Annotated in this window: 52 protein-coding genes (1 of these 52 only partly in view); 19 read left to right on the forward strand and 33 right to left on the reverse strand. The window is 70.9% G+C overall.

Annotation, left to right across the window (positions count from 1 at the left end):
* Nucleotides 1-101 precede the first annotated feature (101 nt).
* Nucleotides 102-743, reverse strand: coding sequence for a TetR/AcrR family transcriptional regulator (locus AB0L53_RS50345; RefSeq protein WP_364011286.1), 642 nt, complete (start codon nt 741-743; stop codon nt 102-104).
* A 110-nt stretch (nt 744-853) separates the two neighbouring features.
* Between AB0L53_RS50345 and AB0L53_RS50350 the strand changes: the two genes are divergently transcribed.
* Nucleotides 854-1,339, forward strand: coding sequence for an RDD family protein (locus AB0L53_RS50350; protein ID WP_364011289.1), 486 nt, complete (start codon nt 854-856; stop codon nt 1,337-1,339).
* Here AB0L53_RS50350 and AB0L53_RS50355 read toward each other — a convergent pair.
* Nucleotides 1,336-2,109: an alpha/beta fold hydrolase gene (locus AB0L53_RS50355; protein ID WP_364011292.1), complete on the reverse strand. Its 774-nt coding sequence runs from the start codon at nt 2,107-2,109 to the stop codon at nt 1,336-1,338. The two genes, AB0L53_RS50350 and AB0L53_RS50355, sit on opposite strands and share 4 nt — an antisense overlap.
* Entirely contained in the window at nt 2,100-3,302 is a 1,203-nt protein-coding gene (locus tag AB0L53_RS50360) for an MFS transporter (protein WP_364011295.1), read from the reverse strand. Before AB0L53_RS50360 ends, AB0L53_RS50355 begins: the two co-directional genes overlap by 10 nt.
* Before the next feature lie 80 nt (nt 3,303-3,382).
* Between AB0L53_RS50360 and AB0L53_RS50365 the strand changes: the two genes are divergently transcribed.
* Complete coding sequence (locus AB0L53_RS50365) at nt 3,383-4,249, forward strand: LysR family transcriptional regulator (protein WP_364011298.1); 867 nt, start codon at nt 3,383-3,385, stop codon at nt 4,247-4,249.
* Between the two features lie 30 nt (nt 4,250-4,279).
* Here AB0L53_RS50365 and AB0L53_RS50370 read toward each other — a convergent pair whose 3' ends face one another.
* The 3 genes from AB0L53_RS50370 to AB0L53_RS50380 all read right to left on the reverse strand — a co-directional run bounded on the left by AB0L53_RS50370 (nt 4,280) and on the right by AB0L53_RS50380 (nt 6,835).
* Nucleotides 4,280-4,753: a hemerythrin domain-containing protein gene (locus AB0L53_RS50370; RefSeq protein WP_364011301.1), complete on the reverse strand. Its 474-nt coding sequence runs from the start codon at nt 4,751-4,753 to the stop codon at nt 4,280-4,282.
* A gap of 77 nt (nt 4,754-4,830) precedes the next feature.
* On the reverse strand, nt 4,831-5,862 hold the full coding sequence (locus AB0L53_RS50375) for a LuxR C-terminal-related transcriptional regulator (protein WP_364011304.1): 1,032 nt from the start codon (nt 5,860-5,862) through the stop codon (nt 4,831-4,833).
* Complete coding sequence (locus AB0L53_RS50380) at nt 5,849-6,835, reverse strand: LuxR C-terminal-related transcriptional regulator (RefSeq protein ID WP_364011307.1); 987 nt, start codon at nt 6,833-6,835, stop codon at nt 5,849-5,851. The genes AB0L53_RS50375 and AB0L53_RS50380 overlap by 14 nt, the downstream gene beginning before the upstream one ends.
* 148 nt (nt 6,836-6,983) lie before the next feature.
* Here AB0L53_RS50380 and AB0L53_RS50385 point away from each other — a divergent pair, with 148 nt between their 5' ends.
* Entirely contained in the window at nt 6,984-10,952 is a 3,969-nt protein-coding gene (locus AB0L53_RS50385) for a S8 family serine peptidase (protein WP_364011310.1), read from the forward strand.
* A 51-nt stretch (nt 10,953-11,003) separates the two neighbouring features.
* On the opposite strand, the gene AB0L53_RS50390 is transcribed toward AB0L53_RS50385, so the two are convergent.
* The 3 genes from AB0L53_RS50390 to AB0L53_RS50400 form a co-directional block, all read right to left on the reverse strand.
* Nucleotides 11,004-11,945: a hypothetical protein gene (locus tag AB0L53_RS50390; protein WP_364011313.1), complete on the reverse strand. Its 942-nt coding sequence runs from the start codon at nt 11,943-11,945 to the stop codon at nt 11,004-11,006.
* 116 nt (nt 11,946-12,061) lie between these two features.
* Nucleotides 12,062-14,995, reverse strand: coding sequence for an AAA family ATPase (locus AB0L53_RS50395; RefSeq protein ID WP_364011316.1), 2,934 nt, complete (start codon nt 14,993-14,995; stop codon nt 12,062-12,064).
* A 466-nt stretch (nt 14,996-15,461) separates the two neighbouring features.
* On the reverse strand, nt 15,462-15,938 hold the full coding sequence (locus tag AB0L53_RS50400; protein WP_364011319.1) for a hypothetical protein: 477 nt from the start codon (nt 15,936-15,938) through the stop codon (nt 15,462-15,464).
* A gap of 214 nt (nt 15,939-16,152) precedes the next feature.
* Here AB0L53_RS50400 and AB0L53_RS50405 point away from each other — a divergent pair, with 214 nt between their 5' ends.
* The gene (locus AB0L53_RS50405; RefSeq protein ID WP_364011322.1) at nt 16,153-16,758 is read left to right on the forward strand and encodes an SDR family oxidoreductase; all 606 of its coding nucleotides are present in this window, start codon (nt 16,153-16,155) and stop codon (nt 16,756-16,758) included.
* Between the two features lie 110 nt (nt 16,759-16,868).
* Here AB0L53_RS50405 and AB0L53_RS50410 read toward each other — a convergent pair whose 3' ends face one another.
* From AB0L53_RS50410 to AB0L53_RS50430, 5 genes are all read right to left on the reverse strand, one after another.
* Nucleotides 16,869-17,504, reverse strand: coding sequence for an SRPBCC family protein (locus tag AB0L53_RS50410; protein ID WP_364011325.1), 636 nt, complete (start codon nt 17,502-17,504; stop codon nt 16,869-16,871).
* A 65-nt stretch (nt 17,505-17,569) separates the two neighbouring features.
* Nucleotides 17,570-18,466, reverse strand: coding sequence for an AEC family transporter (locus AB0L53_RS50415; protein ID WP_364011328.1), 897 nt, complete (start codon nt 18,464-18,466; stop codon nt 17,570-17,572).
* Nucleotides 18,467-18,556: 90 nt separating this feature from the next.
* Nucleotides 18,557-19,369: an SAM-dependent methyltransferase gene (locus AB0L53_RS50420; protein ID WP_364011331.1), complete on the reverse strand. Its 813-nt coding sequence runs from the start codon at nt 19,367-19,369 to the stop codon at nt 18,557-18,559.
* A 171-nt stretch (nt 19,370-19,540) separates the two neighbouring features.
* A complete protein-coding gene (locus AB0L53_RS50425; protein ID WP_364011334.1) occupies nt 19,541-20,446 on the reverse strand; it encodes a CHRD domain-containing protein in 906 nt (301 codons plus the stop codon).
* 195 nt (nt 20,447-20,641) lie between these two features.
* A complete protein-coding gene (locus AB0L53_RS50430; protein WP_364011337.1) occupies nt 20,642-21,004 on the reverse strand; it encodes a nuclear transport factor 2 family protein in 363 nt (120 codons plus the stop codon).
* Between the two features lie 203 nt (nt 21,005-21,207).
* Between AB0L53_RS50430 and AB0L53_RS50435 the strand changes: the two genes are divergently transcribed.
* Together AB0L53_RS50435 and AB0L53_RS50440 are read left to right on the forward strand one after the other, a co-directional pair.
* Entirely contained in the window at nt 21,208-21,750 is a 543-nt protein-coding gene (locus tag AB0L53_RS50435) for a hypothetical protein (RefSeq protein WP_364011340.1), read from the forward strand.
* 69 nt (nt 21,751-21,819) lie between these two features.
* On the forward strand, nt 21,820-22,449 hold the full coding sequence (locus tag AB0L53_RS50440) for a TetR/AcrR family transcriptional regulator (protein ID WP_364011343.1): 630 nt from the start codon (nt 21,820-21,822) through the stop codon (nt 22,447-22,449).
* A 70-nt stretch (nt 22,450-22,519) separates the two neighbouring features.
* Here AB0L53_RS50440 and AB0L53_RS50445 read toward each other — a convergent pair whose 3' ends face one another.
* The 8 genes from AB0L53_RS50445 to paaA all read right to left on the reverse strand — a co-directional run bounded on the left by AB0L53_RS50445 (nt 22,520) and on the right by paaA (nt 29,395).
* Entirely contained in the window at nt 22,520-23,503 is a 984-nt protein-coding gene (locus AB0L53_RS50445) for a 3-hydroxyacyl-CoA dehydrogenase family protein (RefSeq protein WP_364011346.1), read from the reverse strand.
* Entirely contained in the window at nt 23,500-24,240 is a 741-nt protein-coding gene (locus tag AB0L53_RS50450) for an enoyl-CoA hydratase/isomerase family protein (protein WP_364011349.1), read from the reverse strand. The genes AB0L53_RS50445 and AB0L53_RS50450 overlap by 4 nt, the downstream gene beginning before the upstream one ends.
* Nucleotides 24,237-25,415, reverse strand: a complete 1,179-nt coding sequence (locus AB0L53_RS50455) for a thiolase family protein (RefSeq protein ID WP_364011352.1) — start codon at nt 25,413-25,415, stop codon at nt 24,237-24,239. The genes AB0L53_RS50450 and AB0L53_RS50455 overlap by 4 nt, the downstream gene beginning before the upstream one ends.
* Nucleotides 25,416-25,469: 54 nt before the next feature.
* Nucleotides 25,470-26,561 (reverse strand): 1,2-phenylacetyl-CoA epoxidase subunit PaaE, encoded by a 1,092-nt coding sequence (paaE, locus tag AB0L53_RS50460; RefSeq protein WP_364011354.1) that lies wholly within the window; start codon nt 26,559-26,561, stop codon nt 25,470-25,472.
* Nucleotide 26,562: 1 nt separating this feature from the next.
* Nucleotides 26,563-27,075 carry a 1,2-phenylacetyl-CoA epoxidase subunit PaaD gene (gene paaD, locus AB0L53_RS50465; protein WP_364011357.1) on the reverse strand — a complete coding sequence of 171 codons (513 nt, stop codon included), beginning with the start codon at nt 27,073-27,075 and terminating at the stop codon, nt 26,563-26,565.
* Complete coding sequence (gene paaC / locus AB0L53_RS50470; RefSeq protein WP_364011360.1) at nt 27,072-27,980, reverse strand: 1,2-phenylacetyl-CoA epoxidase subunit PaaC; 909 nt, start codon at nt 27,978-27,980, stop codon at nt 27,072-27,074. Before paaC ends, paaD begins: the two co-directional genes overlap by 4 nt.
* 126 nt (nt 27,981-28,106) lie before the next feature.
* Complete coding sequence (paaB, locus tag AB0L53_RS50475) at nt 28,107-28,400, reverse strand: 1,2-phenylacetyl-CoA epoxidase subunit PaaB (RefSeq protein WP_357952079.1); 294 nt, start codon at nt 28,398-28,400, stop codon at nt 28,107-28,109.
* Nucleotides 28,397-29,395 (reverse strand): 1,2-phenylacetyl-CoA epoxidase subunit PaaA, encoded by a 999-nt coding sequence (gene paaA, locus AB0L53_RS50480; RefSeq protein WP_364011364.1) that lies wholly within the window; start codon nt 29,393-29,395, stop codon nt 28,397-28,399. The genes paaB and paaA overlap by 4 nt, the downstream gene beginning before the upstream one ends.
* Before the next feature lie 170 nt (nt 29,396-29,565).
* Here paaA and paaZ point away from each other — a divergent pair, with 170 nt between their 5' ends.
* Both paaZ and AB0L53_RS50490 read left to right on the forward strand, forming a co-directional pair.
* The gene (gene paaZ / locus AB0L53_RS50485) at nt 29,566-31,620 is read left to right on the forward strand and encodes a phenylacetic acid degradation bifunctional protein PaaZ (protein WP_364011367.1); all 2,055 of its coding nucleotides are present in this window, start codon (nt 29,566-29,568) and stop codon (nt 31,618-31,620) included.
* 1 nt (nt 31,621) lies between these two features.
* On the forward strand, nt 31,622-32,482 hold the full coding sequence (locus AB0L53_RS50490; RefSeq protein WP_364011370.1) for an enoyl-CoA hydratase-related protein: 861 nt from the start codon (nt 31,622-31,624) through the stop codon (nt 32,480-32,482).
* 79 nt (nt 32,483-32,561) lie between these two features.
* Here AB0L53_RS50490 and AB0L53_RS50495 read toward each other — a convergent pair whose 3' ends face one another.
* Genes AB0L53_RS50495 through AB0L53_RS50505 form a run of 3 tightly spaced genes read right to left on the reverse strand, consistent with a single transcriptional unit; the run spans nt 32,562 to nt 36,730 of the window.
* On the reverse strand, nt 32,562-33,716 hold the full coding sequence (locus AB0L53_RS50495; RefSeq protein ID WP_364011373.1) for a M20 family metallopeptidase: 1,155 nt from the start codon (nt 33,714-33,716) through the stop codon (nt 32,562-32,564).
* Nucleotides 33,713-35,131 carry an aldehyde dehydrogenase family protein gene (locus tag AB0L53_RS50500; RefSeq protein ID WP_364011376.1) on the reverse strand — a complete coding sequence of 473 codons (1,419 nt, stop codon included), beginning with the start codon at nt 35,129-35,131 and terminating at the stop codon, nt 33,713-33,715. The genes AB0L53_RS50495 and AB0L53_RS50500 overlap by 4 nt, the downstream gene beginning before the upstream one ends.
* 36 nt (nt 35,132-35,167) lie before the next feature.
* A complete protein-coding gene (locus AB0L53_RS50505; RefSeq protein WP_364011379.1) occupies nt 35,168-36,730 on the reverse strand; it encodes a GMC family oxidoreductase N-terminal domain-containing protein in 1,563 nt (520 codons plus the stop codon).
* Nucleotides 36,731-36,862: 132 nt separating this feature from the next.
* Between AB0L53_RS50505 and AB0L53_RS50510 the strand changes: the two genes are divergently transcribed.
* On the forward strand, nt 36,863-37,339 hold the full coding sequence (locus AB0L53_RS50510) for a hypothetical protein (RefSeq protein ID WP_364011382.1): 477 nt from the start codon (nt 36,863-36,865) through the stop codon (nt 37,337-37,339).
* Here the strand turns inward: AB0L53_RS50510 and AB0L53_RS50515 are convergent.
* Nucleotides 37,336-37,845 carry an Lrp/AsnC family transcriptional regulator gene (locus AB0L53_RS50515; protein ID WP_357952087.1) on the reverse strand — a complete coding sequence of 170 codons (510 nt, stop codon included), beginning with the start codon at nt 37,843-37,845 and terminating at the stop codon, nt 37,336-37,338. The two genes, AB0L53_RS50510 and AB0L53_RS50515, sit on opposite strands and share 4 nt — an antisense overlap.
* A 120-nt stretch (nt 37,846-37,965) precedes the next feature.
* Between AB0L53_RS50515 and pdhA the strand changes: the two genes are divergently transcribed.
* From pdhA to AB0L53_RS50545, 6 genes are all read left to right on the forward strand, one after another.
* Nucleotides 37,966-39,072, forward strand: a complete 1,107-nt coding sequence (gene pdhA, locus AB0L53_RS50520; protein ID WP_364011385.1) for a pyruvate dehydrogenase (acetyl-transferring) E1 component subunit alpha — start codon at nt 37,966-37,968, stop codon at nt 39,070-39,072.
* A gap of 1 nt (nt 39,073) precedes the next feature.
* Nucleotides 39,074-40,090: an alpha-ketoacid dehydrogenase subunit beta gene (locus tag AB0L53_RS50525; RefSeq protein ID WP_364011388.1), complete on the forward strand. Its 1,017-nt coding sequence runs from the start codon at nt 39,074-39,076 to the stop codon at nt 40,088-40,090.
* The gene (locus AB0L53_RS50530) at nt 40,087-41,439 is read left to right on the forward strand and encodes a dihydrolipoamide acetyltransferase family protein (RefSeq protein WP_364011391.1); all 1,353 of its coding nucleotides are present in this window, start codon (nt 40,087-40,089) and stop codon (nt 41,437-41,439) included. The genes AB0L53_RS50525 and AB0L53_RS50530 overlap by 4 nt, the downstream gene beginning before the upstream one ends.
* A gap of 31 nt (nt 41,440-41,470) precedes the next feature.
* A complete protein-coding gene (gene hisC / locus AB0L53_RS50535; RefSeq protein WP_364011394.1) occupies nt 41,471-42,526 on the forward strand; it encodes a histidinol-phosphate transaminase in 1,056 nt (351 codons plus the stop codon).
* Between the two features lie 207 nt (nt 42,527-42,733).
* Nucleotides 42,734-43,552, forward strand: coding sequence for an SDR family oxidoreductase (locus tag AB0L53_RS50540; protein ID WP_364011397.1), 819 nt, complete (start codon nt 42,734-42,736; stop codon nt 43,550-43,552).
* Between the two features lie 246 nt (nt 43,553-43,798).
* Nucleotides 43,799-45,109 (forward strand): beta-galactosidase trimerization domain-containing protein, encoded by a 1,311-nt coding sequence (locus AB0L53_RS50545; protein ID WP_364011400.1) that lies wholly within the window; start codon nt 43,799-43,801, stop codon nt 45,107-45,109.
* A 69-nt stretch (nt 45,110-45,178) separates the two neighbouring features.
* On the opposite strand, the gene AB0L53_RS50550 is transcribed toward AB0L53_RS50545, so the two are convergent.
* The 6 genes from AB0L53_RS50550 to AB0L53_RS50575 all read right to left on the reverse strand — a co-directional run bounded on the left by AB0L53_RS50550 (nt 45,179) and on the right by AB0L53_RS50575 (nt 52,112).
* Nucleotides 45,179-45,487: a MiAMP1 family antimicrobial peptide gene (locus tag AB0L53_RS50550; RefSeq protein ID WP_225291077.1), complete on the reverse strand. Its 309-nt coding sequence runs from the start codon at nt 45,485-45,487 to the stop codon at nt 45,179-45,181.
* A gap of 135 nt (nt 45,488-45,622) precedes the next feature.
* Nucleotides 45,623-46,375 (reverse strand): SDR family oxidoreductase, encoded by a 753-nt coding sequence (locus AB0L53_RS50555; protein WP_364011404.1) that lies wholly within the window; start codon nt 46,373-46,375, stop codon nt 45,623-45,625.
* Nucleotides 46,376-46,462: 87 nt separating this feature from the next.
* Nucleotides 46,463-47,944, reverse strand: a complete 1,482-nt coding sequence (locus AB0L53_RS50560; RefSeq protein WP_364011560.1) for an SDR family oxidoreductase — start codon at nt 47,942-47,944, stop codon at nt 46,463-46,465.
* A gap of 169 nt (nt 47,945-48,113) precedes the next feature.
* Complete coding sequence (locus AB0L53_RS50565) at nt 48,114-48,632, reverse strand: GNAT family protein (protein ID WP_364011407.1); 519 nt, start codon at nt 48,630-48,632, stop codon at nt 48,114-48,116.
* A gap of 41 nt (nt 48,633-48,673) precedes the next feature.
* The gene (locus tag AB0L53_RS50570) at nt 48,674-49,699 is read right to left on the reverse strand and encodes a substrate-binding domain-containing protein (protein ID WP_364011409.1); all 1,026 of its coding nucleotides are present in this window, start codon (nt 49,697-49,699) and stop codon (nt 48,674-48,676) included.
* Nucleotides 49,683-52,112, reverse strand: a complete 2,430-nt coding sequence (locus tag AB0L53_RS50575) for a glycoside hydrolase family 3 N-terminal domain-containing protein (protein WP_364011412.1) — start codon at nt 52,110-52,112, stop codon at nt 49,683-49,685. Before AB0L53_RS50575 ends, AB0L53_RS50570 begins: the two co-directional genes overlap by 17 nt.
* Nucleotides 52,113-52,389: 277 nt before the next feature.
* On the opposite strand from AB0L53_RS50575, the gene AB0L53_RS50580 reads away from it, so the two are divergent.
* The 4 genes from AB0L53_RS50580 to AB0L53_RS50595 all read left to right on the forward strand — a co-directional run bounded on the left by AB0L53_RS50580 (nt 52,390) and on the right by AB0L53_RS50595 (nt 56,077).
* Entirely contained in the window at nt 52,390-53,727 is a 1,338-nt protein-coding gene (locus AB0L53_RS50580; RefSeq protein ID WP_364011415.1) for an extracellular solute-binding protein, read from the forward strand.
* Complete coding sequence (locus tag AB0L53_RS50585; RefSeq protein WP_364011418.1) at nt 53,724-54,650, forward strand: sugar ABC transporter permease; 927 nt, start codon at nt 53,724-53,726, stop codon at nt 54,648-54,650. Before AB0L53_RS50580 ends, AB0L53_RS50585 begins: the two co-directional genes overlap by 4 nt.
* Before the next feature lies 1 nt (nt 54,651).
* On the forward strand, nt 54,652-55,545 hold the full coding sequence (locus AB0L53_RS50590; protein WP_358541287.1) for a carbohydrate ABC transporter permease: 894 nt from the start codon (nt 54,652-54,654) through the stop codon (nt 55,543-55,545).
* A 205-nt stretch (nt 55,546-55,750) separates the two neighbouring features.
* Nucleotides 55,751-56,077: an STAS domain-containing protein gene (locus AB0L53_RS50595; RefSeq protein ID WP_364011421.1), complete on the forward strand. Its 327-nt coding sequence runs from the start codon at nt 55,751-55,753 to the stop codon at nt 56,075-56,077.
* A 40-nt stretch (nt 56,078-56,117) separates the two neighbouring features.
* Here the strand turns inward: AB0L53_RS50595 and AB0L53_RS50600 are convergent, their stop codons facing one another.
* Nucleotides 56,118-56,607, reverse strand: the 3' portion of a protein-coding gene (locus AB0L53_RS50600; RefSeq protein WP_364011424.1) for a hypothetical protein. Its footprint extends 161 nt past the window's final position; only the last 490 of its 651 coding nucleotides appear in the window; its start codon lies beyond the right edge, outside the window — the gene reads right to left on this strand; it ends in the stop codon at nt 56,118-56,120.

A 56,607-nucleotide genomic window follows, 5' to 3' on the forward strand; every position in this document is an offset into this window, starting at 1 on the left:
CCCCGCGGCGCTTTCTCTTTTTGTGCGGCGTGTTGTGCTTCCCCCCGGGCCGGTTTTCTTGGCCCGGGGGGGGGGCCGGGCCCCCCCCCCCCGACCCCTCTTCAGGGCTTGCCGAGGGCGAGGTCGAGGACGTGCCGGGCTGTGGCGTTCAGAAGCTCGGGGCCGGGCGGCCCGCCGTGGACGAGCGCCTGGTAGTAGAGCGGGCCGAGCAGCACGCTCAGCAGGGTGTCCACGGTCGGCTCGGTCACCGGGCGGCCGGTGTGGCGTTCGAGCACGACGCGCAGCCCCCGCAGGTCGCGCTCGCGCTGCTCACGCAGGAACTTCTCGCGTAGCGCCGCGGCGGTGGCCTGGTCGGTCTGGGCGTGGCCGAGCAGCGCCCGCAGGACTTGGCCCGCCGGCTCCTGGAAGAAGCCCGCGATCCGGCGGAGCTGCGCTTGCAACTCCTCCTCGGCGTCTTCCCCGCCACCCGGCCAGGCCAGCGCGTCGCGGGCGTCGTCGGCCAGGGTGTCGAGGAGGATGTCGACTTTGGACTTCCACCAGCGGTAGACGGTCTGCTTGGCGACCCCGGCCCGGGCGGCGATGCCCTCGATGGTCACCCCGTTGAACCCCCGCTCGACCAGGAGATCGTCGGCGGCGTTGAGCACCGCGAGCCGGATGCTCTCGCTGCGCTTGGGGCCCGTCCGGCTCACCACGGCCGTCCGTCCGGCGGCGGGCTCGGCGTTTCGGTCGGCGGGGATGGTCATTCGTCCTCTCGGGTACGACTGGGCACCTCGATTCTGGCATGCCCCCAGTCCTTGGAACGCGATGGAACGCCCCTCGGAGAGACCACTACTCAATTAACCGGAGTGAATCCATGTCCGAGTCAGTGTGGCGCGACGGCCCGCCCTACGGCCATCTCGTGCAGGAGTTGCTCGCGGGACGCCGGCGGCGGCTGTTCGCCGGTGTCTGCGACGCCGTCCTCCTGGGCGTGCTCACCCGGCCCCTCCTGGCGCGGGCCGGCGTCTTCGAGCCGATGGACCCCGCGAAGGACTTCGCCGACTTCGTCTTCCACCTGGACTGGCGCTGGCTGATCGCCGCGGCGTTCGTGTGGTACGCCTACCACTGGCTGCTGGTCGGCTACTGGAATGGCCAGACCGTCGGCAAGAAGGCGTTCGGCATCCGTGTGGTGCGTGAGAACGGCGCCCGGCTCACCCCCGCCATGGCGGCGGGACGCGCGCTGATGACCGGCTTCTTCGCCGCGCTGGGCCTGACCGTGATCGACCTCCTCTGGATCGTCCTGACCCGGCGCAGGCACGCGCTGCACGACCTGGCCGCCAACACGGTGGTCATGATCGACTAATCCAGGAAGTCCAGGACGGCGGGACCCGCGACCTCGCGGAACTCCTCGAAGTAGGCGTGCCTGGCGCCGGGGATGAGACGGAGCGTCGCGCCGGGGATGCGGCCCGCGAGCAGGGGCGCGTTGGCCGCCGGGTTGAAGACGTCGTCCGTGCCGTGGACGATCAGCGTGGGCGCGGTGATGCCGGGCAGCGCGTCCCAGGCGTCGTGCCCCGCGCTGGCGGCCAGGTGCCGCCGCCGGGCGAAGGCGGGCATGCCGGGATCGCCGAGGGTGGTGTACGGGCCGGGGTGGGTGGCCAGCCAGGCCGGGGTGTACATCAGCTCCAGCAGCGCCCGCCGCGCCGCCTGCCGGTCGGGTTGGGCCAGCGACTTCTTCACGGTGTTGTCCCGTTCGAGGCCGTGCGTGCCGCCGGGCGAGGTGCAGCCGAGGATCAGCGACCCCACCCGGTGCGGGTGGTCGGCCGCCAGCCACTGGGCCACGCGCCCGCCCATCGACGTGCCGTACACGTGGGCCCGGTCGGCGCCCAGATGGTCGAGGACGGCGACCACGTCGGCCGCGAAGCCGCGGGTGGTGTAGGGGACGTCGGGCTTGTCGCTGTCTCCGGTGCCGCGGTAGTCGAGGGTGACGGTGGTGTGGCGGTCCTCGAAGTCGTCCCTGACGCCGTCCCACCAGGGGTGATCGTTGGCCTGCCCGGCCAGCAGGACGAGGGGCTCGCCCCGGCCGCGGATCTGGTAGGAGACGGCGACGCCGTCCCCGGTGACGGCTACCGGCATGATCGTGTGTCGAAGCGGCGGGCCAGGTCCAGCAGGAACCCGGCGCCGACGAGCAGCCCGACGGAGACGGTGATCACGCTCGACCAGCCGCCCGTCTCCCACCGGTAGGCGGCCAGCGAGCCGAAGACCGAGCTGCCGGCGTAGTAGGCCAGCAGGTACAGCCCCGCGGCCTGGCCCACGCCGACGCCGACCCGGTGGGCGCGGTCGGAGACCCAGCCGCTGACCAGGGAGTGCGTACCGAGGAAGGCGAAGGTCACCAGGGCCAGTCCGATCACGATGGCGGGGAGTTGGGGTGCGGCGGTGAGCAGCGTACCGGTCACCAGGAGCGCGACACCGAGCAGGGCGGCCAGGCCGAGCCCGCGCCGCAGCGCCAGCCGACCGGCGGCCAGCGGCCCCGGCACGCCCACCGGATAGGCCAGGAACACCAGCGCGCCCGCGCCGCCCAGCAGGTAGGGCGCCGCCTCCAGGCGGAAGGTCAGCGCGTTGCACAGGCCGACGAACGCCCCCATCGTCGCCGCGCCGACCAGGCACAGCGCCACCAGTGACGGGTCCCGCAGGGTGAGCGCGGTGTTGCGCAGCAGGTCGCCCAGCCGCGGGCTGGAGCGTTCGAAGTGCCGCGACGGCGGCAGCAGGACCCACAGGCCGATGGCGCAGAGCAGCGTGACGACCCCCACGACGGCGCTGGCGCCGCTCCAGCCCCACACCGCCTGAACAGGGCCGGGCAGCAACCGCCCCGCCGCCCCGCCGAGGGCCGTGCCGGTGATGTAGGTGGCGTTGGCCCGTACGTGGGATCCTTCGGGCATCTCCTCACGCAGGTAGGCGAGCGCCACGGCGGGCAGCCCGGCCAGCGCGACGCCCTGCAGCCCGCGCAGGACCAGCAGCGAGTGCCAGGTGGGCGCGAACGCGGTGGCGATGCCCAGGACCGCGCAGCCGGTCAGCGACCACCGCATGATCACCACCCGGCCCACCACGTCGGAGATCGGGCCGACGAACAGCAGCGCGACCGCCATCGTGATCGTGGCCAGCGACAGCACCGCCGTCGACTCCGAGGCGGAGACCCCGAAGTGGTCGGCGACGCCGGGCAGCAACGGCTGGACGTAGTAGAGCGCGAGGAAGTTGGCCAGGCCGCCGAACATCAGCCCGTACCTGATCCGGAGGGAGGCGCGATCCCCTGACACGCGAGTCGAGAGCACCCATCGAGCGTGCCCGATCAGGCTTGATGCGCAAAATGCAGAATTTGACGGAGCTGATGCGAAATGAGCATTATCGCAGGATGGAGCTGCAGACCTTGCGCTGGTTCTTGACGCTGTGTGACACGGAGAACATGCGCGACACCGCGGCGATGGAGGGGATCAACCAGTCCACGCTGTCGCGGGCGCTCGCCCGGCTGGAGGCCGACCTGGGGGTCGAGCTGTTCCACCGGCACGGGCGCCGGCTCGCGCTCAACCGGTTCGGCCTGCTGTTCCGCGAGCACGCCGCCCGCGCCGTGGACGAGCTTCAGGGCGCGCGCCGCCGCATCGACGCCCTCACCAACCCGGACACCGGCCTGATCCGGCTGGGCTTCCTGCACTCGGTGGGCCGCTGGCTGGTGCCGGAGATCCTGCGCGACCTGCGGGCGGGCACGCCCGGCATCCGCTTCGAGCTGCACCAGGGCTTCGCCAGGGAGCTGTTCACCCGGCTGGCTCAGGGCGACATCGACGCCGCCCTGGTCACCCCGCCGCCGGAGGGCAACCCCGCGCGCTGGCACCCGCTACGTGAGCAGCGGCTCTGCCTCGCCCTGCCCGTCGAGCACCCGCTCGCCGCCGTCCCGGGGCTGACGCTCGCCGACGTACGCGACGAGCCGTTCGTCGCCTTCGCCCCTACGACGGACCTGCGCCGGGTGATCGACCGGCTGTGCGAGGAGGCCGGGTTCGAGCCGGTCATCGCGTTCGAGAGCGAGGAGATCGCCACCGTACGCGGCCTCATCGGCGCCGGGCTCGGCGTGGGCGTCCTGCCGCTGCCCGCCTCGCTGGAACACGACGACCCCACCTACCGTCCGCTCGTCCCGGCCCAGCACCGCCCCATCGGCCTGGCCTGGAACCCGCTGCCTGCCCCGACCGCGGCCACGGCCCTGTTCGTCGACCACGTGACGACCGGCTGAGACCAGGCACGGCCCGCTGAGAGGCGCGGCTTACTGCGAGGCGCTCTTGACGGCGAGCGGCTCGGCGGGGGCCTCGGCCTTGGCGGCTGCCATGCGCTCGCCGAGCTCCTGCAGCTCCTTGCGCCCCATCGCGGCGCGGACCTGCGGGAACCAGTCCTTCTCCTCCTCCTCGACGTGGTGCCGGACGTTCTCGATCAGCACCGTGACCTTCGCTTTGAAGTGCTCGTCCTTCGGGTCGAGGTCCTTGAGCTCGGACAGCAGCCAGACCACGACGTGGTGCTCCTCGACGCTCTCCAGCACATGGTCGCTCGTCTCCGGCACCTTGGCGCGGGCGGCCGGGTAGAAGTACTCCTCCTCGATGTAGGCGTGCGTGACCAGCTCCTTGGTGATCTGGTCCACGAGGCGGCGCTTCTCGGCGTAGGCCCGCTCTCCGGCCTGCTCGAACTTCTTGAACAGCCCTTCGACCGTCTTGTGGTCGTCCTTCAGCAGCACGATGGCGTCCATAGGATCTCCTTCGTTCCCTCGTCCGGCGTGCTGCCGTCTGCCAGCGGGCGGTCGGCCAAAACAGTAAGGACGAAGCCTCAGTCCTCCGGCGGCGGAGGGTGACGGAAGGCGGCCTGGACGCCCGCCTGGAAGCGGGTGTGGGCGCCGAGCCTGCTCATCAGGTTCGCGATGCGCCGCTCCGCCGTACGGTAGCCGACGCCGAGCTGCCGGGCGATGGCCTCGTCGGTCAGCCCGGCCACCAGGAGCGCGATCAGCCGCTCGTCGTCGTCCGCCGAGGCGCGCGCTCGCGCGGGCGGGGCCGCGCCGGGCGCCGGAGGCCGCAGGCGCAGCGGCAGCGCCCGCTGCCACAGCCCTTCGAACAGCCGGCTCAGCGCCTCCAGCAGCCCGGACGGGTGGACCACCAGGGCGGCGTCGGCGTCGGGGTCGTCCGGGTGGTGCCGTAACAGCAGCAGGGCGAAGCGGTCGTCCATGAGGTAGAGCTTCATGGGCAGGCTGGGCAGCACCCGCGCCTGCTGGCCCGCCCCGACCATCGTCTCGATCTGACGCAGCGCCCCGATCCGGTCGACGAACCCCCGCTCGTAGATCATGCGGCTCGTGACGCCCCGCTCCAGCAGCTCGCGCTGGGCCGCCACGCTGCCCGGCGGGTCGAAGTAGGGCGGCTTGGACAAGCAGCGCAGCTGGTGCCAGGCGGCCCGCTGGATCTGGGCGTGCCGCTGCTGGACCGCCCGCTGCCCGGTCACGACCTCGACGACCGCCGGCGGCGTCTCCCCGGCCGCCCGGCGGCGCTGGAAGGCCTGGTCGAGCTCGCCCGCGCGCTCGCGGGCGCGCAGCAGCTCCCGCTCTGCGGTGACCAGGAGCACGTCGAGCGCGGCCTCCGGGGCGACGGCGGCGTAGTGGGCGCCGGATCGGGTGACCAGCCCCTTGGCCTCCAGCGCGGCGAGCACGGCGGGCAACTGGTCGGCGCGGAGCCCGGCCGGCGTGCCGAGCGAGGCGATCCGGGCGGTGGTGGCCGGCGAGCCGTCGATCAGCAGCTCGTACACCGCCTCCTCGTCCGGGGTGAGCCCGGCCGCGCCGAGCGCGCCCGCGCCGTCCCTGTCATTCCGGGGCATCCTGTACGCCCTTCTCATCGGCCAGCCAGCCGCGCAGGACGGCCTGGTAACCGGCCTGGAAGCGGGTCTGGGCGTCCAGCTGGATCATCATGGCGTGCACGTGGCGGCGTACCGTGCGGTCGCTCCAGCCGAGGTGGGCCGCGATGGCCTTGTCCGTCTGGCCGGCCACCAGCCGGGCCAGCAGGTCGCGCTGCGCGTCGGTCGGGCTCCTGGTCTCAGGCAGCCGGGCGCGCCCATGGCTGACGTGCAGGGGCACGGCGCGCTCCCAGTACATCTCGAACAGCGCCGCCAGGGCGTCGAGCAGCGTCGAGTCGTACACGACCAGTGCCGACTCGACCATCTGCAGATCGTGCCGGAGCGGCACGAGGGCCATGGGGTAGTCGCTGAGCACCAGCTTCATCGGCACGTCGCCGACGCGCACCTGCTCGCCCGCGGCGATGTAGTCCACGATGGTCTTCAGCGTGCCGCGCATCTCGATGGCCCGCCGGTCGTAGACCACGCGGTAGTCCACGCCACGGCTCAGCAGGTCGAACTCCTGGGTGTTGCCGCCCACCACGCCCGCGTACGGCGGCGCGTCGAACATCCGGATCTCCCGCCGGGTGCCGCGCTGCAGCTGCTCGAACCGGCGCAACACCGCCTCCCGCCCGATCACCACCTCCACCAGCCCGCCCGACTCCTGGGCGGGCGTGGTGAGGTGATAGCGCGTGGACAGCTGGGCCACCCGCAGCCGGGCGTCGGCCAGGGCGCGGGCCCGCTCGCGGATGAGCGCGTCCAGCCCCATCTCCGGCGGTACGACGACGAACCGGGGCGGGTCCTCGGGCAGGCGGGCGATCAGCCCCAGCTCCTCCAGCCCGACGGCCAGACCGGGAGTGCCGGCGAGCCGGTCCAGCTCTTCGAGGGTGACGGGGGAGTGCTCGACCAGAGCCTCGTAGAGGGCCTGCTCCGCCGCTGACAGGCCGAGGATGCGCAGCATCCCAACATGATCACCCAAAACCCCGCTCCCCGGCCGTCCTTTTCCCGTCATTGGCGGGAAAAGGACGACCAGTCACCTTTTCAGGATATTTCTTGACATGTCATGGTTCGGAAGAGTCGATCATGCCTGCTATCCCGCGAGGAGAACCATGACTCGTCCACGATGGCGCAAGCCGTCCATCGGGCTTTTAGCGCTGGGGCTGGTGCTGACGACCGGCATGGCCGTAGAGCCGCCGGCTTCGGCCACCCCCGCACCCGCCCTTTCCGGCCAGACCGCCGCCGCCGTCGAGTCGTCCGGAACACCGGCCAAGGACGCGCCGAAGATCACGCTGATCACCGGTGACGTGGTCGCCTACGACACCGGCCCCGGCGGTACCCCGCGTCACCAGGTCACCCCCGCCAAGCGGCCCGACGGCGCCCCGGTGAACTTCATCTCCGTCCGCGATCGGGACTCCTACTACGTCTTCCCCTCCGACGTCATGGACCTGGTGTCGTCGGGCCGCATGGACAAGGGCCTGTTCGACGTCGCCTACCTGGCCAAGAACGGCTACACCGACAAGGAGAGCGCCGGCCTGCCGCTGATCGTCCAGTACGGTCAGGCCAAGCAGGCGGCCAACACCCTGTCGGCGCAGGCCGACGCCCTGCCCGCCACCTCCGCGCCGCGCGGGCTGCCCAGCGTGGGCGGCGCGGCGATCCGGGTGGACAAGCAGGCGGTCCAGCAGTTCTGGACTGCGCTCGATCCCCCGACGACGGACAAGAACGCCACGGCCCAGCTCGACCGGGGCGTCTCGGCCATCTGGCTCGACCGCAAGGTGCAGGCCGTACTCGACAAGAGCGTGCCGCAGATCGGCGCGCCGGAGGCGTGGGCCGCCGGGCTGAAGGGCGAGGGCGTCAAGGTCGCGGTCCTCGACACCGGCATCGACCTCGGCCACCCCGACCTCGCCGGCCGCGTCGCGGCGAGCGCGAACTTCACCGACGAGGCGGACGTCCAGGACGGCCACGGACACGGCACCCACGTCGCCTCCACGATCGCGGGCAACGGCGCCGCCTCCGACGGCAAGTACACCGGCGTCGCGCCCAAGGCGTCGCTGCTCGTCGGCAAGGTCATCGACAAGAGCGGCAACGGCGACGAGTCGGACATCATCGCCGGCATGGAGTGGGCGGTCGGCCAGCAGGCCAGAGTGATCAGCATGAGCCTCGGCGGCTGCTGCTACACCGGGCCCGACCCGATGAGCCAGGCGGTCGAGAACCTCAGCGCCCAGTCGACGTCGCTGTTCGTCATCGCGGCGGGCAACGACTACCTCAACCGGAAGATCGCCTCGCCGGGCTCGGCGCCATCGGCGCTGACCGTCGCCGCGGTGGACGGGTCGGAGAAGCTCGCCGAGTTCTCCAGCAGGGGCCCGGTGCTGGCCGACTACAGCCTCAAGCCGGACATCGCCGCCCCCGGCGTCGGCATCGTGGCCGCGCGCGCCGCGGGCACCACGATGGGCACCCCCGTGAACGACCGCTACACCGGCGCGTCGGGCACCTCGATGGCCACCCCGCACGTCGCGGGCGCGGCCGCGCTCCTGGCCCAGAAGCACCCCGACTGGACCGGCGCCCAGCTCAAGAACGCGCTCACCAGCACCGCCCGCGACGACGGCTACGGCTCGTACGAGCAGGGCGCGGGCCGGGTGGACGTGGCGCGCGCCGTGAAGCAGGCGGTCACCGCCTCGGGCAGCATCGACTTCGGCCTCATGGCCTACCCCCACACCGCTCCCGTCACCAAGACGCTCACCTACACCAACGACGGCGACCAGCCGGTGACGCTGACGCTCAAGACCGGGCTCAAGGCACACAAGGGCACCGCGCCCGCGCGTACGCTCACCCTGGACCACGACACGGTCACCGTCCCCGCGCACGGCACCGCGCCCGTCGCCGTCACCTTCGACCCGTCGGGACCGGATACCTGGTACGAGGGCTTCGTGCACGCCACCGACGCGAGCGGCGTGAGCGTCAACACGGCCGTCGGCGCGTTCGTGGAGCCCAAGAAGGTCACCATCAAGACCCGGCTGGTGCTGCCCGACGGCGCGACCGACGTGCAGGCCATCCCCTGGGCGATCCTGCGTACCGACGACCGCGACGACCTCGACGTCGAGTGGTACCCCGGCACCGGCACCGAGACCGAGACGCAGGTGTACGCGGGCACCTACAGCGCGAACGCCGGCATCAGCTGGCGTGGCAGCGACGGGCAATGGAACATCGGCCTGCCGTCGCAGCCGGAGTTCGAGGCCACCAAGGACACCACGATCACCCTCGACATGCGCAAGGCCCGCCAGGTCACCCAGAAGACCCCGGACCCCACGGAGGTCTACAACTCGCAGTACGCCTCCGAGCGTGAGGCGGCCAACGGCGTCGGGTCCGTCCGCTTCGAGTCCGCCTACCCCACCTACGGGCTGCACAACTACTGGCTGCTGCCCACCCGCTCGATCACCCAGGGCACCTTCGACGTCGCGGGACAGATCCTGCGCGGCGCCCCCGTGATCAGCATGAAGGCCGACAAGCTCACCCTGAGTCCCCGCTACCAGAGCCTGGCGGCGGACGTTCCCAAGCTGAACGGCCGCAGCACGCTCACCCTGGTGCCCGGGGGTCGCGGCCAGGCCGCCGAACTCGCCGGCGCCGGCGTACGCGGCAAGCTCGTCCTGCTCGACCTGTCCGACCTGTGCCCGGCCACCGGCTGCACGGGCAACGCGCTCGACCGGGTCAAGGCCGCGGCCGACGCCGGCGCCGCCGGGGTGCTCGGCTACGGGGCGGTCAACCGGTCCTTCCTCGACCTGGCGAAGTACTGGCCGATCTACCCGATCCCGACCATGAGCCTGCCCGCCGGCGAAGGCCGCGCGCTGGCCGCGCTGCTCGCCAGGCGGCCGGTGAGCATCCAGGCCGAGGGCGTCACCGCCACGCCGTACATCTACTCGCTGCTGCTCCACGAGCGCCTGCGCGTCCCGGCCAAGCTCGACTACGAGCTCGGCAGGCGCAACCTCTACGAGATCAAGAACCGTCTGCACGCCGACCGGCCCGCCCTCGCCTCCATCCTCTGGTCGGCGACCGTCGTGACCCACCCCGGCTGGCTGCTCGGTCCGCGGTTCGGCTCCTCCTGGCCCGCGCAGAGCACCGTGACCGAGTATGTCGGGCCGGTCTCGCGGGACGTGTCGTGGACCCGCGAGACCCAGCTGACCTACCCCGAAGGCGCGGCCTCCGGCCAGAGCTCAGGGATGTGGGCGACCGCCGTCGATGTCTACCCGACGGCCGGTGGGAAGACGGAGGAGTGGGGCGCCCAGCCGCGCGTCCCCGGCAACCCGGTGTTCTCCGACCTGACCCGCTCCGCCGGGAACACCACGTGTTTCCCCTGCCGCAACGGCGACACCTTCCTGGCGGCCCTGCCGATCCTGGGCCCGGAGCCGAACCACCAGGAGGCGTTCACCTGGAACGCGCGCTTCTACGAGGAGCGCGGCGGCAAGGACGAGCTGCATCTCTACCGTGACGGCCAGGAGATCCCCATGGTCGAATCGGGCACCAGCGGCCCGGTCCTGATCCAGATGCCGAGGTACGAGCTGCCGGAGGGCGAGGCCCGCTATCGCCTCACCGACAAGTTCCACACCCCGCAGCCGTTGCAGAAGTACGCGACCGACGTGGCGACGGAGTGGACGTTCAAGTCCAAGCGCCCGACCGGCGGGATGCAGACGCCCAGCGACGGCCTGTGCGTCGGCTGGTTCTTCGCCAGCACCCTCGCCCCGTGCGAGCCGGTCCGCCGGCTCAACCTCCGCTACGACCTGGACCTCGACCTGGACAACACGACCGCGGCGGCCAGACCGCACAAGATCACGGTCACCGGCTACCAGGGCTCCTACGACGTGCCCGACGCCCGCCTCGGCAGCCTGAAGCTCTGGGTCACCTACGACGACGGCGCCCACTGGAAGCCCGTCACCACCGCCAAGAAGAACGCCACCTCCTACACCGCTACCATCGCCCACCCCGCCCTGTCGGCCACCAACGGCACCGTCGGCATCCGCGCCCAGGGCGTGGACGCCGAGGGCAACACCGTCGACCAGACGATCACCCGGGCCTACGGCCTGAAGTAACGCGAGAACGGATCGGCACGCCGGGCGTGCCGATCCGTTTCGCGTGTTCTGCTACTCGCTCTGCTGGTTGTACAGGCCGTCCATGGCCTGGAGGAGCGGCGCGGGGTACGAACCCGACCCCGCGTCACTCCGCTGCCCGCCCCACGACGCCTGCCACGCGCCGGTCGAGGTCGTCCGCATGGCGGTGTGACTCAGCGTCCCGCCGTCCGCGTTCTTGTCATAGACCGCCCAATGATGGGCAGTGCGCTTGTTGGTCGCCGAATCGACGCCGACCGTGTCGTCATGGCTCGAGGCGAGGAAGGTGTAGTCCGTGCCCATCTGGGAGAGTGGCTGCTTCGACAGCCAGCTCAGGAAGCCGCTGCCCGGACGCATGTCGCTGCACTGCTCGTGGGTGATGGCGCACGCGGTCACCAGCGCGCTGCCGATGCCCTGGTGCGGTGTGGAGAGCGTGACCATGTCCTCGATGTACAGGTACGGAGGCCAACCACTGGGCCACCCGGCCGCGCCGATGTTGTTCAGGTCGACATTCAGCCCGCTCAGATCGGGTGGCGTCTTGCCCACGCCGTACCTGTTGACGCCCTCGATCGCGGCCTTGGCGACCAGGCCGCCCATGGAGTGCGCCACGACGTCGATCGCCGTGTCATGGCTGGAGTAGAAGTAGTAGACGGTCCACGCGAACTGGCGGCCGATCTCCTGGATGCGGGAGTCGGTGGTGCCCTGATATCTGATGTCGCAGTTGGTGGCCTTGTTGTAGTAGCCGAACGTACGGACCTCGCCCCAGCCGTTGGCGTTCAGCAGGTTCTTGGCGTCCTTCCAGCTGCTGGCGCAGTTGGTGTCGGCCTCACGGTCGAAGCCGTGGACCAGGAGGGTGACCCGCTGCCCGTCCTCGCGCGCGGGCGCGGCGGAGGCGGCCGGTGCGGTGACCATGAGGGCGGCCGCGACCAGGACCCCGACCAGGGGCAGGGATAAGCCGGATCTGACTAATCTGTGCATCCACGCGCTCCGTTTCCGTGAGGTCGGAAGCACGGTAAAGCGCGGGCGATCATCCGCGAATCGGTCGGCGCGCGGCGCCTGACCGGTCATGCGGGCTCGCGACTAAGTAGCCGCGGTCACTCACCTAGGTCGAGGTCGCCGAGCTGGGCTCGGGAAGCCACACCGAGCTTGGGAAACGCTTTGTACAAATGATGTCCCACCGTACGGGGGCTGAGGAACAGCCGCGCGCCGATCTGCCGATTGGACAGCCCGGCCGCCGCCAGCCGTACCACCTGACGCTCTTGCGGCGTCAGCCGGTCGAACAGGCCGCCACTCCTGGACACGGCGGCCTCGCCGGCCGCCTCCAGCTCGCCGTGGGCGCGGCGGGCCCACGGCGCGGCGCCGAGCGCGTCGAACGCCTCGAAGGCGGCGCGCAGCCGCCGCCGCGCGTCCGAACGGCGGTGCGCGCGCCTGAGCCACTCGCCGTACAGCAACTCGTTGCGCGCCTGCTGGAACGGCTGATCAGCGGGTACGGCCACGGCCCGCGCGAAGTGCCTGCCCGCCTCGTCACCCTCGGCCAGCAGCCCCCTGACCCGGGCGGCGACCGCGTTCGCCCACGGGCGCTCCACGACGGCCGCCCAGCCCGCGAACCTGGCCGCCGCCCCCTCCGCCAGATCCGCCCGCCCGGCGCGGACCGCCGCCTCGACCAGGTCGGGCGCCGCGCAGAGCGCGACCACGGGATGGCGGTCGCCCGCCGTCCGGAGGTGGTCGAGAGCGGCCCCGGCCCTGCCCTGGCCCAGCTGGGACAGACCGAGCGCCCAGGCGGCCAGCGCCCTGGTGGCCTCGACGTCGCCGTCCGCCTTCGCGGCCAGCTCCAGACAGCGCTCCTCCGCACCGCCGACCGCGGCCAGCCAGGCCAGCAGCCCGTACACGTGGCCGGCCCGATGGGCCTGGTGGATGTCGGAGGCGACGGTCAGCGCCTCGGACGCGGCGGCCGACGCTTCATGGTGCCTGCCGCGCAGCATCTGGGCCTGCGCGAACAGCGCCAGCGCCTGGGGGAGCAGGCCGATCAGGCCGCGCTCGCGACAGCGGGCGACCAGCGACTCGGCCAGCCCGTGGGCCGTGACCTCGTCACCCGAGACGATGCTCAGGGAGGCGGCGAGGGGCAGCAGATCGGGGGAGTCACGCGCCAGCCGGGCGGCCGCGCGGATAGGGGAGAGGTCCACCACGGCCTGGCCCTCCACGAGCCGCGCCATGACCGCCATTCCGGCGGCGAGCACCCCGGGCCTTTGGGGTAGCGGCTGCGGCCCGTCTGGCGGTTGCGGCCCTTTTGGGAGCGGTGGTGCGAGCGCGCTGAGCCGGTGGTCGGCGTCGTGGGCGAGCTTGGGGTCGGCGGCGAAGGAGGCGTGATGGATCGCCTCGGCCAGCATGCGGGCCGCGAGCGCGGGGTCGGCGGTCCGTACGTGCTCCGCGCCCTCGGTCAGGATCCGGCCCGCCGCGCTCGGCGAGCCCTGCTCCACCTCCACGCAGGCACGTACCTGGGCGAGGTGGGCGAGCTCGGCCGGGGTCGTAGCGAGTGTCGTGGCGAGCGGCGCCGCCCGGTCGGCCAGCGCGGCGGCCCGCTTCAGCTGACCCGCCTGGACCGCCAGCTCCGCCGCCGCGATCAGCCTGCGTGCTGTGCGGGCGGTGTCGGCGGTGAGGTCGGCGGCCCGCTCGTACGCCACGGACGCGGCGGCCGTGCCCTGCCGGTCGCGCGCCCGTAAGGCGGCCCGCTCCAGTTCCCCGGCGACCCTCTCGTCCGGGCCGGTCGCGGCGGCGGCCCGATGCCAGGCCCGCCGATCGGCCCGCGCCTGACCATCGAGCGATTCGGCCGCCCGATCGTCCAGGGACGCGGCCGTCGAGTTGTCCAGGGGCGTGGTCGTCCGTCCGTGCGGGGGCCCGGCTATTCGGCCGTCGAGGGGCGCGGTCATCCGGCCGTCCAGGGGTCTGCCCATGGGGTCGCCCAGACACCTGCCCGTCTGGTCGCTCAGCGACTCCGCCAGTGCCAGGTGGGCCGCGACCCGGCGGAAGTACGGCGCCCCACGGTAGGCCGCGCTCCTGATCAGCGGGTGCCGGAACGACAGGCCGGCCGCCGAGAGCTCGATCAGCTCCTCGCGTTCGGCCAGCGCCAGGTCCGCGACCGTCGCGCCGAGACGGGCGGCGGCCCGCAGGATCAGGTCCAGATCCCCGGTGTCGTCGGCCGCCGCGACGAGCAGCGCCGCCCTGGCCGGCTCGGGAAAACGGTCGATGTAAGCCTCGAACGTGGTCCGCACCCGGTCCGACAGAGGCCCCGACTCGCCCGCGAACGGCAGTGGGCTCAACCGGCCCGCCCGCTGCTCAGGGGTCAGTACGGCGGCGAACTCGATCAGCGCCAGCGGGTTGCCCGCCGCTTCGTCGAGGACCCGGCGCCTTACCTGCGGCGCCAGGTCGCGAGCCCGATCGGCCAGAAACTCCGCCGCAACCGCCGCCTCCAGCCTGCCCAGCCGCAGCTCAGCCACCCCGGGCGCGGCCATCGCCCCAGGGCGCGGGGTGGCCGCGCCGTCCCGGAGGGCGAACAGCATGACCACGCCCTCTGCGTCGAGCCGCCTGGCCGCGAACAGCAGCGCGTCCGCGGAGGCGTCGTCGAGCCACTGCGCGTCATCGACCAGGCACAGGATCGGCCCGTCGCCCGCCAGATCGGACAGCAGCGTGAGCGCGGCCAGCCCGACCAGGAACCGGTCGGTCACCTCGGCGGGCGCCGCCCCGATCGCCCCGCGCAACGCCGCCGCCTGGCCGGGCGGCAACCGCTCGGCATGCCCGAGCACCGGCCGCAGGAGCAGATGGAGAGCGGCGAACGGCAGCTCGGTCTCCGACTCCACTCCCAGCGTGCGCAGCACCGGCCAGCCGGCGGCCCGCCCGGCGGCGTAGCCGAGGAGCGCCGACTTGCCGATGCCGCTCTCGCCCTTGACGACGAGCGAGCCGCTGCATCCGGCCCTTGCGGCTTCGAGCAGCGCGTCGATCTCGGCCTGCTCGGCGCCGCGTCCGTACAACATCTGGCCTCCCGACGATCAAGTCAGGGAGTCAGTATGGAACCTCGACAAGCGTCTTCGGTTCCCTGTGTTTACCTGAGTAAAACGGACATCGGCGTAGTCTCGTCGCACCCGGCGGAGGCCGGGCAGTGATCCGGTGGAAGCCGAAGCCGCGTCCGTCCGGCAAGCCGGGCGGACCGTGGGTGAGAACCGCGTTGTCAGGGCCTGACTGCGCACTGCTGGAGGAAGTGCGCCTCTTGGGCCACTGCCCCGCCGGACGCTGTCCCGTTGATGCGGACACCAACAGGGGCGGGGACCGAGCGCCAGTCAGGCGCCCGGCTGTGACAGAAAATTACCCCACGATTACCATCCGTCGCAACCAAGCGGGTCGTAGAAATCCAACAACAGTTCTACCGGTAATCACCGACTCGCATGGCGAGCGCCAGCAACAGTTCGTACCCTTCGGTAAGACGGAGGCGCCATCGCGGTTTTATCCGCAGTTGCCCCACTTCGCACGGCCCCCGCTGGCGACGGCCGGGTCGTGGCCGAGCGGCTTGATCGTGCCCCAGAACTTCACGCACCTGCCCTGGGCCCAGTACCTCACCGGTCCCGCGTAGGACTTGAAGTTGCCGCGGTTGGAGCGCACGATCGGGTCCTGCTTCGTGTCCTTGACCGGCTTGGCCATGATCGTGAGCTCGGCGCTGACCGGGGTCCTCGTACCGACGAAGCTCGACTTGATCGTGACCACGCAGTTGTAGCCGTTGCCGCGGTTGTAGAGCAGGTAGACCGTGCCGTAGCGGCGGCCGCTCGAGGTCTTGACCGGCTGCGTGCCGCCGGTGATGCGCCCGTAGCCGGCGCCGCAGATGCTCTCCGGGCTCGCCGCCGCGGCGGCGTTCGCCGGGCTGGCAATGACACCGCTGAGGCAGAGTGCCGCCGTAAAGATTGCCGCCTTTGTCGGCATTCTCACCTGATTGTCCCTTCATAGACCACTTTACTGATGATCTCGACAAGCATGCCCGAAATTTGGTTATCGGTCCAGGCTCTATGGGTTAGCGGAGGGTTAAGCCTGATCGGTCCATGCATGAGCGTGATGGCGCTCGGGAAGTGGCTCCGGAGGAGGATGAGCCGGCTCAGCCGCCTTGCCGTTCGTGAGCTGCCTGGGCGGCGAGGATGGCGTTCGCGTGATTCCGGATCCAGTCGAACAGCGCCTGGAGGGGCTCGCTGATCCCCTGGCCGAGGTCGGCCAGGTGGCCGGCATGGTGGCCACCTGCGAGCGGGTCGACGCGCTCGTCTGCAACGCCGACATCAGCCCGCCCTTCGCGCCGCTGACCGAGCTGTCCTGGTCGGACTTCTCGGGCAAGGTTCTCGGAGAGCTGTCAGCCGTCTTCCACATCACCCGGCAGGTCCTCGACCTCATGCGGAAGCAGGGCGAGGGCCGGATCGTCTACGTCTCCAGCCTCAGCGCCGACCTGGTACGCCCCGGCACCATCGCGCACGCGACCGCCAAGGCCGCGCTCAACACCTTCGCGCAGCACGTCGCCGCCGAAGCCGGCGGGTGGGGGATCGCCGTCAACACCGTGGCCCCCGCCGGCGTACGCACCGAGGGCAGCGCGGGCATGCGCACCCCTCAGACGGAAGCGGCGCTGGCCCGCCGCTCGGTCCTGGGCCGGATGCTCGACCCGGGGGATGTGGCCGCGGTGATCGGTTCGGTCCTCGACGGTGGCTTCGGCGCTGTGGCGGGTGCCCACATCCCCGTGGACGCGGGCTACCGCGTCCTGCCGGGCTGAGGACAGGACGCGGTAAGGGCGTCACCTCTCGAACGTGACCGCCCGGCTTGTCACGGCCGGCCTTGTGACCGCATGGCCCGTCGCAGTCGGCCTTGTGGCCGCCCGGCTCGTCACAGCCGGCCGCTCTCGATGGCCTCCTTCAGCGCCACCTGGGTCTGCTGGTGGGAGGAGACGCCGTTGGTCACGGTGAAGTCGATGAGCAGGACGTTCGCCTCGAACGTGAGGTGCTCGGTCACCCGGGTCCGGCCGCCGCCCAGGTCGGTGAAGTCGATCCGCTGGTGGGTGACGACGTTGGGCATGGTCCAGGTGTCGGTTTCGTAGAAGTACTCCGCCGCGTGGACGCGCTGCTGGGCGTGCGTGTTGACGGTGACGGGCACCCCGTCGGTGACCGGGACGTCCTCGACGGCCGTGAAGTTGACGTAGCGCAGCCCGTCCTGGACGTAGTCGGCGTGGGTGGCGACGCGCTTCAGGAAGGGGTGCAGGCCGATGTGGTGGTTGATGTCGGAGTACGCCGCGAAGACGTGGTCAAGGGGGGCGTCGATGTCGATCGGGAGGTCACGGGTGACCGCGGTCCGGCCGTCCAGGGGGAGGGGGCCGGTCAGGTGTTCGTAGAACCGGTAGGTGTCCCAGGCGAGCTGCCACTGGGTGGCGAGCAGCGGGTCGCTGTCGGCGCGGGCCGGGGTGCCGGTCAGGACGAGGGTCACGATGAGCAGCGGGGCGGTTAACAGGCGCAGAAGTCTCGACACGGGTACCTCATGGAGCTGAGTTCGATGTTACGAGTACCTTCTACCCAAAGATCGCCGGTTGGCGATCACTTGAGGGCGAGCGCGCCCGCGCCCCCGGCCAGCACGGCGATCAACGAGAGGGTGGCCAGCGACAGGACGCTCGAGACCAGGATGGTGTCGCGGGGCAACTCGGTGGGCCGCCCGTACTCGGCGGCGTAGACGTAGGTGTTCTGCGCGGTGGGCAGCCCGGCGAACAGGACGGCCGCGAACAGCGCATGGCCGTCGAGATGAAGCAGGAACCGCCCGACCAGGAACGCCACCAGCGGCTGGACCAGCAGCTTGAGCGTCACCACCGGAGCGACCCGGCGCCAGGCGACGGCCGAGCCGTTCAGCGACATGCCCAGCGCGAACAGCGCCAGCGGCACCGCCGCGCCGCCGAGCAGGTTCAGCGGCCGCATCACGGGTTCGGGCAGCTGCCAGCCGAGGGCGGACATGCCCAGGCCGAGCACCGAGGCCACCACGATCGGCATCCGCAGCGGGGCCAGCAGGGAGGAGCGTTCGACGCCCAGGCCCAGGAAGATCAGCGGAGACATCACCAGCACCTGGAAGATCAGCACCGACACCACGAAGGTCGCGTCGTGCAGGACGTACAGGCCGATGGGGATGCCGAGGTTGCCGGCGTTGACGTAGGCCGACGACATCGCCCCGATCACCCGGTCGGGCAGCTTGCCGCGCAGCGTCACGAGTGCGAGCACGCCGACGAAGACGGTGCTGATCGCGAAGGCGAGCAGCGGCCGCGGCTGGATCTGGCTGAGCGGCGTACGGCTGAGCGTGGTGAACAGTACGGCCGGCATGGCGATGGTGAACGTGAACCCCGTGAGCGCCTGCTGGAACTGCCCGCTCGCCACCCGGAAACGCCCGGTCAGCCACCCGAGGGCGCCGATGATCCAGATGGGGGTGAACGCTGTCACTACCGTAAGCATTGGACACACCGTACCTATCGCCGAAACGCGCGCCGAGGGCGGGTCGTCCTGCGGAGTCCAGGTCAGCGGCGGAGGCAGCGGTCACGGGCCTCAGGGTTTGCGGCCGATTCCGCAGAAGCCGGGCACCTCGGCGGGTTCACCCCAGGGAGTGGCCTCGACCCGCCACCGTGACATCGAGACCAGGCCGGGTTCTACCATCTGCAGGCCGTCGAAGAACCGGCTGATGTCGGCGTGGGTGCGGGGGGTGATGGGGTCGGCCTTCTTGTTCCATTCCTGCTGGGCCTCGGCCTGCTCAGTTGCTTCACCGTCGAGATCGAGCGTGGCATGGGTGATCGCCAGGCAGCTGCCTGGGCCTACGGCGTCCAGCAGACGCGTCACGATCTGGTGCGCTTGGTCGAAGTCCGGGATGAGATGCAGAATCCCCAGCAGCATGATCGCGACCGGCTCGTCGAAGTTCAGCGTCCGCGCGGCCAGCTCCAAAATCTTGTCCGGGTCGCGCAGGTCAGCGTCGATGTAGTCGCAGACCCCCTCCTCAGAGCTGCTCAGCAACGCCGCGGCGTGTAATAACACGAGGGGATCGTTGTCGACGTAGACGATCCGGCACTCCGGGGCGACCCGCTGGGCGACCTCGTGGGTGTTGTCCATCGTCGGCAGGCCGGTCCCGATGTCCAGGAACTGGCGGACGCCCTCGCCAGTCAGGTAGCGCACAGCCCGGCCAAGGAAGGCGCGGTCGGTCCGGGCAATGTCGACGATCCCGGGAAACATCTCCTTGTACTGCTCGGCTGCTTCGCGGTCGACGGGGTAGAAGTCCTTGCCTCCGAGGAGGTAGTTCCACACCCGCGCTGAATGCGGCCTCGTGGTGTCGATCTTGCCGAAGAATGCCTGGCCCGGGATGTCGGTCATGGGGGATCTCCTGCGCCGCTTGGTCCTGGTTGTCAACCCTTAACGTAACCGCGCGAGGCGCTCCTGAACGGCTGACCGGCAGCTGAGCGGACGGATGCGACGGCGGCGCGGGTTCCGGCAGAAGGCGAGGGGGCCGGCCCTGATCGGCCGGCCCGCGCGGTATCCGGGGTCTTACCAGCCGCCGCCGTGGAGCTGGCCGCGCACCGCGCCGCCGGGGAACTCACCGGTGTGCAGGTTGACGTACCAGTTCTTCGGGTTGTGCTTGATCCCGCCGGCCACCTTGGCGGAGGTGCTCGCCGTGCCCGCGATGCCGTTGATCCCGGCGGGCAGGCCGTTGGCGGCGCTGAAGAAGTTCACGACCACGGGGCCGTTCTTGCCCTTCTTGCCGCGGTGGATGTGCCCGTTCGTCGGCGCGGCGATCTTCTTCCAGGCGGTGGCGAAGTGCACCTGGGTGCCCTTGACCCAGACGAGCCAGGCGGCCCGCCCGTCCTTGTCGCCGACCTTCGTACCGGGCGCCGGGACCTCCTGCCGGCCGTCGGCCGAGGCGGTGAGGGTGGAGCGCGAGCCGTTCGCCAGCACCGACTCGAGCGCCACCGGGTGGATCTTGTACAGCTGGGCGCGGACGGCGCCGCCGGGGAACTCGCCGGTGTGCAGGTTGGCGTACCACTTCCTGGGGTTGCTCTTGATCCGGTTGAGCAGGCCGGAGTCGCTGACCTTGACGGTCCCCTTCACGGCGCTCAGGCTGCCGGGCAGCGCCTCGCCGAAGAACGGGATCTTGACGTCGCCGTTCTTGCCCGCCTTGCCCTGGTGGATGTGGAACGCGGTCGGGGCGGCGACGTTCTGCCAGCGGATGGCGTAATCGACCTGGTCGCCATGGATACGGAACACGGCGATGGCGCTGCCGTTCTTGTCGCCGACCTTCGCGCCCGCCGCGGGCACCTCGTTCTTGCCCTGCAGCGAGGCGGCCAGGTAGACATCGGAGCTCGTACTCGCCTGCGCCGCGGCGGGCGCGAGGCCACCTGCGACCAGAGCGGTAGCGAGAACCAGGCCGGGGACGGTGAGGATGCGCTTCGTCATGATGACCCTTTCAAGCGCCTCGAGGGTGAGGCTCATAGCTGTGTTGTCGCACGGTTGTACGGGGTGCGGCAGCAGCCGGGTTCAACGACGGAACGTGTAGAAATACGCATAAGAAAAAGCGCCGATGATATTGATTTGCCTTGTAAAGGCGCGCGCCGCTTATGGCGATCTTGTATGGCGAGAGATCCGACCTGACTAAGCCGCATAGACGGGTGCGAGGTCGATGAAGATGCGGTAGTCCGAGATCAGTCCGTCGTCACGAGTGCGCCAGATGGACACGGCCGCGACGCTGACGTCCTTTCCGTCGAGCCGCCGGTAGGTGACCTCGGTCTCGGCGATGGTGTCGGCGTCCACGTGCCAGCTCCTGACGATCCGGTGCCGCAGGCCGCCGATGGTGGAGAAGAACGTCCGCAGCCCGGCGGCGATGGCCTCGCGCCCCACTGTCGGCTCGGCGTTGCCGAACACCAACGTGGCGTCCTCGGCCAGCAACTGGGCGAACTTGTCGGGGTCGAATGTGTCGACCACCCGGAAAACGCGTCGCGCCACATCGTCGGACATGCCGATCATTCCTTACGTGGTCGTCGGGGGCCGCTGGTGGGGACGATACGGAATCAAGCGCCGTGCGCAACTATCACGAAGGTGGTTGTCTCGTCGCCGGGTGAATCGGCTGATCGCTCGCCGCGAATCCCTGTCTCCTGGTGAATAACGGATAGGCGATCTATCTTTGGTCTGATCGTGCGACCCTCAAGGAGATGTACACGGTGAAGAGACTTTTCGAAGGAACCCCATTACGCACCGGTGTCGTCGCGGCCGTCGCGCTGGCCGGTGGCCTGCTGACCGCCTCCCCGGCCGCCGCCACAGCGATCGGCGAGCGTACCGTCGCTTCGGTTTCGCAGGCGGCCGACTCGGCCGCCGCTTCGCGGCCGCGCAATGGCAGGATCCTCTACGACCGCGTCAGCGGCGGCCAGGGCACGCTCAAGATCAAGAACGGCACCTCCAGGGACGGCGTCGTCACACTGGTCAAGGGCAGGACCAAGGCGATCAGCATCTACGTTCGCGCCAGGTCCAGCGCCAGCGTCAGGGATGTCAGGGACGGGACGTACCGGGTCTACTTCACCACCGGCTCCCGGTTCAGGGTGTCGAAGGGCAGGTTCAGCCAGAGCGCCGTGTACCAGCGGTTCAACGATCGGCTGAGGTTCACCACGACCGCCACCTCGAGGAGCGTCTGGACTCTGACCCTCAACCCGGTCAGGGGCGGCAACGCGCGGACCACCTCGATCAACCCCAAGGACTTCCCGGCGTGAGCGCGCGGCCGGCCGTCAAGGCGCAAGGCGGCCACCGGGGCGCCTGAACTGCCGTGAGATCCTTCTTTCGTGACGACGACCGAGCCCGCCGAGCCGACCCCGCGCCGTGGTCGTGGCCGCCCCGGCTACGACCAGGCCGCGATCCTGCGCACCGCCGTGGAACTGTTCAACCGCAAGGGGTACGACGCCACGAGCATGGGAGACCTGGCCAAGGAGCTCGGACTGACGAAGCCGGCCATCTACCACCACGTCACGAGCAAGGAGCAACTGCTCAGCCAGGCACTGGACGACGCTCTCGACGAGCTCACCGCCGTCGTGACCGCGGCCGCCCGCGATCGGGCCGGGGCGACGGCGTACGAACGCCTGCGTGAGGTGGTGCGGCGCAGCGTCGAGGTTCTCGTGGCGCACCAGCCCTCCGTCACGCTCCTGCTCCGGGTGCGCGGCAACAGCGGGATCGAGCTGGCCGCCCTGGAGCGGCGTCGCTGGCTCGACGACCGCCTCGCCGCGCTCGTCGCGGACGCCGTCGCGGAGGGCTCCCTGCGCGACGACGTACCGCCGACGCTCGTGAGCCGGCTGCTGTTCGGCATGGTGAACTCGCTGGTCGAGTGGTATCGCCCGGACGGTGTGTACGACGCGGCGACGGTCGCCGACGCCATCACCGTCCTCGCCTTCGACGGCTTGGCCAGCCACCAAGCCTGAACTCCCCGAGCGACCCGCCGACCCTGAAGCCTCAGCCCGCGCGACCGCGCCCACCTCAGCGCCTGCCTGCTCACCAGGTGTAGAAGCCCTGGCCCGTCTTGCGGCCAAGGTGCCCGGCGGTGACGAGGTCGCGCAGGATCCGCGGCGGCTCGAAACGGGGTCCCAGCTCGCGCGCCAGATGCTCGGCGATCGCGAGCCGCACGTCGAGTCCGACCACGTCGGTGGTCCGGAGCGGTCCCATCGGGTGGCGGTAGCCGAGGGTCATCGCCGTGTCGATGTCGGCCGCGCTCGCGACGCCCTCCTCCAGCATCCGCATCGCCTCGAGCGCCAGGCAGACGCCGAGGCGGCTGCTCGCGAAACCCGGCGAGTCCGCGACGGTGATCGGCGTCTTGCCGAGGGCCGTCACCCACTCCTGCGCCCGCGTCACGAGCGCCGGTTCGGTGCGGGGCCCGGTGACGATCTCGACGAGGTCGCTCACCGGGACGGGGTTGAAGAAGTGCAGCCCGAGAAAGCGGCCCGGTGAGGCCAGACCGGCGGCGAGCCCGCCGATCGACAGGCTGCTGGTGTTCGAGGCGAGCACCGCGTCCGGCGCCCGCCGCTCGATCAGAGCGAGCACCTCGGCCTTGAGCGCCACGTCCTCCGGGACCGCCTCGATGACGAGCTCGCATGGGGCCAGCTCGCCCGGGTCGGTGGTCGTCCGCAGCCGGGCCTGGGCGTCCGGGAGCGGGACTTCGAGCTTGCCTTTCGCGCCCGCCTTGGCCAGGCTGTCGCCCACCCGGGCGTTGGCCTGGTCAGCCGCTTCGGGGCCGTTCTCCACGACGATCACGTGGCTGCCCGAGGCCAGGAACGCGTGCGCGATCCCGGACCCCATCCGCCCGCCGCCGAAGACACCCACCGTCCGTGGCAGGGCACCGCCGGTCGTGAGTCGCGTCTGCGCGAGGGGATCGCCGGTCGTGTGCCGCGTCTGCGCAACGGGATCACCGGTCGCGTGCCGCGTCTGCGCAACGGGATCGCCGGTCGCGTGCCGCGTCTGCGCCCGGGCGTCGCCGGTCATGAGTTTCGCTCCTGTCGCCGGTTCAGGAATGCCGTCATGCGAGTGTGTTTCTCCTCCGTCTCGAACAGGACCGCCTGCGCGACGTCGTCGACGAACGGGTGCGCGGCCCGTGGGGCGTGGAAGACCGCCTTGGTCAGCCGCGTCGCCAACGGCGCCCGCGCGGTGATGCGGTCGGCGAGCCGATGTCCCGCGGCCAGCAGGTCTTCGGGCTCCACGACGTCGTTGAGCAGGTACACGGCCCGCGCCTCCTCAGCCGTGAGAACACGGCCCGCGAGGAGGATCTCCTTGGCCAGGGGTTCCCCGACGAGCTCGGCGAGGCGCCAGGCCGCGCCGGCCGCCGCGACGATGCCGAGGTCCGTCTCCGGGTTGCCGATCCGCGCGCGCGGCGTGCCGATGCGGAAGTCGCAGGCGTACGCGAGCTCGGCCCCGCCGCCCAGGGCGTACCCGTCGATGAGAGCCACGGTCGGCATCGGCAGCCGGTGGATCCGGTCGAAGATCTTCGAGTTGATGCCCCGCAGCGCGTCCTCCCGGTTCCGCTCGCGGAGCTGGGCGATGTCCGCTCCGGCCGCGAAGGCCGGCCCCTCGCCGGTCAGGAGTACGACGCGCGGCTCCTCTTCGACGGCGGCGCACGCCTGGTGGAGCGCGGCGACCAGCTCGCGGTCGATCGCGTTGCGGACCTCGGGTCTGTTGAGCCGCCACACGACCCGGTCGGCCCCTTCCTCGACGATCAGCGTCATGGCCGCTCCACCAGGAGAGCGCTGCCCTGGCCGACACCGACGCACATGGTCGCCAGCCCGCGCCGGCCGCCGGAGCGTTCGAGCCGGCCGAGCAGGGTCACGAGGATCCGGGCCCCGGACGCGCCCAGCGGGTGTCCGAGAGCGATGGCTCCGCCGTCGGCGTTGACCACGTCGAGGTCGAGCCCGAGATCGCGGACGCAAGCGAGGGACTGCGCGGCGAACGCCTCGTTGAGCTCGACGGCGTCGAGGTCGTCCACGCTCCACCCGGTACGCTCGAGCACCTTGCGGGTCGCCGGGACCGGGCCGATCCCCATGATCTCCGGCGGCACACCGGCGTTCGCCGCCGCCACGAGCCGGGCCCGCGGGGTCAGGCCGGACTGTTCGAGGAAGCGCTCGCTCACCACGACGACGGCCGCGGCGCCGTCGTTGAGCGAGCTGGAATTGCCGGCGGTGACGACCCCGTCAGGACCGTTGACCGGTCGCAAGCGGGCCAGCCGCTCCAGGCTCGTGTCCGGCCGCGGCCCCTCGTCGACGTCGACGACGCCGGCGCCGACCGGTACGGGGACGATCTCGTCGGTGAACCAGCCCTCCTTGATCGCCGCGACGGCCCGCTCGTGGGAGCGAAGCGCGAACGCGTCGAGCTCGTCGCGGGTCAGACCCCAGCGCCGCGCCACCGTCTCGGCGGTCTGCGGCATGGAGGCGGTCGTCGCGGCGTCGAAACGGGCGTTGGTGAACCGCCAGCCGATCGAGGTGTCGAAGGAGGCACCCGGCTTGGCGAACGCCTTGGCCGGTTTCTCGGTGACCCACGGCGCCCGGGTCATCGACTCCACCCCGCCCGCGACGACGACATCGACGTCACCCGCCGCGATGAGGGCGCGCGCCGTCGCGACCGCGGTGAGGCCGGAGGCGCAGAGCCGGTTGACCGTGAAGCCGGGCACCGAGTCGGGCAGGCCCGCCAGGAGAGCGGCCATCCGGGCGACGTTGCGGTTGTCCTCACCGGCCTGGTTTGCCGCGCCGAAGACCACCTCATCGACGAGACCAGGGTCGATGTCCGCCCGGGCGACGGCCTCGCCCACGACGAGGGCGGCGAGATCGTCGGGGCGGACGTGGGCCAGCGCGCCGCCGTAGCGGCCTATCGGCGTCCGTACGCCGGAGACGACGAAGGCTTCGGTCACGAAGAGCTCCTGAGGTCGGAAAACGCAGAGAACATCGGGTAGTGAAAGCGAAGATCAGGCGTCGTAGTCGACCGTAACGTTCCCGCTCACGGGAAACGTCTGGCAGGTGAGGACGAACCCGGCCGCCACCTCGGACTCTTCGAGGGCGTAGTTACGGCGCATGTCCACCTCACCCTCGCGGACGACGGCGCGGCACGTCCCGCAGACTCCGCCCTTGCAGGCGAACGGCAGGTCGGCCCGCGTCGCCTGGGCGCCATCGAGGAGCGTCGTCTCCCGGGAGACGGTAGACGTCGTACGCAGTCCGTCGAGCACCGTCGTCAGCACGCTGCTCGCGCCGGTCGTCATCTTGTCCTCCCGCCGCGGCGGTGGCGGGGGCGCGTCGGCATAGAAGAGTTCGACGTGGACGTTCCGCGCGGGGACGGCGAGTTCGGTGAGTACGGTCCGCGCGTCCTCGACCATGCGCAGCGGCCCGCACAGCCAGACGTGATCGAAGGTCTCAACCGGAACCAGCTGGGTGAGCAGGCGACGCAGCCGGTCGCCGTCGAGCCGCCCCGAGAACAGCTCGACCTCGCGTGGCTCGCGTGACAGCACGTGGACGACCTGGAGCCGGGGACCGTACCGGTTCTTCAGGTCGCCGAGTTCCTCCGCGAACATCACGGTACGGCTCGTCCGGTTGCCGTACAGAAGCGACACCTGGGCGGCGGGATGGGCCAGCACCGTGGAGGCGACCGACAGCATCGGGGTGATGCCCGACCCGGCGGCTACGCACAGGTGCCGCTCTCCCAGCGCCGGGTCGGCCCGCCAGGATCCGGTCGGAGCCTGCACCTCGATCCGCGTTCCCGGCACCACCTCGTGGACGAGCCAGGAGGAGAAGAGCCCGTCCGGTATCTCGCGGACCCCGATACGCGGCGGGGCACCGGCCGGTGCGCAGATCGAGTAGGACCGCCGGTGCTCCTGGCCGTCTACGAAGCGGCGGAGGGTGAGCGACTGCCCGGCCCGGAAGTCGTACACTTCGCGCAACTCCTCCGGCACCGCGAACGTGATCGCCACGGCGTCCTCGCACAGGTGGTCGACCGCCGCCACGGTCAGCTGGTGGAAAGCGGCGGACGCCCGGGTCGTCGCGCGGCCGGGCGCGAGCGTGCTCATCTCATATCTCCTTGACATGCTCGAACGGCTCAAGGCAGTCGGTACAGCTGTAGAGGGCCTTGCAGGCGGTGGCGCCGAATTCGGAGACCAGGCGGGTGACCGTCGAACCGCAGCGCGGACAGGCCGGGGCGAGCCGCCGCGGCCCGAGCGTGAGCGCCACCGGCCCACTCTGCCGACGGGCGGGGCCGGGGGCCGACAGCCCGGCCTCCCGCAGGGCGGCCCGGCCCCGCTCGGAGATCCAGTCGCTCGACCAGGGCGGGTCGAGCACGACGCGCACCTCGACACGGGGGAATCCCGCATCGTTCAACCGATGGACCAGATCGTCGCGCATGGTGCCCATGGCCGGGCAGCCGGTGTAGGTAGGGGTGATCGAGGCGACCACGATCTCGTCGCCGTCCGTTGTCCGCTCGACGTCGACACCGCGCAGCACACCGAGGTCGGCAAGGGTCAGCATGGGCATCTCGGGATCACGCACCTGCCCGGCGATCTCCACGGCGCGGTTTTGGGCGGTCACCAGCGCCCGCTCGGGTGTGCGCGTGCGACCACCTGCATCTCGGCGAGCAAGCCGCTGAAGGCCTCGGTGTGCGTGCCGTGCCGCCCGCCGTCGCCCGCCAGGGGCGGATGGTCCGGGCGGGCGACGCCGCTCATGGCGAGCACCTGGTCGAGGATGCCGTCCACCTCAGCGCGGATGGTCGCGGGGTCGACGCCGACCCCGGCCCGCGCGAGCGAGCGCTCGACCGGGTGCGTGGCGACCAGTTCCGGCTGGTACGGCCACAGGTCGCCGAGGGCGGTGACGAGTCTGCGGCTCGACTCCTCGGTGCCCTGCGCCAGCGTGAGGAACCAGCGGGCCGCCCAGTCCCGGTGGTAGGTGAGCTCCTTGACGCCCTTGGCCGCCACGTGGGCCAGCACCGTGTCGGTGCTCGCGCGCAGCCGTTCCAGCAGCGTGAGCCGGGCCACCGAGAACAGCAGCAGACGTACGACGACGTGCGCGAAGTCGCCGTTCGCCACCTCGGCCAGGCGTACGTTGCCGAACTGCCCGGCGTCACGGAAGAACGCCAGCGCGTCCTCCGGGGGAACCGGTGAGCCGTCCGGGAGGGCGGGCACGACGCCGGGGTCGGCGGCGGCCGCCCGCGCCAGGAGCAGGCGTGCCTGCCCGAGGAGGTCGAGGGCGATGTTCGCTAGGGCGATGTCCTCTTCGAGGTCCGGCGCCCGGCTGCACCACTCGGACAGGCGCTGCGACATGATCAGCGCGTCGTCGCCGAGCATGAGGCAGTACGCGGCGAGTTCGGCGTGGTCGACGCCCTCGGGCACGGTCGTGTCGACACCGGCCAGCGGGTCCTCGAAATCGGTGCCGAACGCCCACTGCGCGGAGTCTCCGCCGATCAGGCCGTCGAAGACGCTGCCGTGGTCGTCGCTCATGGTGGTCCGCCTTCCGGACGTGTCGGTGGACTGAAGTGGACTGGATGGATTGGTCTGGGCGGGATGGAGCGGATGGCTCGGACTGGGCTGAATGGCCTGGGTAAAGGCGGGGAGTGGTCGGCCGGGTCACATGTGCGGCACGTTCTCGGGAATCTCGTAGAACGTCGGGTGCCGGTAGACCTTGTCGCCGTTCGGCGCGAACAAGGGATCCTTCTCGTCCGGGCTGGAGGCCGTGATGGCGTCGGCCCGTACGACCCAGATGCTCACGCCCTCGTTGCGCCGCGTGTAGACGTCGCGCGCGTGCCGCAGGGCCATCGCGTCGTCCGGGGCGTGCAGCGACCCGACGTGGACGTGGTTGAGCCCGCGCTTGCTACGGACGAACACCTCGTAAAGCGGCCATTCCCGCCGATCGGGGCTCATCGCGCACCGCCCTCGTCGGACGGTCCCACCGGCGCCGAGCCGTTCGCTTCGGCGGATCGGTTCGCGAATGCCGACGCCGCCTCGCGTACCCAGGCGCCGTCCTCGTGGGCCGTGCGGCGGTGGCGCAGACGTTCGGCGTTGCACGGCCCGTCGCCGCGGATGACCGCGGCGAGCTCCGCCCAGTCCGGGTCGCCGAAGTCGTGGTGCCCGCGCTCCTCGTTCCAGCGCAGGTCGGGGTCGGGCAGGGTCACCCCGAGGGCGTCGGCCTGCGGGACCGTCATGTCGACGAAGCGTTGGCGCAGCTCGTCGTTGGAGTTGCGCTTGACGCCCCACGCCATCGAGCGCGCGCTGTTGGGGGACTCGCCATCCGGCGGGCCGAACATCATGAGCGACGGCCACCAGAACCGATCGACCGACTCCTGGACCATGGCGCGCTGGGCGTCGGTGCCGCGCATCATCGTCATGAGCAGCTCGTAGCCCTGCCGCTGATGGAAGGACTCCTCCTTGCAGATGCGGATCATGGCGCGCCCGTACGGTCCATAAGAGGTGCGGCAGAGCGGCACCTGGTTGCAGATCGCGGCTCCGTCGACGAGCCAGCCGATCGTGCCGACGTCGGCGTAGGACAGCGTCGGGTAGTTGAAGATCGAGGAGTACTTCTGCCGACCGGCCAGCAGCAGCTCGGTCAGCTCGATGCGGGAGACGCCGAGGGTCTCGCACGCCGAGTACAGGTAGAGGCCGTGCCCGGCCTCGTCCTGCACCTTGGCCAGGAGGATCGCCTTGCGGCGCAGGGATGGGGCGCGTCCGATCCAGGCGCCCTCGGGCTGCATGCCGATGATCTCGGAGTGCGCGTGCTGGGCGATCTGGCGTACGAGCGTCCTGCGGTAGTCGTCCGGCATCCAGTCGCGGGGCTCGATCCGGTCGTTGCGCGCGATGGTCGCGTCGAACCCGGCCTGCAGCCGCTCCTCCAGTTCCGGCTCCGCCGGAGTCGTGGTCATCTTTCCTCCGAGACATCGGTGACATCGGTCGTATTTACTTATCGCTCGGTCAGTAATACCATCGCATGGGTCGGGGGTCCCGCGCAACAGGTCGCGGTGACGGGGAATGTTCTAGAGGACCGATGCCCCCCGCCAACCGCGGAACCGCAGAACCGTAGAGAGGAGACAGCGTGAGCGCGCTGCTGGAGAGCTACGCCGCCGGACGATGGTTCCGGGCGGCGGACGACGGGCAACCTCTGCTCGACGCCGCCACGGGTGAGGAGGTCGCGCGAATCTCGAGCCGGGGGCTGGACATCGCCGCGATGGTCCGGCACGCCCGGGACATCGGCGGACCCGCGCTGCGATCCCTGACCTTCCACGAGCGGGCGGCCCTGCTCAAAGCGCTGGCCAAGCACCTGATCGCGCGGAAGGAGGAGCTCTACGCGCTGTCCGTACGGACCGGGGCCACCTCACGGGACACGATGGTCGACGTGGACGGCGGCATCGGCACCCTGTTCAGCTACGCCAGCAAGGGGGTCCGCGAGCTGCCGAACGACACGGTGTTCCTCGACGGCGGCCTCGAACGCCTGGGCAAGGGCGGCACCTTCGTCGGCCAGCACATCTACACCTCGCGGCCGGGTGTCGCGGTGCAGATCAACGCCTTCAACTTCCCGGTCTGGGGCATGCTCGAGAAGCTGGCCCCGGCCTTTCTCGCCGGGCTGCCGTCGATCGTCAAGCCCGGGAGCCAGACCGCGTACCTCACCGAACTCGCCGTCCGGCTGATCATCGAGTCGGGGATCCTACCCGAGGGGACGCTGCAACTCGTCGCCGGCGGCGCGGGTGGCCTGCTCGACGAGCTGACGATCCAGGACTCCGTCGCCTTCACCGGCTCGGCGCACACGGCGGGCATCCTGCGCCGCCACCCGAACGTGCTCGACGGCGGCGTCCTGCTCGGCGTCGAGGCGGACTCGCTCAACTGCTCGATCCTCGGGCCGGACGTGCTGCCGGATGATCCGGAGTTCGACCTGTTCGTCAAAGGCGTCGTCACCGAGATGACGGTCAAGGCGGGGCAGAAGTGCACAGCCATCCGCCGGGTGCTCGTACCCGAGGCGATGGCCGACCAGGTGGTCGACGCGCTCACCGCCCGCCTGGCGAAGGTGACCGTCGGCGACCCGCGCAACCCGGACGTGCGGATGGGCCCGCTCGCCGGGCTCGCCCAGCGCGACGAGGTACGCAAGGCCGTCGAAGCGCTCACGGCGGGTGCCGAGGTGGTCTTCGGCGACCTCGAAGGCGCGGCCCTGCTCGACGGCGACCCCGAGCGCGGTGCCTTCATGACCCCGCTCGTGCTGCGCGCGCGCCCCGGCGCCGGCGAGCCGCACGACGTGGAGCCGTTCGGCCCGGTGAGCACCGTGCTCACCTACGACGGCGTAGACGCGGCCGTCGCCCTCGCCGCCCGGGGCAAGGGGAGCCTCGTCGCCTCCGTCGTCACCCACGACCCGCAGGTCGCGCGGTCCGTCGTGCTCGGGCTGGCGCCCTGGCACGGTCGCGTCCTCGTCCTGGACAGGGACGACGCCGGGGAGTCCACCGGGCACGGCTCGCCGCTGCCCGTCCTGGTCCACGGCGGCCCCGGCCGGGCCGGGAGCGGTGAGGAGCTCGGCGGCATCCGAGGGGTCCTGCACCACATGCAGCGCACCGCCGTACAGGCATCCCCGGACCAGCTCACCGCGATCACCGGACGGTGGACGACGGGCGCCGCCCGCGTCGACTCCGGCGTCCACCCCTTCCGGAAGTCCCTGGCGGAGCTGCGCGTGGGCGACACGATCGCCTCCGCGCCGCGGACGGTGACGCTCGCGGACGTCGAGCACTTCGCCGAGTTCACCGGGGACACCTTCTACGCGCACACCGACGCCGCGGCCGCCGCGCGGAACCCGCTGTTCGGCGGCATCGTCGCCCACGGGTACCTCGTCGTGTCCCTGGCCGCCGGGCTCTTCGTCGACCCGGCGCCCGGACCGGTCCTGGCGAACTTCGGCGTCGACGGACTCCGCTTCCTCACCCCGGTCAAGCCCGGCGACGCGATCGACGTGGCGCTGACCGTCAAGCAGATCACCCCGCGCGGCGGCGCGGACTACGGTGAGGTCCGCTGGGACGCCGTCGTGTCCAACCAGGACGGCCAGGCGGTCGCCACGTACGACGTGCTGACCCTCGTGGCGAAAACCTGGCCGGCGACGTCCGCGCCGGAGGCCTGACATGTCCGGACCGAGCCAGGACGCGATCCCGGTCACCGTCGAACGTGACGGGACCCCGGTCGCCCTCGAACGTGACGCGGCCCCGGTCACCGTCGAACGTGACGGGGCCGTGGCCGTTCTCACCCTGAACCGCCCGGATCGCCGCAACGCGCTGGACGCCGGGACGAAGACGGCATTGCGCCGGGCGCTCGAGGAGGCCGCGTCCGACGACACCGTCCGCGCCGTACTGCTGACCGGCGCGGGCAACGCCTTCTGTGTCGGTCAGGACCTCACCGAGCACGCGACCGCCCTGCGCGCCGACGCGGCGCACGCGTTCGACACGGTCGAGGAGGACTACGCGCCGATCATCCGGCTCGTGGCCACGATGGGCAAGCCGGTCGTCGCGGCCGTCAACGGTACGTGCGTCGGCGCGGGGCTGGCCCTCGCGCTGGCCTGCGACCTGCGCGTCCTCGCCGAGGAGGCCGTCTTCGCGACGGCGTTCACCGGGATCGGGCTGACGTGCGACTCCGGGCTTTCCACGACGCTCACGCGGTCGGTCGGTGAGGCCCGGTCCAAGGAGCTCGTCCTGCTCGGCGAGTCCTTCACCGCTCAGCAGGCCGTCGCGTGGGGGATCTCGGGTCGCGTGGTCCCACGCGCGGACGTCGGTAAGGCGGGCCGTGAGCTCGCGGCCCGGCTCGCGGCCGGGCCGACCGCCGCCTACGCCGCGTCCAAGCTGCTGATCGCACAGTCCTGGGGCCGGGACCTAGGGACGGTACTCACGGCCGAGGCACACGCCCAGGCACAGCTGGGCCAGACCGCCGACCATACCGGAGCGGTCGAGGCGTTCCTCGCCAAGCGCAAGCCCACCTTCGAGGGGCGCTGAGCTCGCGCCTCTCCGGTACGACGTTCGCCCCGGTCACCAGTGAGGTGACCGGGGCGAACGCGGGCTCGCGGACTGGGGCTCAGCCGCCGGAGGCCCGCTGAGCGGATGCGGCGTGGGCGAGGTCGATGGCGGTCCACGCCATGGCGGTGGCGCCGTCCAGGACCGCTCTGTCGGCGGCCGGAGTGGCGCAGGCCGCGGTGAACTCGGGCTGATGGTTGACCGCGGGCAGGCAGTCCAGCCCCAGCATGGGATGGATGGTGGGGACGACATGGGAGACGTTGCCCATGTCCGTGGCCGCGCCGGCCGGAGCGCCACCGGGCAGATCCGGGAAGACACGCCCCAGCGCCTCGGCATTGGCCCGGTACAGCCGCAACATCCCCGCGTCGGGCCGCAGGTCGGCGTAGTCGGGGCCCAGGGGAGTGATCGTCAGCTCGCACCCGGTGGCCACCGCTCCCGCGTCGAAGCAGCGCCGCACGCGTGGCTTGAGCTCGGCCAGGGCCTCCAGCGTGGAGGCCCGGACGATCCACCGCCCGTGGCTGGCGTCGGGGATCACGTTCGGCGCGGTGCCGGCCTGGGTGACGATGCCGTGGACGCGGTCACCGGCGCCCGTCTGCTGGCGCAGCAGCCCGATCGCCACCTGCGCGACGGTCATCGCGTCGGCCGCGTTGACGCCCAACTCCGGGTACGCGCCCGCATGGGCGGGCTTCCCCCGGTAGGAGGCGTCGAACTGGGAGACGGCCGAGCCGGGCATCGCCGCCATCTCGACCGCGGCGGGATGGACCATCATCGCCGCGTCGAGCCCCGCGAACGCGCCGCGCTCCAGCATGAGGATCTTGCCGCCGCCGCCTTCTTCGGCCGGAGTGCCGAGGACGGTCACCGTCAGCCCGAGATCGTCGGCCAGCCCGGCCAGTCCGGCCGCGGCGCCGACCGCGGCGGCGGCGATGATGTTGTGCCCGCAGGCGTGCCCGATCTGCGGCAGGGCATCGTATTCGGCGCAGATCCCGATGTGCAGCGGACCCGTTCCCACGCTCGCCCGTACGGCGGTGGGCAGGTCGTAGCAGCCGTGCTGGACGTCGAAACCGGCGGCGCTCAGCGCGTCCGCCACCCACGTGCTGGCCCGCGTCTCCTCGAAGGCCGGCTCGGGGTGGGAGTGGATGCGATGAGACAGCTCGACCAGGCGGCTGCTCCAGGCGCCGACTGCGTCCGCGGCATGCCGCTTGGCGTCGGCCGTCACGCGGACGGGGCGGTGTGGACCGAGACGGGGCGGGTGGCCGCGTCGTAGGCGGCGCGGGACCCGGTCGCCCCCATGCCGCTGTCACCCGCCGGCTCGTACAGCCGCTCGGGCCCGCCGCCCTGCCACTGGTTGACCCACACGACCCCGGCCGGGATGTCGCGAGCCGCGGCCATGTGCGCCGGGTCATTGGTGTACACGGTGGCGGCGAGGCCGAAACGCGTGCCGGCCGCCTTCTCCAGCCCCTCCTCGAAGGAGGAGACGACCTCGACCGGGGCGAGCGGGCCGAAGGTCTCCTCGGTCATGACCAGCATGGAGTCGTCCACGCCGGTGAGCACGGTGGCGGGGTAGAAGAAGCCCTTGCCTTCGGGCACCGTCCCGCCCGTGCGGACGGTGGCGCCGCGGTCCACCGCGTCGGTGACGTGCCGGTCCACGATGTCGCGCTGACGCCGGTCGACCAGCGGGCCCAGCACCGTGCTCTCCTCGCGCCCGTCTCCCAGGGCGTAACCGTTGGCGACCTCGACAAGGGCGTCGACGAACGCCTCGGCGATGTCCTGGTGTACGTAGACGCGTTCCATGGACGTACAGATCTGGCCGGAGTTGGCGAACGCGCCGAACGCGACCGCCGCGGCGGTCGCGGCCGGGTCGACTCCCGCGTCCACGACCACGGGGTCCTTGCCGCCGAGTTCGAGGATCGCCCGGTGTAGCAGGGCCCCGCTCTCCGCGCCGACCCGGCGTCCGGCCTCGACCGAGCCGGTGAAGTGGACGAGCCCGATCCGTTCGTCCGCGACCAGCGGCGCACCGGCCCGGGAGTCGCCGAGAACCAGGTTCACCACGCCGGCCGGCAGATCCATCAGCTCCAGCAGCCGTACCGCCGACATGGGGGAGCGCTCGGACGGCTTGAGCACGACGGTGTTGCCCGCCGCCAGCAGCGGGCCGAGCGCCCCCAGCGCCATGGGCACCGGGAAGTTCCACGGCACGATGACCGCCGTGGCGCCGAGCGGCTTACGCAGGATCGTGGTGGCGCTCCCGCCAGGACCGGCGACGGTCTCCTCGAACGGATAGTCCAGGGCCTCGGCCACCGCCGCCTTGAATCCTTGCGCCGCGCCCCCGATGAAGGTACGGCCGAGCGCGACGGGCTTGCCCATCTCCCGGCATTCGAGCTCCGCCAGCTCCTCGGCGTGCTCGGCGATCGTGTCCGCCCACCGGGACAGGCGCTCCACGCGTTCGGCGACCGGGAGTGCCGCCCAGGCCGGGTGCGCCTGGACGGCCGCGTCGACGGCCAGGCGGACGTCCTCCGGCGAGCCGCCGGGGGAGCGGCCGACGACCTCTTCGGTCGCCGGATCGATCACGTCGTGGAACGCGTCACCACGCGAGTCCTCCCACATGCCGCCGATCAGGTTCTGCAGGGTCTTCACGGAATGGTGCTCCTTGCCAGGTAAGAAGGGGCGGGCTCAGCCGAGACGGTCGGCCATGAGCTCGCCGACCATGATCGCTGCCAGGTTGGTGTTGGCCCGCGGGACAGAGGGGAGGATCGACGCGTCGACCACGCGCAGCCCGTCGACCCCGAGCACGCGGCACGACGGATCGACCACCGTGGCGGCGTCGCCGGGCGCGCCCATCCGGCAGGTGCTGGTGCCGTGCTGGGCGTCTACGGCGGTGACCAGGAGGTGGTCGTCGAGTTCGGCGTCGTTGTCCAGCACCGCGAACAGCCGGCTGTTGCGGCCCTCGACCGAGCCTTCGAGGATCGGGGCGACCTCGGGACCGCGCGCCATTTCGACCAGGGCGCGGACCCCCTGGCGCAGCCGTTCCAGATCGCGGGCGTCCGACAGCATCCGCTCCCGTACCTCGGGCTGGGCCTCGGGGTCGGCGGAGGTCAGCGTCAGTACGCCGCGTGAGTGGTTCTGGTTCAGCCACACGCCGAAGCCGCCCGCCGGGAACCGGGTGTCGGCGGCCTCCATGGACAGCACGTTCTGGTTCAGCGAGACGAACATCATGTCGTGCGGCAGACCCCCGGGATCGCTGGTGTAGCGGACGCAGACATTGGTGTGGCGGTCGTCGGCCGTCTTGATGGCGGCCTGCGCGGTCAGCGGCAGCTCGACGACGATCATCGGATGGTCCTGCATACCGAGCCCGACCGGCAGGTCCCGCCGTACCGTGATCCCCAACCGGCGCAGGTCGGCGGCCGGGCCGACCCCCGACCGCAGCAGGATCGCCGGGGAGTGGATGACGCCCGCGCTGAGCACGATCTCGTCCGCGTACTCGGTCGTCGCCGTCCCGTCCACGATCACCCGGACGCCGGTGGCGCGGTCGCCGTCGAAGACGACCTGATCCACCAGGGCCCCGCCGCGTACGGTGAGGCCGGGCAGGGACCGGCCCGGTTCGAGGTAGCCGTCGTTGACGGTGACCCTGCGCCCGGCGCGCGAGTTGATCGGGTAAGGCGAGACCCCGCTCGCTCCGGGAGCGTTCACGTCCGGCGCCCACGGGTGTCCGGCGGCCAGCGCGGCGGCCGACAGGGCGGAGTCCACCGCTCCCCACTGCTCTTGCGGCATCCGGAAGATCGGTGTCGGCCCGCCGCGCCCGTGGTACGGCTCGTCTCCGAACTCCGCGTCGTCCTCAAGCTTCGCGAAGTAGGGCAGTACGTCGCGCCACGACCACCCGGCGCAGCCCGCCGCGGCCCAGTCGTCGAAGTCCTCCATCGGCGGGCGGATCGCGATCTGCCCGTTGATCGACGAGCTGCCGCCCACCCCGCGCCCGCGCCAGTAGGGCGCCTGCGCCTGCTTGTCGGTCCGGGAGGAGTTGACGCCCATCCAGACCAGGCCCTCGGTGGCGCTGGGATCCAGCAGCGCGCGGACGGGGTTCGGCGACCGCCATGCCTCATGCATCTGCGCCGACCGGTAGTCGGGTCCGGCCTCCAGCAGCAGGACGCGCTTGCCCCGCTCGGCGGAGCGTACGGCGAGTGCCGCGCCGGCGGAACCGGCTCCCACGACGATGATGTCCCAGCCCGTGCCTGTCACGGCGAACCTCCTGCATTCAGGCAGCGCGGCTCCAGACATGCCCGAACCGCTGTTAGCCGGTAGACTGCCCTCCGGCAGAAAGTTCAGTCAATAGTGAAAGTTCATTTTTTTCTGAGCGATGGGAGTCCGGTGGTGTCCAGCCCCGTCGGCGACGATGCTGTGAATCCCCTGATCGACGACTTCGGGCTGCACATCGGCCGGGCGATGGGCTGGCCGCCGATGGCCGGACGGGCCGCGGGCGTCCTCATGCTCAGGGAGGCGCCCATGACGATGACGGAGCTGCAGGACGCCCTGGACGCGAGCAAGGGCTCGGTGTCGGAGACGACGCGCCTGCTGATGGTCAGCGGAACCGTGCGGCGCTTCAAGCAGCCGGGTTCCCGGCAGTACGTCTACGAATGGCGCGACGACGCCTGGAGCGGCTGCCTGCAGCACCAGCTGGAGCAGACGACCGAGTTGCTGACCCTGGCCGAGAGCGCGCGGCGCCGCGCCGCCGACCTGCCCGAGCGGCAGGGGGCACGCCTGCGGGAGATGCACGAGTACTACACCTTCATGGTGCGCAGCCTCGACGCGCTCCTGGAGGAGTACAAGTCCTCCCGGGACGTGCGCTAGCTTTCCCGTGCCCCCCAGTCCGTGCCCCGGCCACGGGCCTCGTCGAACACCAGCCAGGTGCGGGTGGCCCGGACGCCGGGGACGTCCTGGATGCGTTCCAGCACCACCTGCCTGAGCGCCGCGTTGTCCGGCGTCCTGACCAGGACCAGGACGTCGTAGTCGCCGCCGACCATCGCGAAGTGCTCGACGTACGGGATGCTCCGGAGCCTGGCCGACACCGTGCGCCAGGAGTTCTGCTCGATGGTGACCGAGACGTACGCGCTGGTGCCCAGACCGGCCTTGTGCGGGGCGAGTTCGGCCGTGAAGCCGGTGATCACCCCGTCGTCCATCAGTCGCGTGAGGCGGGCGTAGGCGTTGGCGCGGGAGATGTGGACGCGCTCGGCGAGCGTCCGCATCGACATCCGGCCGTCGCGCAGCAGCTCGGCGATGATCGCGCGGTCCACCCCGTCCAGTTTGCTGGCCGAATGTCCCGGCCAGCCCCCCTCAACGCCCTCGTCGGCTGACATTTGGCCCTCCCCGCGTCCCCATTGAACCCATTTGTCGCTCATCATGCCCGATGTCTTGAACAGATGGTTCTGGAGGTCGACGCTTTCCTTGTCAAACGTCCAGAGAAAGTGAGCGTCGCGATGTCCGTGCGGACGCGCCGTCAAGCGGTCGACGGCCTTCTCCCCTCACCCGAGCCGGTGCGCTTCATCGCCGAGGACGGTACGGCCGTGCGAGCGCCCGCCGGTTACCCGGCGCCAGCCGATGAGCAGTTGCTGGAGGCGTACCGCCGGATGGTCCTGGGCCGCCGCTTCGACCGTCAGGCCACCGCGCTGACCAAGCAGGGCCGCCTGGCCGTCTACCCGTCCAGCCGCGGGCAGGAGGCCTGCCAGATCGCCGGCGTGCTCGCGCTGCGCGAGGACGACTGGCTGTTCCCCACCTACCGGGACTGCGTGGCCCTGGTCTCCCGCGGTATGGACCCCGTCGAGGTGCTCACCCTGCTGCGGGGCGGCTGGCACTGCGGGTACGACCCCGCCGCCACGCGGGTCGCGCCGCAGTGCACGCCGCTGGCCACCCAGACCATCCACGCGGTCGGCATGGCCGAGGCCCTGCGCCGCAAAGGCGAGGACAGCGTCGTCATGGCCTTCATCGGCGACGGCGGCACCAGCGAGGGCGACTTCCACGAGGCGCTCAACTACGCCGCGGTCCTCCACGCCCCGGTCGTGTTCTTCGTGCAGAACAACAAGTACGCGATCTCCGTACCCCTGGCCAGGCAGACCGCCGCCCCCGCGCTCGCGTACAAGGGGATCGGCTACGGCATCCCGTCCGAGCAGGTGGACGGCAACGACCTCGTCGCGGTGCTGTCCGTCCTGACCGAGGCCGTACGGCGGGCGCGGACCGGCGGCGGCCCCTTCCTGGTGGAGGCGCACACCTACCGCATGGACGCCCACACCAACGCCGACGACGCCACCCGGTACCGGCAGACGGAAGAGGTCGAGCGGTGGGAGTCGGCCGATCCTCTCGCCCGCCTGGAGACCTATCTGCGCGGCCGGGGCCTCCTGGACGCCGAGGCCGTCGCCGCCGCGCACTCGGCGGCCGAGGAGTACGCCGCCCGCCTGCGCGACGAGATGAACGCCGACCCGGAGACGAACCCGTTCGAGCTGTTCGACCACGTCTTCGCCGAGCCCACCCCCCAGCTGCGCGAGCAGCGGGCGCTGCTGGCGGCCGAGCTGACCGCCCCGGAGGAATGACATGACCACGATGACGATGGCGCAGGCGCTGAACACCGCGCTGCGGGACGCGCTGCGCGAAGACGAGCGGGTTCTCGTCTTCGGCGAGGACGTGGGCCCGCTGGGCGGCGTCTTCCGCGTCACCGACGGGCTGACCAAGGAGTTCGGCGAGGATCGGTGCTTCGACACCCCGCTGGCCGAAGCGGGGATCGTGGGCCTGGCCGTGGGCATGGCCATGGGTGGCTTCCGCCCGGCGGTCGAGATGCAGTTCGACGCCTTCGCCTACCCGGCCTTCGAACAGATCGCCTCACACGTGGCCAAACTCCGCAACCGCACGCGCGGGCGGCTGTCGCTGCCGATGGTGATCCGGATTCCGTACGCGGGCGGCATCGGCGGTGTCGAGCACCACTGCGACTCCAGCGAGGCCTACTACGCCCACACTCCCGGGCTGAAGGTCGTGACCCCCGCGACCCCGGACGACGCGTACTGGTTGCTGCGCGACGCCATCGCCGACCCCGACCCGGTGATCTTCATGGAGCCCAAGCGCCTGTACTGGTCCAAGGGCGAGATCACGCCCGCCGACCGGCGGGCCGGAGGGTTCGGGCAGGCGGTGGTACGGCGCGAGGGACGCGACGCGACCCTGGTCGCCTATGGGCCGAGCGTGCCCGTGGCTCTCCAGGCCGCCGAAGCCGCTGCCCAGGACGGCATCTCCCTGGAGGTGGTGGACCTGCGGACGATCGTCCCGTTCGACGACGAGACCGTCGTGGCCTCGGTACGCAAGACCGGCCGCTGCGTGGTGGTCCAGGAAGCCCAGGGGTTCGCCGGGGTGGGCGCGGAGATCGCGGCCCGCGTACAGGAGCGCTGCTTCCACTCCCTGGCCGCCCCCGTGCTGCGTGTCTCGGGATTCGACATCCCGTACCCGCCGCCCATACTCGAGCACGCGCATCTGCCCGACGTCGACCGGATCCTCGACACGGTCGACCGGCTCCAGTTCGGCGACGAGCCCGATCTCCTGCACCTGGCCCGGGAGGCGTCATGACGACCACTGCCGCGCGGCAGGTGTTCCGCCTGCCCGACCTCGGCGAGGGGCTGACGGAAGCCGAGATCGTCGTATGGAAGGTCGCCGTGGGCGACAGGGTCGAGATCGACGAGATCGTGGTGGAGGTCGAGACCGCCAAGGCGGCCGTGGAGGTGCCGGTCCCCTTCGCCGGGACCGTCCTGCGGCTCCACGCGCAGGCGGGCACCGTCCTGACGGTCGGCGAACCACTCATCGAGGTCGGCCCTGCGGTCGTCGACCAGGGCACGGCCACCGTCGACCAGGACACGGATCCCGCGGCGGCCCGCTACCGCGAGGAGGAACAGGCCGGCTCCGGCAACGTCCTGATCGGGTACGGCACCGGCCGCACGTCCGGCACGCGGCGGCGCCGGGGCGGCTCCCGGCTTGTGGCCGAACCCGAGCTTGCGCCGGGGCACGCACCGGAGCGCGCGCCGGGGCAGGCGCCACGCGTGGTCTCTCCGCTCGTCCGCCGGATCGCCCGCGAGCACGGACTGGATCTCACCGCCATCACCCCCACCGGACCTCGCGGAGTGATCCTGCGCCGCGACGTCGAGCAGGCCATCGCCGACCTCGGCAAGGCACCCGAAACCCCCGTGGCGCCGCCCGCGTCTGCGCTCGGCTCGGCCGGGACGGCGTTGACGGCGGAGCGCATTCCCCTGCGCGGGCTGCGCCGGGTGGTGGCCGAGAAGCTGACCCGCAGCCGCACCGAGATTCCCGACGCCACTACCTGGGTGGACGTCGACGCCACCGGCCTGCTCGCGGTGAAGGACGCGCTGCGACAGGACCGCCCGGAGCTCGGCATCGGCCTGCTCGCGCTCCTGGCCCGCATCTGTGTGGCCGGTCTGCGACGCTTCCCTGAGCTGAACTCCTCGGTCGACACCGCCCGCGCCGAGATCGTCCGGCACGGTCACATCAACCTCGGCTTCGCCGCGCAGACCGATCGCGGTCTCGTCGTGCCGGTGGTCCGGGACGCGCACCTGATGACGACCGCGGAACTCGCCGCGGAGCTGACCCGCCTCACCGGCCTCGCCCGCTCGGGCGGACTGCCTCCCACGGCGCTGACCGGGGGTACGTTCACACTCAACAACTACGGGGTCTTCGGCGTGGACGGATCCACCCCGATCATCAACCATCCCGAGGCCGCGCTCCTCGGCGTCGGCCGCATCATCGACCGCCCCTGGGTGACCGACGGCGCGGTCGTACCCCGCAAGGTCACCCAGCTGTCACTGACCTTCGACCACCGAGTCTGCGACGGCGGCGCCGCCGGCGGCTTCCTGCGCTACGTGGCCGACTGCGTGGAGAACCCCGCGATCCTCCTCGCCCACGTCTAGCGACCGGCATCCGAAAGGAAGTGAGACCCACGTGGTTCATGTACGCCCGTCCCTGATCGGACTCCAGTCCTACGTGCCGGGACGCAAAGTGCCAGGAGCCGTCGTCCTGGCCAGCAACGAATGTCCGTACGGTCTGCTGCCGAGCGTCGCCGCCCAGCTCGCCAGGCTGACCGGCGGCCTGTCCCGTTATCCGGACATGGGCGCCGGCCGCCTGCTCCAGGCGCTCGCCGACCATCACGGCGTGACCACCGATCGCGTCGCCGTGGGAGCGGGCTCCTCCGAAGTCTGCGGACAACTGCTGCACACGGTGTCGGCGCCGGACAGCGAGGTCGTCTTCGGCTGGCGGTCGTTCGAGGCGTACCCCATCCTGACCGCGGTGGCGGGCGGAACGGCCGTACCGGTGCCGCTGCGCGACCACGTCCAGGACCTTCAGGCCATGGCGGCGGCCATCACCGAACGGACCGGGCTGGTCTTCGTCTGCAACCCCAACAACCCGACCTCGACGCCCGTCGGCGAGAGCGCCCTGCGCGCCTTCATCGACCGGGTGCCCGAGCACGTGCTGATCGTCGTCGACGAGGCATACCACGAATATGCGGATCCGTCCGTCGTACCGGACGCGCTCGCGCTCTTCGGCGACCGGCCGAACGTCGTCGTCCTCAGAACCTTCTCCAAGGCATACGGGCTGGCGGGGCTGCGGATCGGCTATTGCGTCGGGGCGCCCGAGATCATCGCGCAAGTACGCAAGACGCAGACCCCGTTCAGCGTCAGCGCTCTCGCCCAAGAGGCGGCGATCGCCGCGCTCCAGGAGCACGAGGAGGTCGCCAGGCGGGTCGCCCGCACGGTCGAGGAGCGCGAGCGCGTCACTCGTGAGCTCCGGGCCCTCGGCTATGACCTGCCCGCCTCCCAGGCGAACTTCGTGTGGCTGCCGCTCGGCCAGGACAGCACGGCCTTCGCCGACCATTGCCTCGCCAACGGCGTCATCGTCCGCGCCGTCTCCGGAGAAGGCGTCCGCGTCACCATAGGGCTGCCGGAGGAGAACTCGGCCTTCCTCACCCTGGCCGAGACCTGGAGACCGGCCTTCACCTAGCCCATCCAGCTGAATGCCGAGGAAGCCGAGGTTGGGCACGTCGCAGAACAGCCGGGCGGCCAGCACCACCAGCTCGGGCGGCTGGTCCGCCGTGCCCTGAGGCTCGCAGTTTGCTTCGAGGCTCGAAGCTGTTACCTTGTTCCTTGCTTTGAGGTTCGAAGTAAATAGCGACGCCGAGCACGAACATGCTGAGGAAGCGATACGCCCATGTACAGGTACGCAGGCATCACCGCGCTCGTCACCGGCGCCTCGAAGGGTCTCGGCATGGCGTACGCGCGTGAACTCGCCCGACGAGGGGCCGATCTCGTGCTCGTGGCCCGCTCCGGCGACGCGCTGCGCCGGGTCGCCGACGAGATCCAGAACGAGCACCAGGTCGACGTAACGGCCGAAGTGGCCGATCTCGCCGATCCCGACGGAGTGGCGCGTCTGATCGCGGAACTCGACCGACGGGGCCGCACCATCGATCTTCTGGTCAACAACGCGGGCGCGGGCGCCATCGGCCCGTTTCTGAGCTCCTCGCTGCGGCGCAACGTCGACTCCGTCGAACTGAACGTCACCGCCCTGATGAGCCTGACCCACGCGCTCGGCAACCGCATGGCGGCGAGGGGGCACGGCGGAATCATCAACGTGGCTTCCACGGCCGCCTTCCAGCCGATGCCGTATCAGGCCAGTTATGCGGCGACGAAAGCGTTCGTGCTGTCGTTCACCGAGGCGCTGGCCGAGGAGCTGCGCGGCACCGGAGTGCGGGTCATGGCGGCCCACCCCGGAGCCACCGCCACCGGGTTCTTCGACGGCACCTCCGCCACCATGAACCCGGCGTTCACCGACGCGCCGGAGGATGTCGCGGTCAAGACCCTCGACACCTTCGCCAAGGGCGCCGTCAACTCCTACCCCGGGCGGGCGATCAACAGGCCGGCGACCTGGCTCTCCCGCGTGATGCCCCGCACCACGGTCGCGCGGTTGACCGGGCGCGTGAACCGGGCCATGGGGTTGCACCGCGCCCAGGACCTCGACGTCTCGGCGTGATCGCGTGGCCTTGAAGACAGCGACACACGCTGAGCGCTGGGGTGGCAACGTTCCGGTAACAAGCCGTTGACGTGGGAGCGGAGTTACCGGAGGCTCCTGACCACGTAGTCAACGGCTCCTGGACGTGACCCATGCGCGATACAGGTCGCGGCCCCCGCCGCCCGCATCTCCTACAACCGGCCAGCCCTGGCCGACGACCGGCTGACCCGCCACCTGGACGTCACCGCCGGCAACCCGTACTACGCGATGCAGGACGGCCTGGCCCTGCCCGGCACTGGCGCGGGCCCACAGGGCTGGACGACCAGCGGGACCTGGGCGCTCTACCACAGCGCCGACCGGATGTACTCCTCCCGCCAGGAGCCCTTCCTCGTCACCGAGACCAACGCGCAGTCGATCGGCGCCCCCTGGATGAACCGCCCCGCCTACGACGGGCAGTGGCGCCAGGCGGCCTACGCCCTGGTGTCGCGCGGGGCCGGCATGATCGAGTACTGGCACTGGCACACGCTGCACTTCGGCGCCGAGACGTACTGGGGCGGCATCCTGCCGCACAGCGGCCGGCCGGGGCGCGTCTACCAGGAGATCGCGCGCATCGGAGCCGAGCTCAGGACCGCCGGGGAGCTGATCGCGGGGCTCACGCCGGACGCCGACGTCACGATGCTCTACTCCGCGCCGAGCAAGTGGGCGCTGGAGTTCTACCCGCCGCTCGCCGACGGCCAGGGCGGGGCGGACCGGCGCTCGTACGAGGGCATCTTCGACCCGTTCTACCGAGGCGCCTTCGACGCGGGACTGCAGGTGCGGATCATGCACACCGGGCAGCTCACCGAGCAGGAGGCGGCGGACGCCGCCGGTCGGCATCCCGTCCTGGTCGTCCCCGCGCTCTACATCGCCGACGACGCCACGCTCGACTGGCTCGCCGCCTACGCCGCCGCCGGCGGTCACCTGGTGCTCGGACCGCGCACCGGCTACGGCGATCTGGAGGCGCGGGCCCGTACGGACGTGATGCCGGGCCGTCTCGCGGAGCCCGCCGGCATCTCGTACGAGGAGTTCGCCAATCTGGACGCCGACCTTCCGGTCCACGCGCCCGAGGGCTCGCCGCTGGCGCTCCCGCCCGGCGCGGCGGCCACGCGCTGGGCGGACGGGGTGCGGGTGGAGACCGCGCGCCGGGCGGACGGGGTGCGGGGGGAGAGCGCGCAGGTGCTCGCCCGCTACGAGCACCCGCACTACGGCCGGTGGCCCGCCGTCACCAGCCGCGCCCACGGCGAGGGGCGAATCACCTACGTGGGGACCGTGCCGGACACCGTCCTGGCCCGCGCCCTGTTCGACTGGGCCGTCCCGGCCGAGCCGCCGGGCTGGCGGTTCGGGGCCGCGAGCGTGACGTCTACGGGCGCCACCTCACGGGGCGGGCGCAAGGTCCGCTTCGTACACAACTGGTCGTGGGATCCGGTCGCGGTCCGGCTGCCCGTCGCGGTGCGGGACGTACTCGATGAGAGCGATCACGAGGCCGACGGGGAGCTGACGCTCGGCCCCTGGGACGTGCGGATCCTCGTGGAGCGCTGACTGGAGCGCTGACGCCGCGGGGGCGCCCGCCGAGTGGTGCTCGGCGGACGCCCCCCGTGGTCGCTCGGATCAGCACACGATGAAGATGCTCTGCCAGCCGACCGGCGTCCGCTGCTCCGCGTTGCGATTGGAGGGCAGCTCGAAATGCATCACGCCCTGCGCGTTGGGCTGGTTGTACATGCGCCCGGACTGGCCGTCGCCGTACCACTTGTAGGACCCGTGAAAGGGGATGTTGGACACCCCGCACGCGTCGAGGACGACGGACCTGCCGGTGAAGCCCCGGCCTTCGTAGGCGATGTACTGCGAGGCGTAGGCGGCACTGGCGGTGAGGGCGATGATTCCGGCGGTCAGGGCGGGTACGAGGAGGATTCTCTTCACACTGCTCCTTGATGCAAGTTTCCGCTGTGCGAGCGCGTGGCTCGCCGTAGGACGCCCTCCATCATGTACGGAAAGTAGTTGATGCGACACTTACTGTGACGACAGGCTGTGCTCGCCTCAGCACCGATCCGCGTTTCAGCGCAAGTAAGAGGCGCCGTTGAGGTCGAGCACCGTGCCGCTGACGAATTCCGCCTCGGCCGAGGCGAGATAGCGCACCGCCGCCGCGACCTCCCGCGGCTGGGCGATCCGGCCGAACGGGCTCTGCGCCTCGACGTCGGCCCGGTTCTCCTCGGTCAGGATGGAGGCCGCCATGTCGGTCTCGACGAAGCCCGGCGCCACCGAGGAGACCGCGATGCGGTGCGGGGCGAGCGCGATGGCCAGCGACTGGCCCATCGCGGTCAGGCCGGCCTTGGCGGCGGCGTATCCCGGCGCCTGCGGCTCGCCCCGGTAGGCGCCGCGGGAGGCGACGTTGACGATGCGTCCGCCGCGGCCGCGCTCCACCATGTGCCGGGCCACGCACCAGGAGACGTTCGCGGCGCCGAGCAGGTCCACCTCGACGGTCCGGCGCCAGATTCGCTGCCAGGACGCGTAGTCCACGGTCAGCGGATCGTGGAAGAGGTAGACGGCGGCGTTGTTCACGAGCACGTCGATGCCGTCGAGGGCGTCGATCGCCGCCGAGACGAACGCGGCGACGGCCTCCGGATCCGCTATGTCTCCCTGGACGACGGTGTGACCATCGCCGTCGAGCACCGATCTGACCTCCTCCGCCTCACGGGGGGAGTCGCGGTGGTGGATCGCGACCCGGTCGCCGTCGCCGGCGAAGATCTTGGCGATCTCGCGGCCGATCCCACGCGACGATCCGGTTACGAGCACGCCTCGGCTGTCCACGATCGACCTCTTTCCCAGCAGATTTCCGGCGGTACGCCGTCGGGACACGCTAATGCAGAGCCCTGAGCCGGGTGGAGCCGGGGTGAGCTACCTGCCGCGCCCGGAGCCGGACCGCTCCGAGCGTGCCGCCGCGGCGGCCACGTTGATCGGGATCCGCCCGAAGATCAGCCCGTGGAACGGTGAGATCGCCCACCAGTAGAGGTGGCCGAGCAGCCCGCGCGGATGGAAGATCGCCCGCTGGTTGTAGAACGTGCGGCCGTGCGACACGGTGACGCCCAGCTCCAGCCAGGCAAGGCCGGGCAGCCGCATCTCGGCGCGCAGGCGCAGCAGCCGGCCCGGCAGCAGTTCCTCCACCCGCCAGAAGTCGACCGAGTCGCCCACGCGCAGCCGGCCGGGGTCGCGCCGCCCGCGTCGCAGCCCCACCCCACCGACCAGCCGGTCGAGCAGGCCTCGCAGGCGCCACGCGACAGGCAGGGAGTACCAGCCGTTCTCGCCGCCGATGGACTCGATGACCCGCCACAGGGCCTCGGGACTCGCGGCCACCGGTCCGCTGCGGCGGTCGATGTAGAGGCTGCCGCCGGCCCAGCCGGGGTCGGTCGGCAGTGGATCGCTTGGCGCACCCGGAGTGGACGCCGAGGACCAGCGGGTGGCGACGTCGGCCTCCTTGATCCTCATGAGGGCCAGGGAGACGGCCTGGCGGAACCCGATCAGCCCTTCCTCCGGATCGGGCACGTAACGGGCGATGTCGTGTTCGTGGCAGACGGCCTCGTTCCGCATCGACTCGACCAGCGGTCGCGCGATGCCCGCAGGTACCGGGGTGACGAGGCCGACCCAGAGGCTGGACAGCTTGGGGGTGAGCACCGGCACCGGAATGATCACCCGCGCGGGCAGGCCGGCCACGGACGCGTAGCCGTGCATCATGTCGGCGTAGGTCAGCACGTCGGGGCCGCCTATGTCGAAGCCGCCGTTCACGGTGCCGGGGACGGCCGCCCACGCCACGAGGTAGCGCAGCACGTCGTGTACGGCGATGGGCTGCGTCGGGCTGCGCACCCAGCGTGGTGTCGTCATGATCGGCAGCCGCTCGGTGAGATACCGCAGCATCTCGAACGACGCGGAACCCGAACCGATGATCACAGCGGCGCGCAGCACCACTGAGGGTACGCCCGCACGCAGGAAGATCTCGCCCACCTCGGCGCGCGAGCGCATGTGCGGCGAGAGCCTCTCGCCGGCGGTCAGCCCGCCGAGGTAGACGATCCGCCGCACGCCCGCCCGCTCGGCGGCCGCCGCGAACGTGCGCGCGGCCAGACGATCCCGGTCGGCGAACCGGTCCGCCGTGCCCATCGCATGGATCAGGTAATAGGCGATCTCGACTCCTTGAAGAGCCTGGAACGTTCGCTCCGGATCGGTGGCGTCCGCCTCGACGACCTCGGTGTGCCCGGCCCAGGGCAGGTCGCGCAGCCTGGCCGCCGACCGCACCATGCACCGGACGTCGTGACCGGCGGCGAGCAACTCGGGGACCAGTCGCCCCCCGATGTAACCAGTCGCTCCCGTGACCAGGCAGCCCGCCATCGACGCCCCCTCGCCGTCCGCAGCCCCTCTGACCTGCTCCGTTCCCTGTCGCTCCACCCTCATACCTGCCACGCCGAACAGCGCGATCCCGGCCGCGAACACCGGTCCCGATGGGTGAAGGTCGGAGAATGCGCTCTATCACGGGTTGATCGGGTGGGACGCCGACCGGTCAGCCGACGGTCAGGCGCCGTACGTACCAGTCGAATCGGTTGTCGTCCGCGTCCCGGGTCCGTTTCACATAGGTGAAGCCTGATCTGTCGGCCACTGCCGCCGAGGCGGTGTTCTCCGGATCCACCCTGATGATCGCGTGGGTCGCTTCAGCGGCTGCCGCGTGCAGGCAGGCCAGCCCCACAGCGCGGGTGGCGATGCCACGGCCGCGCCAGGCCGGGTAGAGCCCGTAGGCGAGATTGACCTGCCCGGGGGCCAGATACGGCTGGTCGAACTGCACATCGATCGTTCCCGCGAGGACCCCCTCCGTACGCACCCCGAACGCATGCACGGGCCCACCGGCCGCCCACTGCTCCATGCACCGGCGTACGTGCGCCTCTACCGTGGCGCGGGTTCCCCGTCCGCCGTTGAGCCAGCGCACCAGCTGGTCGTCTTCCCCGGCCAGGTGGGCGTCGACGTCATCCAGGCGCAGGGGGGAGAGCGTGACCATGTCGTCGGATAATCTCGATATCTCGGGCATCTGGCGAGTCTCTGCCGGAGCGCAGGGGTGACGCCAGTGAATTACGCCGGTTCGCCGGCCGGAGCGGTCGAGTCCCGGACGATCAGTTCGGTGGCGAGTTCCACGTGGTGGGAGTCGATCTTTTCGCCGGCCGCCAGGCGCAGCGCCGTGCGCAGGGCGACGCCGCCCATCTCGCGCAGCGGCTGGCGGACGGTGGTCAGCGGGGGCGAGGCCATCGGGGCGAGCTGGGTGTCGTCGAAGCCCACGACGCTGAGGTCCTCGGGGATGCGCAGGCCGCGCGCCCGGGCGGCCTCCATGACGCCCAGGGCCATCTCGTCGTTGGCCGCGAAGATCGCGGTCGGAGCCTGGGCCAGGTCGAGCACCGCCGCGCCGGTGACCATGCCGTCGTGGTAGTGGAAGCGCCCCGTCTGTACGTAGGCGGGCGGCACGGGCACTCCCTCGGCCTCCATGGCGGCGCGGTAGCCGTGCAGGCGGGCCTGGTTGCAGGCCGCGGACGCCGGGCCGCCGAGGTAGGCGATGCGCCGGTGCCCGAGGGAGAGCAGGTGCTGGGTCGCGGCGAAGCCACCCGTGAAGTTGGTCGACCCGATGCTGGTCACGCGGACGCTGGGCAGGTTCAGCGGGTCGATCACGACCAGCGGCAGGTGGGCCCGGGACAGGGCGGTCAGTTGCGCCGAGGTCAGCTCGCTGGTCACGGCGATCAGCGCCCGCCGGCCGGCGGAGATCAGGGAGCGGACCCACCCGGGGGTACGCTCCCTGTCCCTGCGGATGCTGATGACGACCCCGATGCCGACCTCGGCTCCGGCCTCGACCGCGCCTTGGATGATCTCGGCGGAGTACGCGGTCAGATCCGTGTCGAACTGCACCTCGATCGTGCCGACCCCGGCCGCCTCGGTCCGGCGCGGTGACGGCGCGACGTAGTCGTGCTGCTGCAGCAGGGACTGCACCAGGGAGCGGGTCGCCGGCGCGACGTCGCTGCGGCCGTTGAGCACCTTGGAGACGGTCGCGACGGACACGCCGGCCGAGGCCGCCACGGTGGCCAGCGTGGCCCGCCTAGGACTGACCGGCATCTCTGCCCTCCTGTTTCCCTGCCACGGGGTCCACGTCCACGGGTGTGACAAGCCGCCGGCCGCGACCGACGACCCGCAGCGGGCCGGTCAGCCGGACGACGCCGCGGCACGGCAGGTCGGCGGCGGAGGTGCCGACGAGCACCTCGACGTCCCCGGGCTCGACGATCCGCCGCAGGTCACGGCCGGTGAAGGCGGTCCGGTCAGCGTGTACGTGAAAGCGTACGCACGCACTCGTACCCGCCTCCAACCGGACCCGCGCGAACCCGGCCAGCTGCCGCACCGGCCGGGTCACCTGCGCGAGCACGTCATGCAGATACAGCTGGACGACCTCCTCGCCCGCCCGGCCACCGGTGTTGCGGACGCGGACCGACACCGTGAACTCCCCGTCCGTGGGCACCTCGGCGTCACTGATCAGCAGGTCGCCGACCTCGAAAGAGGTGTAGGAGGTGCCGTAGCCGAAGGGGAACAGCGGAGTGGGATCGAGATTGCTGATGCCGTGGCTGTTGAGGCCCAGCGGCGGCTGCAGGTAGGTGCCCGGCTGCCCGCCCGGCCGGCGGGGGATCTGGACGGGCAGCCGGCCGCCGGGCTGCACCCGGCCGGACAGCACTCCGGCGATCGCCGCCGCGCCCTCCTCGCCGGGCATGAACGCCTGGACGAGCGCGGCGGCCCCGGCATGCACCTCGCCCAGCGCGTACGGACGGCCCGAGACGACGACCACGACGACCGGCGTCCCCGTGGCGGCGAGCTCGGCCAGCAGGTCCTCCTGCACCCCGGGCAGCCGCAGGTCCTCGGCGTCGCAGCCCTCGCCCGAGGTCCCTTGCCCGAACAGGCCCGCGAGGTCGCCCACGACGGCCACGCACAGGTCCGCCGCGCGGGCCGCGGCCGTCGCGGCGGCGAAGCCGGAGCGGTCCTCGCCCCGCACGTCGCAGCCGCGTTCGTGGAGGATCTCGGTGTCCGGCAGCTCGGTCCGCAGGGCGTCGAGGACGCTGGGCGCCTCGAGGCCGAGCCCGAGGCCGGGGTGGCGGGGCAGGACGTGGTTGGGGAAGGCGTAGCAGCCCATGAAGGCGCGCGGCTCGGCCGCGGCGGGCCCGACGACCGCGACGCGACGCAGCTCCTCCGCGCGCAGGGGCAGCGCGGTGCCGCCGTCGAGCAGGACGATGGACCGTTCGGCCATCTCGCGGGCCAGCGCCCGGTTGGCAGGCGAGTCCAGGTCCACCCCGGCCGCCGCGGACACCGAGCCCTCGGGCGTCCAGTCCTGGTCGAGCAGGCCCAGCTGGACCTTCTGGGTGAGCAGGCGGCGCGCCGCCCGCTCGATCAGGGACGCGGGCAGCTCGCCCCGGCGCACCCGCTCCACCAGGTGCGGGCCGAAGCCGAGGGTGTCGGGCAGTTCGACGTCGATGCCCGCGGTGAGCGCCAGGACGCCGGCCTCGTCGGTGTCGGCGGCGACCTCGTGCATGGTCGCCAGGAACGGCACGGCCCAATAGTCCGAGACGACGGTCCCGGTGAATCCCCACTCCTCGCGCAGCAGGTCGCTCAGCAGCCAGGAGTCGGCCGCGGCCGGGACGCCGTCCACGTCGGAGTAGGAGTTCATCACCGAGCGTGCGCCGCCCTCGGCGATGGCCGTCTCGAAGGGCGGCAGGATCATGTCCATCAGTTCGCGGCGGCCCATCGGGACGGGACCGTGGTTGCGGGCCGCCCGCGCGGCGGAGTAGCCGGCGAAGTGCTTGAGAGTGGCGATGATCCCGGCGCTCTCCAGGCCGCGTACGTAGGCGGCGCCGAGCATCGAGACGAGATAGGGATCCTCGCCCATCGTCTCCTCGACCCTGCCCCAGCGGTAGTCGCGCACGACGTCCAGCACAGGGGACAGGCCCTGGTGCACGCCCACGGCGCGCATGTCCCGCCCGATGGCGGCGGCCATCCGCTCCACGAGGCCGGGGTCGAACGTCGCGCCCCACGCGATGGCGGCGGGGTAGACGGTCGCGCCGTACGTCGTGAACCCGGTGAGGCACTCCTCATGGACCAGCGCCGGAATGCCGAGCCGGGACCGTTCGACGACCAAGCTCTGCAGACGGACCACCTCCGCCGCGCCCTCGGCGGCGGTGACCGGCCCGCTGCCGAAGACGCGAGTCAGATGACCGAGCCCGTGGCGGCTCGCCTCCTCCAACGGGATGGTCCCGGACGCGGCGAACACGTCCTGCATCGGCGCCACATTGAGGGTCACGTCCGGGTCCGGATCGGGCTGGTCGGCCGGCCGCATGTCGTTGCCCACCCACCGGCTGCCGAGCTGGCCGACCTTCTCCTCCAGGGTCATCTCGGCGAGGAGGGCGTCGACCCGTTCGGCCACGGGGAGCGTCTGGTCCTGCCACGGGCGGAGAACCCGCTCCGCCGCGAGGGGCCGATCTACAGCCGTCATCTGCTGCTCTCCTTAGTGCCGCAATATTTCGCAATGTTTCGGCGCCGTCAAGTGATCTTTACGGGTAGCGCTTGCCGGGCGTTCCTGGGTCTTGACACGTCAACAGCCGAAATCTAGATTGACGGCCGCGCGGTCATTTCGCAAATGTTTCGAGAACCTACTTAAAAGGCGGATTGGGGGAGAGGCATCGGGGGGTGCTGCTCCACGACCGCCGGCCACCGCATCCGATGATCAACGAGCCGCGGCCCGCCCCCGGCACTCGAGTACGGAGATCAGCGTGGAGTCCAGGACAACGTCTCGCCGCACCTTCCTCAGCCTCTCGATGGGCCTGCCCCTGGGCGCCGCGCTCGCCGCCTGCGGCAGCTCCGGCCCCACCAAACCCGGTGCCAGCAGTGGTGGCGGTGGCGCCAAGGCCACCTACTGGTACCTGTCCACGCAGCCGCAGGAAGGCATCCGCACCGCCGCCATGGAGCGGTTCAACAAGGCCAACCCCAACGGCCAGATCACCGGGACGACCTTCCAGAACGACGCCTTCAAGACGAAGATCAAGACGGCGATCGGGGCCGGCCAGGCGCCCACCATCATCTGGGGCTGGGGCGGCGGCGGCCTGCGCAGCTACGTACAGGCCGGCCAGGTCGAGGACCTCACCTCGTGGTTCGGGCAGAACGCCGCGGTCAAGGACCGGCTGTTCCCGTCCTCGTTCGGGGCCGCGACGGTGGACGGCAAGATCTACGCGATGCCGTGCGAGACGGTGCAGCCGATCGTCCTGTACTACAACAAGAAGCTCTTCGAGCAGATCGGCGCCCAGCCGCCCCAGTCCTGGGGCGACATCATGGACCTGGTGCCCAAGTTCAACGCCAAGGGCATCGCGCCGTTCTCCCTCGGCGGGCAGTCCCGCTGGACGAACATGATGTGGCTGGAGTTCCTCTTCGACCGCATCGGCGGCTCCGAGGTGTTCCAGGCCGTGTTCGACGGTCAGAAGGACGCCTGGTCCAACCCGGCCGCCATCGACGCCCTGACCAAGATGCAGGCCCTGATCAAGGCCAACGGGTTCATCAAGGGCTTCTCCTCGATCACCGCGGACTCCAACGCCGACCAGGCGCTGCTGTACACCGGCAAGGCCGCGATGATGCTCCACGGCGGCTGGACGTACGGCAGCATGTCCGCCGACGGCGGCGACTTCGTCTCCGGCGGCAGCCTTGGCTACATGAACTTCCCGCCGGTCGACGGCGGTAAGGGCGACCCCAGCGACACGGTCGGCAACCCCGGCCAGTACATGTCGATCTCCTCCAAGGCGACCCCGGAGCAGAAGGAGATCGCCAAGAAGTTCTTCGCCTCGGTGCTCTCGGACGAGGAGGTCAAGGCGTGGGTCGGTGTCGGCTCGGTGCCGATCGTCAAGGGCGCCGACAGCGCGTTCGGCTCCTCCAAGGACGCGGAGTGGCTGAAGTTCGTCTACGGCATCGCCAGCAATGCAAAGACGTTCGCCCAGTCCTGGGACCAGGCGCTCAGCCCCACGGCGGCGGAGGTGCTGCTCGACAACATCGCCAAGCTGTTCCAGCTGTCGATCTCACCGCAGCAGTTCACCACCAACATGAACGCGGTCATCGGCAAGTGACCACGATTCCGACCTCCGCCGGACCAGGTCAGCCATCGGCCCGGGCGCGAGGGGGACGCAACCTCCCCCTCGCGTGGCTGACCGTTCCGGCGCTGGTGTTCTTCGTGGGCTTCGGGGTGATCCCGCTGATCGGGGTGCTCGCGCTCAGCTTCACCACATGGGACGGCATCGGCGACATCCACTTCTCGGGCTTCACCAGCTGGCACGCCGTCCTCACCGACCCCGGCCTGCCGCACGCGCTGTGGGTGACGTTCCTGATCATGGCGCTGTCCTGGCTGGTGCAGACGCCGGCGAGCATCCTGCTCGGGGTGTTCCTGGCCGGGGCCCAGCGCTACCGCGCGGTGCTGTCGGTGCTGTACTTCATCCCGCTCCTGCTCAGCTCGGCGGCCATCGCCATCACCTACAAGGCGCTGCTCGACCCGAACTTCGGCCTCGGCGCCGGACTGAAGATCGAGCTGCTCAGCCAGGACTGGCTCGGCCGGCCCGGCCTCGCCCTCGGCGTCGTGGTCTTCGTGGTGTCCTGGCAGTTCATCCCGTTCCACTCGCTGATCTACCAGGGCGGCGTACGGCAGATCCCGCAGTCGATGTACGAGGCCGCGGAGCTGGACGGCGCCGGGCGGGTCCGCAAGTTCTTCAGCATCACCCTGCCGCAGCTGAAGTACACGATGATCACGTCCACGACCCTCGTACTCGTCGGCTCGCTGACCTTCTTCGACCTGATCTTCGTGCTGACCGCAGGGGGGCCGGGCGACGCCACCCGGGTGCTCGCCCTGGACATGTACAAGCGGGGCTTCCAGGCCAACCTCATGGGCCCGGCCAGCGCGATCGCCCTCATCCTCGTCCTCGTGGGCCTCGCCCTGTCGCTATTGCTGCGCCGGCTCGGCGGCGGCAAGGCCGACCACAGCCAGATGGAAGGGGCCTGACATGGGGACGACCCTGACAACACGCCCTGAGCGGACCAGCGCCCAGCGGCCCCGGCACGAACGCGACGCGCCCGCCCGTCACTGGAACTGGCTGGGCGGCGCGACCGGGTGGCTTTGGCTGGTCGTCGTGGTGGTGCCCATCTACTGGATCGTCATCACCAGCTTCAAGACGCAGAGCAACTACTACGCGATGAACCCGCTGGCGCCGCCGACCGAGCCGACCCTGGCCAACTACCGCATGGTCATCGAGTCCGACTTCATCCAGTACTTCGTCAACAGCCTCATCGTCACCGTCGGCGCGGTGATCCCCGCGGTCGGCGTCTCCTTCATGGCGGCCTACGCGATCGTGCGGGGCTCCTCCTCCCGCCGGTTCATCCGGTCGGTCAACTCCCTGTTCCTCATGGGTCTGGCCATCCCGCTGCAGGCGACGGTCATCCCGATCTACCTGATCATCATCCGGCTGCACCTCTACGACACCCTGCTGGCGATGATCCTGCCGTCGATCGCCTTCGCGATCCCGCTGTCGGTGCTGGTCCTGTCCAACTTCATCCGCGACGTCCCGAAGGAGTTGTTCGAGTCGATGCGGATGGACGGCGCCACCGAATGGGGGACGCTCTGGCGCCTGGCCTTCCCCCTGTCCCGGCCGGCCGTGGTGACGGTGACGATCTACAACGCGCTGACGATCTGGAACAACTTCCTGCTGCCGCTGATCCTCACGCAAAGCCCGGACAAGCGGACCCTGCCGCTGGCTCTGTGGACCTTCCAGGGCCAGTACAGCATCAACGTGCCGGCCGTGCTCGCCTCGGTCGTCCTGACCACGCTGCCGATCCTGACCCTGTACGTGGTGGGCCGGCGCCAGCTCCTCAGCGGCCTGATGGCGGGCTTCAGTAAATAATCGCGTGGAATATCGCTTTTGGTTAATGAATCGCCCAATACACCATTCCGAATGCTGACCGGGAAATGCGATAAACTCATCACACCGAGGACATCTCGTGCGTTGGCACCCAGGTCAGCGTCGCCCACGGCGATCGACCGCTCACGGGTTTCTCCAGAGATCTGGACAGGGCACGCTGAGCTCGGACCTCGATGGGGGAATCATCATGACCATCACGCACGCCATACCGCTTCCCAGAGCCGGCGGAACATCCGCTCCGACCACGATCCAGGTGAGCGGTGAGATCGACATCTTCACCAGCAAGGAGCTCCGTCAGAACCTCGTGACGGCCCTGACGACGTGCACCGGCACGCTCATCATCGACCTGTCGGGGGTGTCGTTCTGCGACGCCACCGGCCTGGGCATCCTGGTCGGCATCCAGCACCGCGCCCGTGCCCAGGGCATCACGCTCGCGCTGGCCAGGCCCCGCCCGTTCATGCTCGCTCTCCTGCACATGTCCGGGCTGGACCGCAGCCTGCCGATCATGCTGTGACCCGTCCCCGCGTCCTGAGGTCATCGGAAATCGGTGACGGTCAGTCGGCGATGTAGCCGATCGACTGGACGTCGTACCCGCGAGTGACCGAGCCCTTGAGGTGCATCAGCAGGGCGCCGCCGTCGTAGGAATAGGCGCAGCTGTAGCCCTTCGGCTCCTTGGTGCAGCCCTGGAAGTAGTAGGTCACGCCCTTGTGGTCGTACTTGACGCGGAAGAGTCTGGCGACCGCCTGCTGAGAGGCGACCTCGAGGCCGAGGTTGCGGTCGCCCTTCTGCCACGCCGTGAGCAGCTGCTTGGCGGCCACCGCCGGCTTGGTCACGTGCCGTGACTGGTAGACCCGGGTCACCTTCGAGCCTGAGACGATCATGAGCAGGCCGTTGAGCCCGCCCGGCACCCGCACGCTGGTGTGGACGAACCGGCACGCGTTGCCGGCGCAGCCCGCGAACTCGTCCGGCGCGCGGTAGACGTAGGAGAAGATCGAATTCACCGCCGCAGGGGTGGCCACCTTCGCGGCCGCCGCGCGGTCGCGT

This window comes from Nonomuraea sp. NPDC052129 (genome assembly GCF_040680095.1).
Lineage (GTDB): Bacteria > Actinomycetota > Actinomycetes > Streptosporangiales > Streptosporangiaceae > Nonomuraea.

Bases quoted from the DNA above. Each gene is read 5' to 3' on its own strand.
- AB0L53_RS50345 (WP_364011286.1), bottom strand. From the start codon at position 743: ATGACCATCCCCGCCGACCGAAACGCCGAGCCCGCCGCCGGACGGACG.
- AB0L53_RS50350 (WP_364011289.1), top strand. From the start codon at position 854: ATGTCCGAGTCAGTGTGGCGCGACGGCCCGCCCTACGGCCATCTCGTG.
- AB0L53_RS50355 (WP_364011292.1), bottom strand. From the start codon at position 2,109: ATGCCGGTAGCCGTCACCGGGGACGGCGTCGCCGTCTCCTACCAGATC.
- AB0L53_RS50365 (WP_364011298.1), top strand. From the start codon at position 3,383: ATGGAGCTGCAGACCTTGCGCTGGTTCTTGACGCTGTGTGACACGGAG.
- AB0L53_RS50370 (WP_364011301.1), bottom strand. From the start codon at position 4,753: ATGGACGCCATCGTGCTGCTGAAGGACGACCACAAGACGGTCGAAGGG.
- AB0L53_RS50375 (WP_364011304.1), bottom strand. From the start codon at position 5,862: ATGCCCCGGAATGACAGGGACGGCGCGGGCGCGCTCGGCGCGGCCGGG.
- AB0L53_RS50380 (WP_364011307.1), bottom strand. From the start codon at position 6,835: ATGCTGCGCATCCTCGGCCTGTCAGCGGCGGAGCAGGCCCTCTACGAG.
- AB0L53_RS50385 (WP_364011310.1), top strand. From the start codon at position 6,984: ATGACTCGTCCACGATGGCGCAAGCCGTCCATCGGGCTTTTAGCGCTG.
- AB0L53_RS50390 (WP_364011313.1), bottom strand. From the start codon at position 11,945: ATGCACAGATTAGTCAGATCCGGCTTATCCCTGCCCCTGGTCGGGGTC.
- AB0L53_RS50395 (WP_364011316.1), bottom strand. From the start codon at position 14,995: ATGTTGTACGGACGCGGCGCCGAGCAGGCCGAGATCGACGCGCTGCTC.
- AB0L53_RS50415 (WP_364011328.1), bottom strand. From the start codon at position 18,466: ATGCTTACGGTAGTGACAGCGTTCACCCCCATCTGGATCATCGGCGCC.
- AB0L53_RS50420 (WP_364011331.1), bottom strand. From the start codon at position 19,369: ATGACCGACATCCCGGGCCAGGCATTCTTCGGCAAGATCGACACCACG.
- AB0L53_RS50425 (WP_364011334.1), bottom strand. From the start codon at position 20,446: ATGACGAAGCGCATCCTCACCGTCCCCGGCCTGGTTCTCGCTACCGCT.
- AB0L53_RS50430 (WP_364011337.1), bottom strand. From the start codon at position 21,004: ATGTCCGACGATGTGGCGCGACGCGTTTTCCGGGTGGTCGACACATTC.
- AB0L53_RS50445 (WP_364011346.1), bottom strand. From the start codon at position 23,503: ATGACCGGCGACGCCCGGGCGCAGACGCGGCACGCGACCGGCGATCCC.
- AB0L53_RS50450 (WP_364011349.1), bottom strand. From the start codon at position 24,240: ATGACGCTGATCGTCGAGGAAGGGGCCGACCGGGTCGTGTGGCGGCTC.
- paaE (WP_364011354.1), bottom strand. From the start codon at position 26,561: ATGAGCACGCTCGCGCCCGGCCGCGCGACGACCCGGGCGTCCGCCGCT.
- paaC (WP_364011360.1), bottom strand. From the start codon at position 27,980: ATGAGCGACGACCACGGCAGCGTCTTCGACGGCCTGATCGGCGGAGAC.
- paaB (WP_357952079.1), bottom strand. From the start codon at position 28,400: ATGAGCCCCGATCGGCGGGAATGGCCGCTTTACGAGGTGTTCGTCCGT.
- paaA (WP_364011364.1), bottom strand. From the start codon at position 29,395: ATGACCACGACTCCGGCGGAGCCGGAACTGGAGGAGCGGCTGCAGGCC.
- AB0L53_RS50490 (WP_364011370.1), top strand. From the start codon at position 31,622: ATGTCCGGACCGAGCCAGGACGCGATCCCGGTCACCGTCGAACGTGAC.
- AB0L53_RS50515 (WP_357952087.1), bottom strand. From the start codon at position 37,845: ATGTCAGCCGACGAGGGCGTTGAGGGGGGCTGGCCGGGACATTCGGCC.
- pdhA (WP_364011385.1), top strand. From the start codon at position 37,966: ATGTCCGTGCGGACGCGCCGTCAAGCGGTCGACGGCCTTCTCCCCTCA.
- AB0L53_RS50525 (WP_364011388.1), top strand. From the start codon at position 39,074: ATGACCACGATGACGATGGCGCAGGCGCTGAACACCGCGCTGCGGGAC.
- AB0L53_RS50530 (WP_364011391.1), top strand. From the start codon at position 40,087: ATGACGACCACTGCCGCGCGGCAGGTGTTCCGCCTGCCCGACCTCGGC.
- AB0L53_RS50540 (WP_364011397.1), top strand. From the start codon at position 42,734: ATGTACAGGTACGCAGGCATCACCGCGCTCGTCACCGGCGCCTCGAAG.
- AB0L53_RS50545 (WP_364011400.1), top strand. From the start codon at position 43,799: ATGCAGGACGGCCTGGCCCTGCCCGGCACTGGCGCGGGCCCACAGGGC.
- AB0L53_RS50560 (WP_364011560.1), bottom strand. From the start codon at position 47,944: ATGGCGGGCTGCCTGGTCACGGGAGCGACTGGTTACATCGGGGGGCGA.
- AB0L53_RS50565 (WP_364011407.1), bottom strand. From the start codon at position 48,632: ATGCCCGAGATATCGAGATTATCCGACGACATGGTCACGCTCTCCCCC.
- AB0L53_RS50570 (WP_364011409.1), bottom strand. From the start codon at position 49,699: ATGCCGGTCAGTCCTAGGCGGGCCACGCTGGCCACCGTGGCGGCCTCG.
- AB0L53_RS50575 (WP_364011412.1), bottom strand. From the start codon at position 52,112: ATGACGGCTGTAGATCGGCCCCTCGCGGCGGAGCGGGTTCTCCGCCCG.
- AB0L53_RS50590 (WP_358541287.1), top strand. From the start codon at position 54,652: ATGGGGACGACCCTGACAACACGCCCTGAGCGGACCAGCGCCCAGCGG.
- AB0L53_RS50595 (WP_364011421.1), top strand. From the start codon at position 55,751: ATGACCATCACGCACGCCATACCGCTTCCCAGAGCCGGCGGAACATCC.